The 57,671-nt window shown below is 64.2% G+C and carries 51 protein-coding genes and 3 tRNA genes (1 of these 54 running past the window's edge); 37 read left to right on the forward strand and 17 right to left on the reverse strand.

Annotated features, from left to right (window positions below):
• Positions 1–137: 137 nt before the first annotated feature.
• From RHODMAR_RS13170 to RHODMAR_RS13190, 5 genes are all read left to right on the forward strand, one after another.
• A complete protein-coding gene (locus RHODMAR_RS13170) occupies positions 138–383 on the forward strand; it encodes a hypothetical protein (RefSeq protein WP_008715301.1) in 246 nt (81 codons plus the stop codon).
• Complete coding sequence (locus tag RHODMAR_RS13175) at positions 380–601, forward strand: hypothetical protein (RefSeq protein WP_008715302.1); 222 nt, start codon at positions 380–382, stop codon at positions 599–601. The genes RHODMAR_RS13170 and RHODMAR_RS13175 overlap by 4 nt, the downstream gene beginning before the upstream one ends.
• A gap of 236 nt (positions 602–837) precedes the next feature.
• Positions 838–1,404: an HK97 family phage prohead protease gene (locus RHODMAR_RS27015; RefSeq protein WP_008715303.1), complete on the forward strand. Its 567-nt coding sequence runs from the start codon at positions 838–840 to the stop codon at positions 1,402–1,404.
• 15 nt (positions 1,405–1,419) lie between these two features.
• A complete protein-coding gene (locus RHODMAR_RS13185) occupies positions 1,420–2,679 on the forward strand; it encodes a phage major capsid protein (RefSeq protein WP_008715304.1) in 1,260 nt (419 codons plus the stop codon).
• Between the two features lie 541 nt (positions 2,680–3,220).
• Positions 3,221–3,733: a hypothetical protein gene (locus RHODMAR_RS13190; protein ID WP_008715306.1), complete on the forward strand. Its 513-nt coding sequence runs from the start codon at positions 3,221–3,223 to the stop codon at positions 3,731–3,733.
• A 984-nt stretch (positions 3,734–4,717) separates the two neighbouring features.
• On the opposite strand, the gene RHODMAR_RS13200 is transcribed toward RHODMAR_RS13190, so the two are convergent.
• Together RHODMAR_RS13200 and RHODMAR_RS13205 are read right to left on the reverse strand one after the other, a co-directional pair.
• Positions 4,718–5,146: a DUF2511 domain-containing protein gene (locus RHODMAR_RS13200; RefSeq protein ID WP_042939083.1), complete on the reverse strand. Its 429-nt coding sequence runs from the start codon at positions 5,144–5,146 to the stop codon at positions 4,718–4,720.
• A 135-nt stretch (positions 5,147–5,281) separates the two neighbouring features.
• A tRNA-Arg gene (locus tag RHODMAR_RS13205) sits at positions 5,282–5,357 on the reverse strand.
• A gap of 113 nt (positions 5,358–5,470) precedes the next feature.
• Between RHODMAR_RS13205 and RHODMAR_RS13210 the strand changes: the two genes are divergently transcribed.
• Both RHODMAR_RS13210 and RHODMAR_RS13215 read left to right on the forward strand, forming a co-directional pair.
• Positions 5,471–6,628 carry an XdhC family protein gene (locus RHODMAR_RS13210; RefSeq protein WP_008715309.1) on the forward strand — a complete coding sequence of 386 codons (1,158 nt, stop codon included), beginning with the start codon at positions 5,471–5,473 and terminating at the stop codon, positions 6,626–6,628.
• Between the two features lie 239 nt (positions 6,629–6,867).
• A complete protein-coding gene (locus tag RHODMAR_RS13215) occupies positions 6,868–8,781 on the forward strand; it encodes a cytochrome c oxidase assembly protein (RefSeq protein WP_442970052.1) in 1,914 nt (637 codons plus the stop codon).
• A 10-nt stretch (positions 8,782–8,791) separates the two neighbouring features.
• Here RHODMAR_RS13215 and RHODMAR_RS13220 read toward each other — a convergent pair whose 3' ends face one another.
• Entirely contained in the window at positions 8,792–9,217 is a 426-nt protein-coding gene (locus tag RHODMAR_RS13220) for a MarR family winged helix-turn-helix transcriptional regulator (protein WP_051048014.1), read from the reverse strand.
• 112 nt (positions 9,218–9,329) lie between these two features.
• Here RHODMAR_RS13220 and RHODMAR_RS13225 point away from each other — a divergent pair, with 112 nt between their 5' ends.
• From RHODMAR_RS13225 to RHODMAR_RS13260, 8 genes are all read left to right on the forward strand, one after another.
• Positions 9,330–11,096 (forward strand): ABC transporter ATP-binding protein, encoded by a 1,767-nt coding sequence (locus tag RHODMAR_RS13225; RefSeq protein WP_042939087.1) that lies wholly within the window; start codon positions 9,330–9,332, stop codon positions 11,094–11,096.
• A 27-nt stretch (positions 11,097–11,123) separates the two neighbouring features.
• Complete coding sequence (locus tag RHODMAR_RS27020; RefSeq protein ID WP_008715313.1) at positions 11,124–11,897, forward strand: IMPACT family protein; 774 nt, start codon at positions 11,124–11,126, stop codon at positions 11,895–11,897.
• Positions 11,898–12,063: 166 nt separating this feature from the next.
• Positions 12,064–12,567: a single-stranded DNA-binding protein gene (locus RHODMAR_RS13235; RefSeq protein ID WP_008715314.1), complete on the forward strand. Its 504-nt coding sequence runs from the start codon at positions 12,064–12,066 to the stop codon at positions 12,565–12,567.
• 126 nt (positions 12,568–12,693) lie between these two features.
• On the forward strand, positions 12,694–14,373 hold the full coding sequence (gene ettA / locus RHODMAR_RS13240; protein WP_042939109.1) for an energy-dependent translational throttle protein EttA: 1,680 nt from the start codon (positions 12,694–12,696) through the stop codon (positions 14,371–14,373).
• 1 nt (position 14,374) lies between these two features.
• Positions 14,375–14,869, forward strand: coding sequence for an acyl-CoA thioesterase (locus RHODMAR_RS13245; protein WP_008715316.1), 495 nt, complete (start codon positions 14,375–14,377; stop codon positions 14,867–14,869).
• Between the two features lie 125 nt (positions 14,870–14,994).
• A complete protein-coding gene (locus RHODMAR_RS13250; protein WP_008715317.1) occupies positions 14,995–19,833 on the forward strand; it encodes an NAD-glutamate dehydrogenase in 4,839 nt (1,612 codons plus the stop codon).
• A gap of 51 nt (positions 19,834–19,884) precedes the next feature.
• Positions 19,885–20,349, forward strand: coding sequence for an acyl-CoA thioesterase (locus RHODMAR_RS13255; protein WP_008715318.1), 465 nt, complete (start codon positions 19,885–19,887; stop codon positions 20,347–20,349).
• Entirely contained in the window at positions 20,342–21,031 is a 690-nt protein-coding gene (locus RHODMAR_RS13260; RefSeq protein WP_008715319.1) for a hypothetical protein, read from the forward strand. Before RHODMAR_RS13255 ends, RHODMAR_RS13260 begins: the two co-directional genes overlap by 8 nt.
• On the opposite strand, the gene RHODMAR_RS13265 is transcribed toward RHODMAR_RS13260, so the two are convergent.
• Entirely contained in the window at positions 21,028–22,611 is a 1,584-nt protein-coding gene (locus RHODMAR_RS13265; protein ID WP_008715320.1) for a glycoside hydrolase family 13 protein, read from the reverse strand. The two genes, RHODMAR_RS13260 and RHODMAR_RS13265, sit on opposite strands and share 4 nt — an antisense overlap.
• Before the next feature lie 211 nt (positions 22,612–22,822).
• On the opposite strand from RHODMAR_RS13265, the gene RHODMAR_RS13270 reads away from it, so the two are divergent.
• Positions 22,823–23,293, forward strand: a complete 471-nt coding sequence (locus tag RHODMAR_RS13270) for a cupin domain-containing protein (RefSeq protein WP_008715321.1) — start codon at positions 22,823–22,825, stop codon at positions 23,291–23,293.
• A 12-nt stretch (positions 23,294–23,305) separates the two neighbouring features.
• Here RHODMAR_RS13270 and RHODMAR_RS13275 read toward each other — a convergent pair whose 3' ends face one another.
• Together RHODMAR_RS13275 and RHODMAR_RS13280 are read right to left on the reverse strand one after the other, a co-directional pair.
• Positions 23,306–23,701, reverse strand: coding sequence for a globin (locus RHODMAR_RS13275; protein WP_042939090.1), 396 nt, complete (start codon positions 23,699–23,701; stop codon positions 23,306–23,308).
• Positions 23,702–23,763: 62 nt separating this feature from the next.
• Complete coding sequence (locus tag RHODMAR_RS13280) at positions 23,764–24,723, reverse strand: mechanosensitive ion channel family protein (protein ID WP_051048016.1); 960 nt, start codon at positions 24,721–24,723, stop codon at positions 23,764–23,766.
• 221 nt (positions 24,724–24,944) lie between these two features.
• Between RHODMAR_RS13280 and RHODMAR_RS13285 the strand changes: the two genes are divergently transcribed.
• From RHODMAR_RS13285 to RHODMAR_RS13295, 3 genes are all read left to right on the forward strand, one after another.
• Positions 24,945–25,607, forward strand: a complete 663-nt coding sequence (locus RHODMAR_RS13285; RefSeq protein WP_008715325.1) for an HNH endonuclease — start codon at positions 24,945–24,947, stop codon at positions 25,605–25,607.
• Positions 25,608–25,688: 81 nt separating this feature from the next.
• Positions 25,689–25,940 carry an aa3-type cytochrome oxidase subunit CtaJ gene (gene ctaJ, locus RHODMAR_RS13290; protein ID WP_042939092.1) on the forward strand — a complete coding sequence of 84 codons (252 nt, stop codon included), beginning with the start codon at positions 25,689–25,691 and terminating at the stop codon, positions 25,938–25,940.
• Positions 25,927–26,403 carry a DUF5130 family protein gene (locus RHODMAR_RS13295; RefSeq protein WP_008715327.1) on the forward strand — a complete coding sequence of 159 codons (477 nt, stop codon included), beginning with the start codon at positions 25,927–25,929 and terminating at the stop codon, positions 26,401–26,403. Before ctaJ ends, RHODMAR_RS13295 begins: the two co-directional genes overlap by 14 nt.
• A 125-nt stretch (positions 26,404–26,528) precedes the next feature.
• On the opposite strand, the gene pepN is transcribed toward RHODMAR_RS13295, so the two are convergent.
• Positions 26,529–29,102, reverse strand: coding sequence for an aminopeptidase N (gene pepN, locus RHODMAR_RS13300; RefSeq protein WP_042939117.1), 2,574 nt, complete (start codon positions 29,100–29,102; stop codon positions 26,529–26,531).
• Between the two features lie 158 nt (positions 29,103–29,260).
• On the opposite strand from pepN, the gene RHODMAR_RS13305 reads away from it, so the two are divergent.
• Positions 29,261–29,878: a mycothiol-dependent nitroreductase Rv2466c family protein gene (locus tag RHODMAR_RS13305; RefSeq protein WP_008715330.1), complete on the forward strand. Its 618-nt coding sequence runs from the start codon at positions 29,261–29,263 to the stop codon at positions 29,876–29,878.
• A gap of 61 nt (positions 29,879–29,939) precedes the next feature.
• On the opposite strand, the gene RHODMAR_RS13310 is transcribed toward RHODMAR_RS13305, so the two are convergent.
• Positions 29,940–30,602 carry a DUF429 domain-containing protein gene (locus RHODMAR_RS13310; protein WP_008715331.1) on the reverse strand — a complete coding sequence of 221 codons (663 nt, stop codon included), beginning with the start codon at positions 30,600–30,602 and terminating at the stop codon, positions 29,940–29,942.
• A gap of 16 nt (positions 30,603–30,618) precedes the next feature.
• Here RHODMAR_RS13310 and RHODMAR_RS13315 point away from each other — a divergent pair, with 16 nt between their 5' ends.
• Together RHODMAR_RS13315 and RHODMAR_RS13320 are read left to right on the forward strand one after the other, a co-directional pair.
• Positions 30,619–31,098 (forward strand): ribose-5-phosphate isomerase, encoded by a 480-nt coding sequence (locus tag RHODMAR_RS13315; RefSeq protein ID WP_008715334.1) that lies wholly within the window; start codon positions 30,619–30,621, stop codon positions 31,096–31,098.
• The gene (locus RHODMAR_RS13320) at positions 31,099–31,893 is read left to right on the forward strand and encodes an Fpg/Nei family DNA glycosylase (protein ID WP_008715336.1); all 795 of its coding nucleotides are present in this window, start codon (positions 31,099–31,101) and stop codon (positions 31,891–31,893) included. It begins immediately after the preceding gene.
• Between the two features lie 101 nt (positions 31,894–31,994).
• On the opposite strand, the gene RHODMAR_RS13325 is transcribed toward RHODMAR_RS13320, so the two are convergent.
• Positions 31,995–32,068, reverse strand: a tRNA-Gly gene (locus RHODMAR_RS13325).
• Positions 32,069–32,261: 193 nt separating this feature from the next.
• Here RHODMAR_RS13325 and RHODMAR_RS13330 point away from each other — a divergent pair.
• From RHODMAR_RS13330 to clpX, 5 genes are all read left to right on the forward strand, one after another.
• A tRNA-Pro gene (locus RHODMAR_RS13330) sits at positions 32,262–32,335 on the forward strand.
• Positions 32,336–32,438: 103 nt separating this feature from the next.
• Complete coding sequence (tig, locus tag RHODMAR_RS13335) at positions 32,439–33,818, forward strand: trigger factor (protein ID WP_008715338.1); 1,380 nt, start codon at positions 32,439–32,441, stop codon at positions 33,816–33,818.
• An 83-nt stretch (positions 33,819–33,901) separates the two neighbouring features.
• Positions 33,902–34,552 (forward strand): ATP-dependent Clp protease proteolytic subunit, encoded by a 651-nt coding sequence (locus RHODMAR_RS13340; RefSeq protein WP_008715340.1) that lies wholly within the window; start codon positions 33,902–33,904, stop codon positions 34,550–34,552.
• A 46-nt stretch (positions 34,553–34,598) separates the two neighbouring features.
• Positions 34,599–35,240, forward strand: a complete 642-nt coding sequence (locus RHODMAR_RS13345; RefSeq protein WP_008715342.1) for an ATP-dependent Clp protease proteolytic subunit — start codon at positions 34,599–34,601, stop codon at positions 35,238–35,240.
• Positions 35,241–35,539: 299 nt separating this feature from the next.
• The gene (gene clpX / locus RHODMAR_RS13350; protein ID WP_008715343.1) at positions 35,540–36,820 is read left to right on the forward strand and encodes an ATP-dependent Clp protease ATP-binding subunit ClpX; all 1,281 of its coding nucleotides are present in this window, start codon (positions 35,540–35,542) and stop codon (positions 36,818–36,820) included.
• A gap of 97 nt (positions 36,821–36,917) precedes the next feature.
• Here clpX and RHODMAR_RS13355 read toward each other — a convergent pair whose 3' ends face one another.
• Genes RHODMAR_RS13355 through pcaH form a run of 6 tightly spaced genes read right to left on the reverse strand, consistent with a single transcriptional unit; the run spans position 36,918 to position 42,838 of the window.
• A complete protein-coding gene (locus RHODMAR_RS13355; protein ID WP_008715344.1) occupies positions 36,918–38,129 on the reverse strand; it encodes an acetyl-CoA C-acetyltransferase in 1,212 nt (403 codons plus the stop codon).
• The gene (locus RHODMAR_RS13360; RefSeq protein ID WP_008715347.1) at positions 38,122–38,940 is read right to left on the reverse strand and encodes an IclR family transcriptional regulator; all 819 of its coding nucleotides are present in this window, start codon (positions 38,938–38,940) and stop codon (positions 38,122–38,124) included. The genes RHODMAR_RS13355 and RHODMAR_RS13360 overlap by 8 nt, the downstream gene beginning before the upstream one ends.
• Positions 38,937–40,124, reverse strand: coding sequence for a bifunctional 3-oxoadipate enol-lactonase/4-carboxymuconolactone decarboxylase PcaDC (gene pcaDC, locus RHODMAR_RS13365; RefSeq protein WP_008715349.1), 1,188 nt, complete (start codon positions 40,122–40,124; stop codon positions 38,937–38,939). The genes RHODMAR_RS13360 and pcaDC overlap by 4 nt, the downstream gene beginning before the upstream one ends.
• On the reverse strand, positions 40,121–41,467 hold the full coding sequence (gene pcaB, locus RHODMAR_RS13370; protein WP_008715351.1) for a 3-carboxy-cis,cis-muconate cycloisomerase: 1,347 nt from the start codon (positions 41,465–41,467) through the stop codon (positions 40,121–40,123). Before pcaB ends, pcaDC begins: the two co-directional genes overlap by 4 nt.
• Before the next feature lie 23 nt (positions 41,468–41,490).
• The gene (gene pcaG, locus RHODMAR_RS13375; protein WP_008715353.1) at positions 41,491–42,129 is read right to left on the reverse strand and encodes a protocatechuate 3,4-dioxygenase subunit alpha; all 639 of its coding nucleotides are present in this window, start codon (positions 42,127–42,129) and stop codon (positions 41,491–41,493) included.
• On the reverse strand, positions 42,122–42,838 hold the full coding sequence (gene pcaH / locus RHODMAR_RS13380) for a protocatechuate 3,4-dioxygenase subunit beta (RefSeq protein WP_008715355.1): 717 nt from the start codon (positions 42,836–42,838) through the stop codon (positions 42,122–42,124). Before pcaH ends, pcaG begins: the two co-directional genes overlap by 8 nt.
• Before the next feature lie 199 nt (positions 42,839–43,037).
• Between pcaH and RHODMAR_RS13385 the strand changes: the two genes are divergently transcribed.
• Together RHODMAR_RS13385 and RHODMAR_RS13390 are read left to right on the forward strand one after the other, a co-directional pair.
• Positions 43,038–43,787 (forward strand): CoA transferase subunit A, encoded by a 750-nt coding sequence (locus RHODMAR_RS13385; protein WP_198289443.1) that lies wholly within the window; start codon positions 43,038–43,040, stop codon positions 43,785–43,787.
• Positions 43,784–44,431: a CoA transferase subunit B gene (locus RHODMAR_RS13390; protein ID WP_008715358.1), complete on the forward strand. Its 648-nt coding sequence runs from the start codon at positions 43,784–43,786 to the stop codon at positions 44,429–44,431. The genes RHODMAR_RS13385 and RHODMAR_RS13390 overlap by 4 nt, the downstream gene beginning before the upstream one ends.
• Here the strand turns inward: RHODMAR_RS13390 and fdhD are convergent.
• Both fdhD and malQ read right to left on the reverse strand, forming a co-directional pair.
• Positions 44,408–45,253 carry a formate dehydrogenase accessory sulfurtransferase FdhD gene (gene fdhD, locus RHODMAR_RS13395; protein ID WP_042939094.1) on the reverse strand — a complete coding sequence of 282 codons (846 nt, stop codon included), beginning with the start codon at positions 45,251–45,253 and terminating at the stop codon, positions 44,408–44,410. The two genes, RHODMAR_RS13390 and fdhD, sit on opposite strands and share 24 nt — an antisense overlap.
• A 72-nt stretch (positions 45,254–45,325) precedes the next feature.
• Complete coding sequence (malQ, locus tag RHODMAR_RS13400) at positions 45,326–47,509, reverse strand: 4-alpha-glucanotransferase (protein ID WP_008715361.1); 2,184 nt, start codon at positions 47,507–47,509, stop codon at positions 45,326–45,328.
• 134 nt (positions 47,510–47,643) lie between these two features.
• On the opposite strand from malQ, the gene RHODMAR_RS13405 reads away from it, so the two are divergent.
• The 8 genes from RHODMAR_RS13405 to RHODMAR_RS13440 all read left to right on the forward strand — a co-directional run.
• Positions 47,644–48,075 carry an ATP-binding protein gene (locus RHODMAR_RS13405; RefSeq protein WP_008715362.1) on the forward strand — a complete coding sequence of 144 codons (432 nt, stop codon included), beginning with the start codon at positions 47,644–47,646 and terminating at the stop codon, positions 48,073–48,075.
• A complete protein-coding gene (locus tag RHODMAR_RS13410) occupies positions 48,075–48,857 on the forward strand; it encodes a SigB/SigF/SigG family RNA polymerase sigma factor (RefSeq protein ID WP_008715363.1) in 783 nt (260 codons plus the stop codon). Before RHODMAR_RS13405 ends, RHODMAR_RS13410 begins: the two co-directional genes overlap by 1 nt.
• 23 nt (positions 48,858–48,880) lie before the next feature.
• Positions 48,881–50,872: a S9 family peptidase gene (locus tag RHODMAR_RS13415; protein WP_008715365.1), complete on the forward strand. Its 1,992-nt coding sequence runs from the start codon at positions 48,881–48,883 to the stop codon at positions 50,870–50,872.
• Positions 50,873–50,881: 9 nt separating this feature from the next.
• Complete coding sequence (locus RHODMAR_RS13420) at positions 50,882–53,557, forward strand: valine--tRNA ligase (RefSeq protein WP_008715367.1); 2,676 nt, start codon at positions 50,882–50,884, stop codon at positions 53,555–53,557.
• Positions 53,558–54,988 carry a bifunctional tetrahydrofolate synthase/dihydrofolate synthase gene (gene folC, locus RHODMAR_RS13425; protein WP_008715368.1) on the forward strand — a complete coding sequence of 477 codons (1,431 nt, stop codon included), beginning with the start codon at positions 53,558–53,560 and terminating at the stop codon, positions 54,986–54,988.
• Positions 54,985–55,374: a DUF4233 domain-containing protein gene (locus tag RHODMAR_RS13430; RefSeq protein ID WP_008715370.1), complete on the forward strand. Its 390-nt coding sequence runs from the start codon at positions 54,985–54,987 to the stop codon at positions 55,372–55,374. The genes folC and RHODMAR_RS13430 overlap by 4 nt, the downstream gene beginning before the upstream one ends.
• A gap of 67 nt (positions 55,375–55,441) precedes the next feature.
• Entirely contained in the window at positions 55,442–55,855 is a 414-nt protein-coding gene (gene ndk / locus RHODMAR_RS13435) for a nucleoside-diphosphate kinase (RefSeq protein ID WP_042939098.1), read from the forward strand.
• A 502-nt stretch (positions 55,856–56,357) separates the two neighbouring features.
• Positions 56,358–57,671, forward strand: partial view of a translation initiation factor IF-2 N-terminal domain-containing protein gene (locus RHODMAR_RS13440; RefSeq protein ID WP_157226095.1) — the beginning only. Its footprint extends 2,214 nt past the window's final position; the window shows 1,314 of its 3,528 coding nt (coding positions 1–1,314); its start codon is at positions 56,358–56,360; its stop codon lies beyond the right edge, outside the window.

A 57,671-nucleotide genomic window follows, 5' to 3' on the forward strand; every position in this document is an offset into this window, starting at 1 on the left:
CGGTTACCGGCTACTCCGCGACAGCGGTACGCGGCATTCTCAATGTTCTGCAGTCGCACGAGGAGGCCACTCAGACCACCGACCGGACGCACAGCCTGACCGCCAAGGGCCTCGACGCGTTGGGGGTGAGGTAGGCCGTGGCGTGGAATGCGAAGTACAACGGGCATCTGGACTGCTCGAAGTGTGGGAAGCCGATCGTGGCCGGCCAACGGGTCGAGTTCGTGTGGATCGAGGGCAAACGCCGTATCGATCACGTCCACGAGGTCGGCGCATCGAAGAAAGCTCGGAAATGGAACAACGGCCACTGGGAGCACAAGACGGTGCAGGCCCGCATCGACCGCCGGAAGCGACAGAAACCCTCGATCGAGAGTGAGACACCATGACCGCTTCCCGCAAGCTCTACGAGCACCTGAGGGCCGGTCTCGACACACTGAGCGCCGAGCAACGCGAGCAGATCCGACTCGATCCCGGCACGAGCGCGCACGAGGTCGATGACCGAGTCGAATTCGTCGCTGCAGGGATCACGTACGCGACGGTGGACCGATCGTTCTTCGACGCCGAGGTCGAGTGGATCGAGTTCGTGGACGCTCACACCGAATAGGTCGACACCAGGGGTACCGAGATCCATGGCACGAGTCTGGACCCCGGTACCCCAGGGGGGTATTCTGCTCGGTAGCAAGGTTCGTTCGGTGCCCCGGCTAGTGGGTGTTCGATCCTCGCGAGCAAGAGTCCGCACTTCCGGTCCACGGGGATCCGCTGAGCGACGAAATGCGTTGTAGGACCAGCAGGCCCGGCATTCTACGCCCGGTCTATCCTCCGCATATCTAGGACAATCCCATGAGCAGCAACACCATTCAGCGTCACGGCTTTGCCGGTACCGAGATCCGATCTCAGAACGGCGACGGTCGCACTCTCGACATTCTCGCAGTTCGATTCGGCGTGGAAGACGAGATCGGCTCCGTTGCCGACGGTTACGGGTTCTACGAGACGTTCGATCGGAACTCGTTCGACGAAACGATCCGGCGCAACGGACCCTCGAAGATCCGGCTACTCGGACACCACGACATGAGATCCAACCCGGTCGGGGTGCTCACCGAAGCATGGACCGACGCCCAAGGTGTCCACGTCACGGCGAGGTTGTCCGACACCACCCAAGGGCGCGATATCGCCACTCTGGTGGCTGACGGCGCTCTCACGGACGTATCAATCGGCTTCCGAGATGTGAAGTCGAAGTGGACCGATCACAACCGGCGCGTGCTACGGCAAGAAGTGGCCTGGCGTGAACTTTCGATAGTGAATCTCGGTGCGCTGGCCGACGCCAAGATCCTGGCCTCACGCTCACAGGAAACTCGCACACTCTCAGCCGAAGCGGCACAACGTCGTTTACGGCTACTCGATCTCTAATTCCGAAGGAACACAATGAACATCAAAGACATGAACCGCGAGGCGCTGACCAAGTTCATCGCCGAATCGCGTACCGAACTGACCGAACTCGCAACACGGGGTGACGATCTCGTCGGAGAAGATGCCGAGCGTTTCGACACCCTCGAAGCTCAGCACAAGGAGGCCCGCGAGCACCTGGCCAAGATCGAAGGCCGCATGGAAGCGCTCAAGCAGTTCGGGGCCACCCCGGCACATACCGACGACGCTCCCGTCCGAGAGACCCAGGACACCAACGAACTTCGCGGCAAGCTCACTCTGGCCAAGGGTGAATCGCTCCGCGCCTGGGAGGCTCAGAACGGCCACATCGAAGGCCGCGCAACGAACCTCTCGCTCGACAAGCTCTTGCGGGGCATGGCTTCTGGCCGCTGGGAGGGTAGTGAGGCCGAGCGCGCTCTCGTGACCACCAACTCCACCGCGATCGTGCCGACACCCCTCGGTAGCGAAGTAATCGACCTGGCGCGTGCTCAGGCGGTCGTACTGAAGGCCGGCGCGACTGTTGTGCCGATGACCACGAAGACCCTCCGAGTCCCGCGTCTGACCGGTGAGGGTGCACCAGCTTTCTATGCCGAGGGTGCGCAGCGGACCGCTCAAGACCTGCAATTCGACAGTGTGACCCTCGACGCCAAGACGTTCGATCGGCTCATCCTGATCTCGAAGGAACTGCTCGAAGACTCCAATCCCGATATCGGGTCGGTCATCTCGGACGCCTTCGCCGCTCAGTACGCGGTAGGGATCGACAAATTCACCCTGTTCGGTGATGGCCAAGGCGCTAATCCGCTGGGGCTGGTGAACGTTCCCGAGGTGCCCAAGATAAACCACGGGGCCAACGGGACCGCGGTTACCAACTGGGACTGGCTGATCCAGGCTCAGGGAAATGTGCTCTCGGAGAACTTCAATCCGACCGCGCATATCGGATCACCGCGTACGGCAACGTCTCTGGCACTGCTGAAGAACAGCCAGGGGGACTACCTCGCACCGCCCGCGAATCTGTCACCGGGACTCGTATCCTCCGTCGTACCGAACAACGTGCTGCAGGGCACCAACTCGGATACGAGCTATCTGATCACGGGCGATTTCGCTCAGCTGTACATCGGTCTGCGGTCGGAGTTCACGATCAAGGTGCTCTCGGAGCGCTACGCAGATACCGGGCAGGTTGCATTCCTGGCCAGCTCGCGTTGGGACGTGGCAGTCGCTCAGCCGAAGGCATTCCAGGTCGATCTCGGGTTGCGCGCGTAATGATCATCGGCGGTAATGGCGGGGGTATCGACTGGCTCGCATCCGAGTGGAGTCGGGAACTTCAGTTGGTCGATGTCGAGCTGGGCGAAACTCTCCGTGAGGGTATTCCAGTCTCGCAATGGCGCTCACTGCCCGACAGCCCCACCGCCGAGCCGGACAAACTGCAGCAGTAGGTAGTACAATCGAGATACCCAGGGCGCAAGGGACTTACGGTCTACGCGGACTTTTGCCCTTGCGCCCTGGGACTCCGGATTTCTCTCAGTTCTATTGCGGGGCTGAGAGGTCGAGCTGCCCGCGTGGTGCTCGATAGGCCCCTGTCCGAGGATTCGGTTCACCACCGAGTTCGTGCCAAGGCGTCGGTAGCGCTGAAGCACCAGAGGGCCAACACTTCCCGTCGTTCGATGCGGATCCTCCGGCGGGATCAAGGACACCCCGTGTCGAGCGCATCAGGTTCAGTCTCCGGCCTTGATTTGCTCCGCGGGGTGTTCTTGTATCACCAGCGCTCGAAACGCTGCCACAGACCGACTGAGAGCCGAGAATCATGATCCACATCGTCACAGGCCCGCCAGCGAGCGGAAAGAGCACATGGGTTGCTGAGAACGCCAGGCCCGGTGTCGATCTGATCATCGACTTCGACGTACTCGCAGATGCATTCGGCGCGGGTGGATCTCGAACGTACGACCAAGGTTTTGCTCGAATGGTCCAAGCCTCACGACGCGCTGCGGTGGATTATGTACTCAAGTCCGATCACTGGCAGGGGATGAGCCTCGACGCTTACATCATCCACACACAGCCGAACGAGCAGCAGCGCCAACGGTATTCAGAAGCGCATGCTCAGATTCACATCATCGACCCTGGCGAAGAAACTGTGATGCAGAGGATCGAGGCCGAGAGGCCGGCGCATTTGAAAGACGTTGCCCTGGATTACTACTACCCCGAGCGCAGAGCAATCAGGCGGGCACAGAAGAAAGCCGAGGAGGCTACTCAGTGGGTCTACACCAGCGATGGGCGGCGTGTTCCATTGAGGCCCCGCACCTCACGCCGCTGGGGCTAGACCATCCAAGCGGTGCGGGGCCACACGCTCTGAAGGTTGGCCACGCTGCACCAGTCGACTGACCATCCTTCGATGTGCACCAACGTTGGCCTGCGCTTGCATGAGTAGTTGGCATTGAGTAGCTGGCACGCCACGAGTGTGACCAACGTGTATGTGTACCAACACATCACAACTGTGTTTAGTGTCAGTGTCAGCAGTCGTGGTGCCAGCCAGACGAGCAGCGCAGCCGTGAGAGCCACGCCAGCCACGACGTAGACCACCATCACCCTTGCTAGCCAACGTGATGTGAGCTGAAGAAGTCCTGTGTTCCACAGTCTCGCAACGATGTTCGTTGGTTCCTCTGTGTCGTTCGTGTCGGTGTCGTCGATGTCGTCGATGGTCGGTGCCGCTGGAGTGGTGGGTGCTGGCAGTAGTGGACTGCCCCCGAATCCGATGTCCGCGTACATATCTGGTGCCTGCCGATCCTGTGCTGTGAATGGGTTCGCTCGATCCCATAGCTCCACATTGACACAGCTCGAATCCCCTTGTCCAGCAAGGTGCCTCAGGAATGATCATGCATCATCCTGCAAGGGTATGCGGAGGCCGGCTGGGGTAGGGGGGATACCGTCCGACCGTTCAGGGGGCCCGGCTGACCCCGCCCACGGTCAGCCGGATCTCTCTCTGCGGAATTTTACCCCCTCTGACCAGGCGTTTTGTGGCTCTGACCAGGTGCGATATGGGTTTTTGAGATTTTTCTGTATCGGACCCCTCGATCTGAGGGCAAAACTGCGTCGAAGTCTACCTCGATTCGTCCCAAGCAGTACAGGCGTACTGCATAATCATGCACTGGAAATCTCGCCAGCGCGCACCGCAGATCTCCGGTATCCTGGCGCACGGAGATTGGTTTCTCCGGTTCTGTTGATGAATACACCGTGCGCCTCGCTCCCGCACAACGAAAGCCCCGACGCCGCTCGTTCCGGTGCCGGGGCTTTCGTGCGTCTGCACTCAGCAGAGAGTGAGGCCCTTGTCGATCATCGGGCCGAGGTCGACTTTGACGCCGGGAAAGTCCGAGTCTTTCCAGATCGGCGTCACGTCCTCGAATGCGCCTGCCGACTTGGCTGGTCCGTTGAGCGCGTACATCGTGCGGTCGGTAGTGAAGGTGACTCGGTCGGGCGCGGCGCACATCAGAACACCCTCTGTTGCCGTGAACGGCCAGTCACCGGTCCATGTGGACTCCGAGACCGATCCTGCAGGCTGGTTGCGCGCCGTGGGCTCTGCGGTGGTTGACGGCGCTACAGCTGGTGCCGTGGTCGATGTGATCGGCGCAGCGCGAACCGTGGTTTCCGGGGTCGGTGCCGCACTGTCTCCCGAGTCCGAACAACCCGCCAGTGCCAGCACCACCAGAGCCGATCCCGCTATCCACTTACCCCGCATTGCATACCCCCGTGCCGTTGCCGATGATCATCGGACCATACGGCAGAGCACCGCCGACCTGCTGCACGTACAGCAACCTCAAGGGAACGAGGAGGGAACGATCCTGGCAAACATGGACTCTGACCAGCGCAAACGTGGTGCCCCCGGCAGGATTCGAACCTGCGACCAAGGGATTAGAAGGCCCTTGCTCTATCCCCTGAGCTACGGAGGCTGGCACGTGCGGGCGGACCCGCTCGAGCACGGTTGACGAGTGTACCTTTCCGTATGAGTCGCCCGTGCAGGCATGGGTTGGACGACCACCGAGCGGCGTCGAAGGAGGGTTCTGTGGACGACATCTTCGACGAGGCGCTTCGCGTGTGGCAGTCCGGCGAGGTCGCAGCGGCGGCAACGGTGATCCGCACGTTCGATTCGGCACCGCGCCCGGTCGGTGCGGCCATGGTGGTCGGCTCGGACGGCGCAGTTGCCGGTTCGGTATCGGGCGGCTGCGTCGAAGGTGCGGTCTACGAACTTGCGCAGGACGTCATGCACACCGGGTCTCCGGTACTCACCCGATACGGGGTGTCCGACGACGATGCTTTCGCGGTCGGGCTCACCTGTGGTGGAACGCTGGACGTGTTCGTCCAAGCATTCTCGCGCCGCAGCTTCCCGGAATTCGAGGCCGTCGTCGAGAACATCAGAGACAACGTCCCGGTGGCGGTGGCGACCGTGGTTGCGCACGCCGATCCGAACCGGCTCGGTCGACGGATTGTCGTAGGAGAATCGGGCACCCGGGGTTCGCTCGGCAGCGCGCGTGCCGACGCTGCCGTCGCCGACGACGCGACAGGGCTTCTGGCAGCCGGTCGTTCGGCCGTTCTGGCGTACGGACCCGACGGTCAGCGCCGAGGCGAGGGAATGGAGGTGTTCGTCTCCAGCCACGCGCCGCCGCCCCGAATGTTGGTGTTCGGTGCGATCGATTTTGCGGCCGCGGTGGCGCAGCAGGGCACCTTCCTCGGCTACCGCGTCACGGTGTGCGATGCACGTGCGGTGTTCGCCACCCCGCAGCGGTTTCCCGCCGCCGAGCAAGTCGTCGTCGCGTGGCCGCACGACTACCTTTCCCAGCAGTGGTCAGCGGGCGAGCTGGACGAGCGCACCGTCGTCTGTGTGCTGACCCACGACCCCAAATTCGATGTGCCACTGCTCGAGGTGGCGTTGCGCATTCCGGTGCTGGCGTTCGTGGGTGCGATGGGCTCGCGCCGTACCCACGACGATCGAACGGCTCGGTTGCGGGCGGCGGGGTTGACCGAGATCGAACTCTCCAGGTTGGCCAGTCCGATCGGTCTCGACCTCGGCGCGCGGACACCGCAGGAGACGGCCGTGTCGATCGCGGCGGAGATCATCGCCCATCGCTGGGGCGGTAGCGGCGAACCCCTGCGTTCTCGACACGGTCGGATCCATCACGACTCGACCGAGGGTCCTCGCGAGGCCGAGTACGACGCTGTGTAGGACTCGCGTTTCGGGTACTGCCGATCACCTCTTACTCTGGTGGTATGGCAACACCGGATCTCGACAAGACCGACCCCTCGACCGCTGAACTCCCAGCGGACGATGTCGAGGCGAGTATGTCCGAGACGGACGCAGACGCGACGGACGGCGACGCGACGGCCGGAGATCCGCGTTCGGCCACGACGACCGTGTTCGTGACCGCCGCCGTCATCGCGGGGGTGGTCGCCGCTCTCATCGTCATGCTGTCCGCCTCCGATGCGCTGGTGCTGCTCGGAATCCCGGATCCGGGCCCCGCGACCACCTACGGTCTGCCCGCGTTGCGGGCGATCGGTGAGATCGCCGCCGTCATCGCCGTCGGATCGTTTCTGCTGGCAGCGTTTCTCGTACCGCCGCAGAAGAACGGGGTGCTCGACGTCGACGGTTACCGCGCGGTGCGTACCGGTTCGGTAGCGTCGATCGTCTGGGCCGTCTGTGCGCTGATCCTGGTGCCCCTGACGTTGTCCGATACATCCGGGCAGCCGTTTGCGGAAGCCATCAAGCCGGCGAATCTCTGGATCGCGCTCGACCAAGTGGAGATCGCCAGCGCGTGGCGCTGGACCGCCATCATGGCCGTCGTGCTGGCCATCGCCGCACGGACGGTATTGCGGTGGACCTGGACACCCGCACTGCTCGCATTCTCGTTGGCCACCCTGCTGCCCCTCGCGTTGAGCGGCCACTCCTCGGCAGGTGGGTCGCACGACGTCGCGACGAACAGCCTGATCCTGCACCTCGGGGCCGCGTCGTTGTGGGCGGGCGGACTGTTCGCGTTGCTGGCGCACGCCCGCAGGGGAGGTGCACACACGGACGTTGCAGCGCGCCGCTTCTCGACCATCGCCGGCGTCTGCTTCGTCGTCATGGGAATCAGCGGGGTTCTCAACGCGTTGGTCCGGGTGTCGATCGGCGATCTGTTCACCACCACTTACGGACTGCTGATCATCGGCAAGATCAGTGCGCTGATCGTGCTGGGCGGGTTCGGCTGGATGCAGCGTCGCCGGGCCCTGCCCGCGCTGATGGCAGACCCCACGGCGCGCGGGGCCTTGCTCCGGTTCGCCGGTGCCGAGGTACTCGTCCTCGCGGCGACCGTGGGCCTGGCGGTCGGACTGGGACGCACACCGCCGCCGGCCGAGATCGACCCCAATCTCACGCCGACCGAAGCGGCACTCGGCTACAACCTGAGCGGGCCGCCGACGTTCGCCCGAATAGCACTGGACTGGCGTTTCGATCTGATCTTCGGCACCGCGGCCATCGTCATGGCTGTGCTGTACGTGATCGGCGTGCGTCGGTTGCGTCGGCGCGGCGACGCGTGGCCGGTCGGCCGCACTGTCGCCTGGCTCGCCGGCTGCCTCACGCTGCTGATCAGCACGTCCTCGGGCATCGGCCGCTACTCCACGGCTGTGTTCAGCGTGCACATGAGCGGCCACATGCTGCTCTCGATGCTCGCACCCGTGCTCCTGGCTCTCGGCGGGGCACTGACGCTGGCACTGCGGGTTCTGCCCGCGGCGGGCAAGAACGGCGTCCCCGGTATGCGGGAGTGGTTGTTGATCGGACTGCACAGTCGACTCTCGCAGTTCCTGACGCATCCGCTCGTCGCCGCAGCGATCTTCGTCGGCGGCTTCTATGCGCTGTATCTCGGCGGGATCTTCGGGGCCGTGCTGGACAGCCACGGCGCGCACCTGCTGATGAATCTGCACTTCCTGCTCAGCGGCTACCTGTTCTACTGGACCGTCATCGGCGTCGATCCGTCTCCGCGCAAGATCGCGCCGGTCACGAAGTTGGCGGTGGTGTTCGGTTCGCTGCCGTTCCACGCGTTCTTCGGGGTGGCGTTGATGAGCATGAACACGGTCATGGGTGCCTGGTATTACCGGACGCTCGGGCTGGACTGGAACTCCGACCTGCTCGGAGATCAGAAGCTCGGCGGTGGAATCGCATGGGCCACCGGTGAAATTCCGTTGGTACTCGTCATGCTGTCGCTGCTGATCCAGTGGTCACGCAGCGATGATCGGGATGCCCGGCGCGGTGACCGCGCCGCAGACCTCGACCACGACGCTGACTTGGCCGCCCACAACGCGATGTTCGCTGAACTCGCTCGGCGCGATCGGCCAGGCGGGCAGTGATAGATCCGGGTCAGTCGCTGTCGGCGATCTTGCCGAGCAGTCGGTTCAGCTCGACGCGTTCGTGCGGCTCGAGGTCGTCGAACATCTCGGAGGACACCTGACGACGCGCCTCGTCGATTCGGTCCAGTAACGCGCGGCCGGTATCGGTCAGCTCCACCAGGACCGCTCGGCGATCGTTCGGATCCTGCTGCCGCGTCACCAGATGTGCTGCCTCGAGCGAGTCGACGATGTCGGTGGCAGATCGCGCAACTATGCGTAGGTGCTCGGCGAGATCTCGCAGCCGCACCGAATCGTGTTCGCGTGCCAGAACGTGCAGGGCTCGGCTCTGGGAAGGATTGAGTCCGAACGGTTCCAATGCAGTCATGTGGCTGCGTCGGATTTTTCGGGCGACGGCCATGAACTTCTCGCTCAGGTTGGGCGAGTGTCCGGTATCCATGTCACGGATCATAGCGAGCCTTGCTGACAACCTCATAGTGAGGTAACCTCTGCATATTACTTCAGCTAGCACGGAGGTCTACTTGGAAAGCCGACCCGAACGTTCTCTCATCGTGTCCGATCCAGCACCCGCACGTCGCGTCCTCGCTCTCTTCACGCCCTATCGACGCAAGATCGCTGTCGTCAGCGCGATCATCGTTGCGAGCGCGATCATCGCGCTCGCGTCTCCTTTGCTTCTTCGCGAACTTCTCGACCATGCGATCCCCGATCGCGACGTCACGCTCGTCAGCCTCATCGCACTCGGCATGATCGCAGTTGCAGTGGTCACCAGCGCTCTCGGCGTCGTACAGACCTGGATGTCCAACGGCGTCGGCCAGCAACTCATGCACGATCTGCGCGTACAGGTCTACTCGCACCTGCAGCGGCAGTCGCTCGGATTCTTCGCCCGCACGCGCACCGGTGAAGTCCAATCGCGCATCGCCAACGACATCGGCGGCATGCAATCCGTCGTCACCAACACCGCGACGTCCATCGCGCAGAACGCGACGACGGTCGCCGCGACGGTCGTGGCCCTCTTCCTGCTCGACTGGAAGCTCGCCACGTTCTCGTTGGTCATCCTGCCCGTCTTCGTCAGAGTCGCACGCCGCATCGGTGACGAGCGTCGCAAGATTTCGACCAAACGGCAGAAGTTGCTCAGCGACCTGTCGGTGCAGATCGAGGAATCTCTTTCTGTCAGCGGCATTCTGCTGGGCAAGACCACCGGCTCGACTCACGCATTGACCGAGAAGTTCGCCGACCGATCCCACGAAGTCGCCGGTGTCGAACTCGCGGCGATGATGGCAGGCAAGTGGCGAATGGCCACGATCCAGATGAGCTTCGCCGTGATGCCTGCTTTGGTGTACTGGTTCGCCGGCATCACGATCGGTCAGGGGAGCGCACTGACGATCGGTACCTTGGTCGCGTTCACCGCACTGCAGACCCAATTGTTCCGGCCCACCATGCAATTGCTCAATACCGGTGTAGAGGTGCAGGCCTCGCTCGCCTTGTTCGGCCGAGTCTTCGAGTACCTCGATCTGCCCATCGACGTAGCCGAGCCCGCCCATCCGGTGCCGCTGCTCCGCGAGGCCGTCCACGGCGACGTCGCCTTCCGAGGCGTCGATTTCACCTACGCCGCAGCCACCGTGCCGACGCTGAGCGCGATCGATCTCGAGGTGCCGGCAGGCAGCACTCTCGCACTCGTCGGCGCTACCGGATCCGGTAAAACGACACTGGGCTACCTCGCTGCGCGGCTGCATGATCCGACATCCGGGTCGGTGACCATCGACGGCATCGACCTGCGCGAGATGTCCTCCGAGAACATCGCCGACCTGGTCGGGGTCGTCTCCCAAGAGACATATCTCTTCCACGCGACCATCAGGGAAAATTTGCGATTCGCCAAGCCCGATGCCACCGACGACGAGATCGTCGCGGCGGCGCGGACGGCGCAGATCCACGATTTCATCGACGGCCTCGACGACGGATACGACACGATGGTCGGCGAGCGTGGCTACCGGTTCTCCGGCGGTGAGAAGCAGCGGATCGCGATCGCCAGAACCGTACTGCGCAACCCTCCGATTCTGGTACTCGACGAAGCGACCAGTGCGCTCGACAACCGCACCGAACGTGCAGTTCAAACTGCGCTCGACGGTTTGATGGAAGGGCGAACGACCATCCTCATCGCGCATCGGCTGTCCACAGTGCGCGCCGCGGACCGTATCGCCGTACTGGACCACGGGGTCGTGCGTGAGGTCGGAAGTCACGAGTCCCTGTTGGAAAGTGACGGCATGTACGCCCAATTGGTCCGAGCCGCAGACGATGTCGTGGACGCTGTTGCAGTGTGAGTAGGGTCGCTGTATGACGAAGGTCCGATGATCCCGTTGCGCACCATCGCGGGCCGCATCGAGTGCGAGACCGAGATCAAGAAGTCGAGGTTTGTCGCGGTCGTCGATCGCGCGGCCACCGAAGCAGAGGCGAGGGCGGTGATCGAGTCCGCGCGCAAGGCCGATCCTGCTGCCGGGCATCACTGTTCGGCGTTCATCGTCGATTCCTCAGGGGACGATCCTTTCACCGACCGCGCCGGCGAGGCCCAGGAGTGGAGCCTGCGGCACGACCATCTGGATCCGGCGAAGCGGGAGTGGAGCCTGCGGAACGATCGTCTGGATCCGGCGAAGCAGGAGTGGAGCCTGCGGAACGACGCGACGAACCGCATCGAGCGATCCAATGACGACGGCGAACCCAGTGGCACTGCGGGCATGCCGATGTTGGAGGTGCTGCGCGGACATCACATCACCAACGTCGTGGCAGTGGTCAGTCGATACTTCGGTGGCACCAAGCTCGGTACCGGAGGGCTGGCTCGCGCGTACGGCGGCGCGGTGAACGAGGCGCTCTCGCAGTCGACGTTCCTCACTCGAGAGCGGCGCGACATCATGACGGTCGAACTGGACCACGTCGACGCAGGTCGCGTGGAATCGGAGTTGCGCGGTCGCGGAGTCGTCGTCTTGGACGCCTCCTACCTGTCGTGCGCGGTTCTGACTGTCGCGGTCGCAGACGCCGATTCGACTGTGGCGCTGGTTGCTTCGCTCACTGCCGGGCGTGTGGTGCCGGTGCACACCGGACATATGTACGCCGAAGTTCCCGAGTAGCACACCCGTCCGACATTCTCGGTGCCAACAGGCCCCGATTCGGGTCCTTCGTCCACAGGGCGAGCGGTTGTCCACATTTTCCGAACCCGGACACCACGGACGTTCTCGGTGTAGCAGTGTCGATCTCGATCGCAATCACGCGACAGAAATCGAGGGGGAAGACATCATGTACGAAGCACAATGCGCCGTCGTCGGCACGGTCATCACCAACCCGGTCAAGCGCTCCACACCCACCGGCGACGAGGTTCTCAGCTTCCGGATGGCCAGCAACGCGCGACGCCAGGACCGCGCCACCGGCGAGTGGACCGACGGCGGCACCCTGTACCTGACGGTCACGTGTTGGCGTCGGCTGGTTCGCGGCGTCGGAGCATCGCTGATGAAGGGCGACCCGATCATCGCCTACGGGCAACTGCGCACCAACGAGTACACCAACCGTGACGGTATCGAACGCGCCGATCTGGAAATGCGGGCCAGTGCCGTCGGACCGGACCTCTCGCGTTGCAACGTCTCGATCCATCGGACGAAAGCGGCGACATCGGAGGCGGCACCCGAGATGGACTCGGACGGCGACACGGGCGTGACAGAGCTTCCCGACAGTGGCGAGGAGTCGATCGAGGACGGCGATCGGATCGACGGCGACGGCGACGTCCGCGAGTCGATCCTCGCCTGACCGGCTGCCTGCATCGGCCGTCTGTGCTGCATCGGAACCCGTAACCGAGCACGGACGGCGGATGTGGGCGCTGCGCCTTCTCGGGCGATGGTGTTCGGACGCGCTCGCACCGATAAGCTGGGCCGCATGGCTGAATTCATTTACACCATGAAGAAGGTGCGCAAGGCGCACGGCGACAAAGTCATCCTCGACGACGTGACGATGAGCTTCTATCCAGGAGCGAAGATCGGCGTCGTCGGCCCCAACGGCGCCGGCAAGTCCAGCATCCTCAAGATCATGGCGGGAATCGATCAGCCCGGAAACGGTGAGGCATTCCTCGCGCCCGGCGCATCGGTCGGCATCCTCATGCAGGAACCGGTTCTCGACGACGCCAAGACTGTGCGGGAGAACGTCGAGGACGGTCTCGGTGAAACGATGGTCCAGCTCAAGCGCTACAACGAGATTGCCGAGCTGATGGCCACCGATTACTCCGACGAGCTCATGGAGGAGATGGGCGAACTGCAGGAAAAGCTCGACCATGCCGACGCATGGGAGATCGACTCGCAGCTCGAGCAGGCGATGGACGCGCTCCGTTGCCCGCCGCCCGAGTCCTCCGTCACCAACCTCTCCGGTGGTGAGAAGCGTCGCGTGGCCCTGTGCAAGTTGCTGCTGAGCAAGCCTGACCTGCTGCTGCTCGACGAGCCCACCAACCACCTCGACGCCGAGAGTGTGCTGTGGCTCGAGCAGCACCTGGCCGCCTACGCCGGTGCAATTCTTGCCGTGACCCACGACCGGTACTTCCTCGACCACGTCGCGCAGTGGATCGCCGAAGTCGACCGCGGACACCTCTACCCGTACGAGGGCAACTACTCCACCTACTTGGAGAAGAAGGCCGAGCGCCTCGAGGTCTCGGGCAAGAAGGACCAGAAGCTGCAGAAGAGGCTCAAGGACGAGCTGGCCTGGGTGCGCTCCGGTGCCAAAGCGCGTCAGGCCAAGAGCAAGTCTCGTCTGGCTCGCTACGACGAGATGGTTGCCGAGGCCGAGAAGACCAGGAAGCTCGACTTCGACGAGATCCAGATCCCGAACCCGCCTCGGTTGGGCGATGTCGTGGTCGAGGTCAAGAGCCTGGACAAGGGCTTCGACGGCCGCGTATTGATCAAGGACCTGTCGTTCACGTTGCCCCGCAACGGCATCGTCGGCGTCATCGGCCCCAACGGTGTCGGTAAGACGACGCTCTTCAAGACCATCGTCGGACTCGAGGAGCCGGACGGCGGCGAGGTCAAGATCGGTCAGACCGTCAAGCTCAGCTACGTCGACCAGAACCGCTCGGGAATCGACTCGAAGAAAACGGTGTGGGAAACGGTTTCCGACGGACTCGATTTCATCACCGTCGGCAGTTCCGAGTTCCCGTCCCGTGCCTACATCAGCTCGTTCGGATTCAAGGGCCACGATCAGCAGAAGCCCGCCGGGGTGCTCTCCGGTGGTGAGCGGAACCGCCTGAACCTGGCGATGACGCTCAAGCAGGGTGGCAATCTGATCCTGCTCGACGAACCGACCAACGACCTCGACGTCGAAACGCTCGGATCGCTCGAGAATGCGCTCGAAGAATTCCCCGGTTGTGCCGTGGTCATCTCGCACGACCGGTGGTTCCTCGACCGCACCTGCACGCACATCCTGGCGTGGGAAGGCGGCTTCGGCGACAACGAGGCAGCCTGGTACTGGTACGAGGGCAACTTCGAGGGCTACGAGGCCAACAAGGTCGAGCGTCTCGGGCCCGACGCAGCACGTCCTCATCGCGTCACACACCGGAAGCTGACCAGAGACTGACATGTCGGGAAAAACCTTCACCTGCACACTCGGGGTGCGGTGGGGAGATTCCGACCGCCTCGGTCACGTCAACAACACCCGATTCGTCGAATACCTCCAGGAAGGTCGCGTTCAGTTCCTGGACGCGGTCCTCGGGGGTCCCGGAGTGGAGCCTGCGGAACGACCGTCTGGTTCCGGCGAAGCCGGAGTGGAGCCTGCGGAACGACCGTCTGGTTCCGGCGAAGCCGGAGCGCGTGGCGCAACTGTGGTCCGGAAACTCACCATCGAGTTTCTGCATCCGATTGTCGACGACTCGGGTCCGTTGACGATCGATCTGTGGATCACCTCGATCGGAAGCACCTCGTACGGTGTCCAGCACGTGGTCACCGACCGCGAAGGAACTGTCTGCGCGAGGGCCGAGGCGCTGATGGTCGCCTTCGATCTCGCAACCTCCTCGTCTCGCCCTCTGCTCGAGGACGAGCGTCGCCTCCTTTCCGAGTATCTCCACGGCGAGTAGTTCGGACGCGCTGGGTCGGCGAGGTCACTGCGGTAACCGGGTGTTCGACACTAAGGTCGAGGAGTCATCGACGGCCGGCGACAGGCGGGCGTCGGGAAATCCTCACGAGGGAGTACTCGAACACCATGCCGCGCTCGCTGGACCTGACCGACAACGACTGGGCCGACGGGCTCGACGACCGACTGCTGGCCGAGCTGGACACCTTGCGCGCGGAATACTTCGAGCACGTCGACACCACCGCGGCCGGGGCGTCTGCGCATGCTCCCGACATCACGTCCTTCCGTCGGCATGTCCGGCTGGCCGCACAGCGCAGTCCGGAGACGGCGAACGTGGCCGTTCATCGACCGAGCGAAACGGGTCCGGCCGCCGATCAGGCCGCGGGAAGCTATCTGCAGATCGTCACCGACGATATGCCGCTCCTCGTCGAGTCCATCATCTCGCTGCTCTCCCGAATCGGTATCGAGTACACCGATGTGGTTCACCCGATTCTGTCGGTCGGTCGCGACGCCGACGGCGTGCTGACGGGTCCGAGGACCGGCGGATCGGACGAATCATGGATTCACGTTCAGCTGCATCCCTCGACTACCGACGATGCCGCTGGACGTCTGCAGTCCGAGGCGAGTCGGGTCTTGGCCGACGTGCGTCAGGTCGTCGGCGACACCGATCGAATGCGTCGAGTACAGGCGGAGGTCGCCGATCGCCTCGACCAGTTCGCCCGGGGCACGAGCGACCCGGACTCGGACAGTGCCCGTGAGCATCGCGACGCAGCTGCGCTGCTGCGTTGGTTGGGAGACGGCCACTACACGTTGCTCGGCTACCGGAGATACAGCATCGACGGTATCGGCGGCGAGCAGAGGGTAACCGGTGAAAGATCGAGCAGCCTCGGGGTGTTGCGCGACTCGGGCCAGGCAGTGGACGGCTCGGAACCTGTCGGACAACGTGATCTGGTGGCCCTGACACAGGGATCGAGCCCGGCCACGGTGCACCGCGCCGTGTATCCGTACTTCGTGAGCGTGCTCGATGCCGCCGACTCGGCCGAACACCGTTTCGTCGGGGTGTTCACCGTGACCGCGCTGCACGAGAACGTTCTCGACATTCCAGTGATCGAGCGGCGAGTACGGTCGGTGCTTGCGCGTGCCGGCCACGATCTCGGATCGTTCTCGGGCCAGGCAATGCTCGAAGTTCTGCAATCGATGCCGCGCTCGGAACTGTTCGCCACTTCGGCATCGTGGCTGTTCGAGACAGCGAGTGCCGTTCTGGCACTGGGCCGTCGGCGAAAGGTCAAGCTGTTCGTCCGGCCCGACGCGAGTGGCTCGTTCGTCTCCGCGCTGGTGTACCTGCCGCGGGACAGGTACACCACCCGTGTTCGGCTCGCCATCCAGGATCGACTGCTCGGCGAACTCGGCGGAACTTCGCTCGATTACACCGCCCGCGTGACGGAATCGGACCTGGCACTGTTGCACGTCACCGTGCGTCGTACGCCCGGGACCGCTGCAACGGAACTGTCGGACGAGGACATCGCTCGGATCGAGGCGTCTCTTACCGAGACCACCAGAACCTGGGAGGACTCGCTCGGCGACGCAGTCTCCCTCGATCGAGCGGTAGATCCTGTACGAATTCAGCGATACACCGATGCGTTTCCGGAGGCGTACAAGCAGGACTTCGGTCCGGCTCGAGCTGTCACCGACATCGCCCGCCTCGAAGCGCTCGACGACGAGTCGATCGATATGCAGCTCTACCGCAACGAGCAGTCCGCAGTGGGTAGCTGGCGTTTCTCGCTGTACATCGGCGGCGCGGGTGTCTCGTTGTCACAGGTGCTGCCCATCCTGCAGAGCCTCGGCGTCGAGGTCGACGACGAACGGCCGTACCCGGTGGTGCGACCCGACGGAATGTCTTGCTGGATCTACGATTTCGGGCTTTCTGCTTCGAGGGAGATGCTGAGCTCGGCCATCGACGGCGATATCGATGCCGAGCTGTCCGAGGCGGGCACCGCCGATCGTGAGAGCCGGGTGCAGCAGCGATTCACCGATGCATTCGCGGCAGTGTGGAGCGGGCAGGCCGAGGCAGACCGATTCAACGAACTGGTGATGCGTGCCGGACTCCACTGGCGGCAAGCCGTGGTCTTGCGTGCGTACGCAAAGTACTTGCGCCAAGCTGGTTTTCCCTACAGTCAGTTCAACATCGAGGGTGTGCTGCTCACACATCCGCGTACTGCTCGGCTACTCGTCGGGCTTTTCGAGGCGCAGTTCGATCCCGAGGCGAGTTCCGAGGAGAACGCGCACGCGATCGGCACCGAGCTGGATGAGCTGATCGACCAGGTCGTCAGCCTCGACGCGGACCGCACTCTGCGCAGCATCTTCGAGCTGATCCGTGCGACGCTGCGTACCAACTTTTTCGTACTGGGACCTGACGGCGAGCGTCGCGAATACCTCTCGCTCAAGTTCGATCCGCAGTCGATCGCCGAATTGCCCAAACCGAAGCCGAAATTCGAGATCTTCGTGTACTCGCCCCGCGTGGAGGGCGTGCACCTGCGATTCGGTGCCGTGGCCCGCGGCGGACTGCGTTGGTCGGATCGCCGCGAGGATTTCCGCACCGAGATTCTCGGTCTCGCGAAAGCTCAGATGGTCAAGAACTCCGTCATCGTTCCGGTCGGAGCCAAGGGCGGATTCGTCGTCAAACGACCGCCGGTGGCTACCGGTGACGCCGATCGAGATCGCCAGGCATTCGCAGAGGAGGGCAAGGCCTGCTACCGGCTGTTCATCGCCGGACTGCTCGACATCACCGACAATCTCGATCGCGCGACCGGATCGGTATCGGTACCGGCGGGTGTCGTGCGCCGCGATGGAGACGACACCTACCTGGTGGTCGCTGCCGACAAGGGCACCGCGACATTTTCCGACATGGCCAACGATGTCGCCGCGCAGTACGGGTTCTGGCTCGGCGACGCCTTTGCCTCCGGCGGCTCGGCGGGCTACGACCACAAAGCCATGGGTATCACGGCCAAGGGTGCGTGGGAAAGCGTCAAGCGTCACTTTCGCGAGATCGGAATCGACACGCAGAGTGAAGATTTCACAGTAGTCGGTGTCGGAGACATGAGCGGCGACGTCTTCGGCAACGGCATGCTGTTGAGCCGGCACATTCGTCTGCTCGCGGCGTTCGATCACCGGCACATCTTTCTCGATCCCGACCCGGAGCGAGAATCCTCGTTCGCCGAGCGCGAGCGGCTGTTCGCACTGCCTCGGTCGTCGTGGGCGGACTACGACACCTCGCTCATCAGCGCGGGTGGCGGAGTGTGGGAGCGGACGCGCAAGTCGGTTCCGATCAGCGCGGCAGCACGGGCGGCGCTCGGGTTGGCGGACTCGGTGGAGGCGTTGTCTCCCCCCGAGCTGGTGAACGCTATCTTGAAGGCTCCAGCCGATCTGCTGTGGAACGGCGGAATCGGCACCTATATCAAGGCATCGACCGAGTCCAACGCCGAGGTCGGAGACAAGGCCAATGACGCGGTAAGGGTCGACGGCGGCGCGGTGCGCGCCGCGGTGGTGGGGGAGGGCGGCAACCTCGGTGCCACCGCACTGGGCCGTATCGAATACGCCACGGCCGGCGGCAAGATCAACACCGATGCCATCGACAACTCGGCGGGTGTGGACTGCTCCGACCACGAGGTCAACATCAAGATCCTGCTGGAAACGGCCATCACCAACGGCAACCTTGCACGCGAGGATCGAGACGAGCTGCTGGCGTCGATGACCGACGAGGTCGGTCGACTAGTGTTGTGGGACAACATCATGCAGAACGAGCTGCTCGGTACGTCCAGATTCGATGCGCCCAGTCTCGTCACCGTGCACAGTCGGGTGATCGAGGATCTGGAAGTGCGGCGAGGGCTCGACCGCGAACTCGAAGCCCTGCCGACCGAGGCAGATCTGCGACGACGCAAGCAGGACGGCCGAGGGCTGACCTCGCCGGAGCTGGCCACGTTGATGGCCCATGTGAAGCTGGCGTTGGAGGCGGAATTGTTGGGCAGTGAGCTTCCCGACAGTGATGTCTTCGCCCCGCGGTTGCCCAAGTACTTCCCCGAGCCACTACGAGAGCCGTACAAAGATGCGATCACCGCGCACCCGCTGCGGCGTCAACTGGTGGCCACCACGCTGGCGAACGAGGCCATCGACTGCGGCGGAATCACGTTCCCTTATCGACTGACCGAGGATTCGGGTGCCGCGGGCACCGATGCCATTCGTGTGTTCGCCGCTGCCACCGAGATATTCGGACTCGACGAAGTGTGGAATTCCATCAGAGCTGCGGATGTGTCCACTGCAGTGTCGGCCGAGTTGCTACTCGAATCGCGTCGGATGCTGGACCGCGTGTCGCGGTGGCTGCTCGCCAACCGGCCGCAGCCTTTGGCCGTCGGCGCAGAGATCAGCCGATACGCCGAGCAGGTGCGCGCGCTGCAACCGTCGGTGTCCACGTGGATCTCCGGGCATCAGGCCACCGATCTGGACACCCGATCGGCCGCCGCCATCGAACGGGGCGCACCGGTTGCGCTGGCCCGGCGCATCTATGGACTGCTCGACGTCTACTGCCTGCTCGACATCATCGATATCGCCGACATCGTCGATCGTGACGGTGCCGAGGTCGCCGAGCTCTATTTCGCTCTCGACGCGCATATCGGAATCGATTGGCTGCTCAGTGCGGTCTCGAAACTGGCCCGAGGAGACCGGTGGCATTCGTTGGCGCGCTTGGCTCTTCGCGACGACCTGTACTCCTCGCTGCGGGGAATCACGCAGGCCGTGTTGGCCGGCGGCGAACCGGACGAGTCGGTGGCGGAAAAGATCGCGGAATGGGAATCGACGAATTCCTCCCGCCTGGCCAGGGCGCGCGCCGCATTGACCGAGATCGCCGAGACAGGAAGTCTGGACTTGGCAACGTTGTCGGTTGCCGCCCGCCAGGTTCGCAACATGGTTCCCTGAACCCGCGTCAACGGACTTGGCAACATTCGATCGAGAAAAGGAAACGACTGCGTGAGTGTGCCCGACGACCATCTGTCCGACCATCGTGTGGAATCCGACCCCGTCGGTTTCCACGCCGCCGTCGATGTGCGGTGGTCGGATATGGACGTGTATCAGCACATCAACCATGCGCGGATGGTGACTCTTCTCGAAGAGGCTCGCATTCCGTGGCTGTTGGTGGACGGTAGGCCGACGGCAAATCTGCGCCACGGAGCCGTGATCGTGGATCTGCATGTGAAGTATCGAGGTCAGCTTCGGCACGAGGACGGACCGCTCGATGTCTTCATGTGGATCGACACCGTACGTGCAGTCGACTTCGTGGTCGGGTACGAGGTGCGGGCCCGCGGTGCAGCATTGGACACGCCTGCGGCCGTCGTGGCCTCGACGCAGATCGCGGCGTTCGACATAGATGCACAGCGGCTGCGCCGGCTCACCCGGGAAGAGCGTGAGTTTCTCGTGAGTTGGCAGCGTGTTTGAGCGTGTGTTGACCGTTCCCGATGTGGTCGAGCGAGAGAATCTGGCGACGTTCTGCAGCCGGGCGTTGCGCTTGGACGACGCTGCGGTGATCCGAATGCGTGCTCGCGCGGGCGGCGGTGTGTCCTGTTGGGCCACTACCGGTTTCGATGCCCTGGCGGCGCGAGTGGTCACCGGAACCGTTGTTCCCGATGACACGTGCGCGGGGGCGGACGTACTGGCTGCGGCAGTGCAGCACGCGCACGACGGTGTGATCGACCCGGGATTCTCGATGGATTCTGCCTGGCGCGGCGCACTGCCACCGGACGGGGGATTCGAGCACCTCGATGACGTGCCTGCCCGAGTACTGGTCGGACTTGCGCAGCGCGGCGCGGCACTTGCGAAGGAACATGGCAGCAGTCATGGCCCGCCGAGTTCGTTGCTCGAGCAGGAAGTGTTGCACGTCGCCGGTGAAGCAGGCGAGGTGCCCATCTCCATGCGAACCGTATTTGCCTTGACGGCAATGGGATTCGTGCCGCACAGCGGTAGTGACCCCATGACGATCGACGTCGATCCCGATCGGATCGCAGCCGACGAAGTCGTGCGGGTGCGCGTATCGGCGGTGTGGTTGCGCCTCGACGCCCGCTACGGCTCGGTGTTCGTTCGCCGCGCGGGTAACCCGCTGTCGCTGACGGTGGAGCGTTAGACGAGCCACGCCGCAGCGTTGGCAGCAAGCCTTCCGTTCACCAGAGGGGCACTGGCCAACAGCACTTCACCGGGAGGGAGCGGGATCGGTTCGTCCGACGCATTCAACGCGCAGATGAGACCTCCGGGTCGACGAAACGCGAGGCAGCCGGGAGGTGCTCCGTACCAATCGATTCCGACACCGGTGAATTCCGGACGTAGAGCCCGCAGTTCGAAAGCTGTGCGGTACAGGCTCAGCATCGAATCGACATCTTCGAGTTGCGCTTCGGCAGTATGCCCGTCCCACTCCGACGGCATCGGCAACCACGTGTCGGCGGCGGAGGAGAACCCGAACGGCGGCGTGTGACCCTCCCACGGCATCGGAACTCGGCAGCCGTCGCGACCTCGCTCGGCGTGCCCGGATCGCTCCCATACAGGATCCTGCAGCGCACTCTCGGGCAGCTGCACGTTGGGTAACCCCAGCTCGGCCCCGTTGTACACGAAGATGGTTCCGGGAAGAGCCAATTCGACGAGGATCATCGCGCGGGCGCGGGCATGGCCTGCAACCCCGCCGCCGTACCTGGTGACCTCGCGCTCGACGTCGTGATTCGACAACGTCCACGTGGGAGTACCGTCGACGAGTTCGACGGCAGCGAGTGAGTTCGAGATGGCGTCGCGGATGGTTTCGGCGTCGAAATCGACGCTGGCCAAACGGAAGTTGAAGCCCAGGTGCAATTCGTCGGGCCTGATGTACTCGGAGAACCGAATGTTGTCCTGAACCCAGATCTCGCCGACGGTGACCGTTCCGGGGAATTCGTCCATGACGGCTCTGATGCGTCGATGCAGGTCATGGACGTGGGGATTGTTGAACCGTGGATCGTCGTCGTCGTTCTTCATCAACGCATTGAGCTCGAGACTCATGTCGGCCAGCTCCGCCGGTTTGGCCATGCCATGGGCCACGTCGAGCCGGAATCCGTCGACGCCGCGGGAGAGCCAGAATCTCAGCGTGCGCGCGAAGTCGTCGAACACCTCGGGGTTGTCCCAGTTCAGATCCGGTTGCTCGGGCGCGAAGATGTGTAGGTACCACTGCCCGGGCGTGCCGTCGGGCTCGGTGATGCGGGTCCAGGCCGGGCCGCCGAAAATGCTGGGCCAATTGTTCGGTGGCTGCGATCCGTCGTCGCCGCGTCCGTCGCGAAAAATATATCGGGCGCGCTCGGCCCCGGCGGGTGGTGCGGTCAGGGCAGACCGAAACCACGGGTGCTCGACGCTGGTGTGATTGGGTACCAGATCCATCGTGACCTTGATGTCTCGCGCATGAGCTTCGTCGACCAGCGCGTCGAATATCTCGAGGCTTCCGAACATGGGGTCGATGTCGCGAGGATCGGACACGTCGTACCCGTGATCGGCCATGGGTGACCGAGTGATCGGGCCGATCCAGACCGCGTCGATACCCAGCAGCTCGAGATATCCGAGTTTGTCTCGAATGCCGTCGAGGTCACCGATACCGTCACCGTTGGAGTCCGCGAACGACCGGGGATAGATCTGATAGAAGACGGCGTTCTGCCACCACAACAACTCGGAGCTCTCGATCGGATCGGTCACAAGTGGCAATAGTGCCAAACGAACGGCTGCGGAACGATTCAGGGGCGCTGAGGCTCATGGGTCTGCGGCGCTACCGGTCGATGCCGAGTAAAGAATTGTTCTCATTCACATGACCGACACGTGCCTGTTCCTTTGGAAAGTGTTGTATGTTCTGCTTCTGTTACCAGCTGCGGCATGTGCCGCGCCCGAGGGTGAGGACTCGACGGAAGCCATGACCACTTCTCCCATCGAAGCCGTTCGGCTCGGCGATATCGCGCTCGACGACAGCCCCATCGAGCCGGCGTGGATCCTCGAAGGCAACCCCCAGGCGCGCGTCGCCGAGTGGTCGAAGAGCATCGACGGCACCACCACCACCAATGTCTGGGACTGCACTGCCGGACGCTTCCGCTGGTACTTCTCGGTGGACGAGATCGTGCACATCATGGACGGCTCGGTGACCGTCTCCAGCGACGACCACGCGCCGCACACGCTGGTTGCAGGCGACGCTGCACTGTTCCGTGCAGGCACCTGGTCGGAGTGGCACGTGGAGAACTATGTGCGCAAGCACGCCATTCTGCGCCAGCACCTGCCAGGGCCGCTGTCCTTCGCTCTCAAGGTCGCCGGGTCGCTCCGCAGCCGCAGCCGCATCGGCAAGCTCAAGACCGGCGGCGCACAGAGCCCGCAGCGCGCCGGGTCGCTGTAGCTTCTCGGCTGCTCAGACAGCCGAGTTCATCATCGAGTTCGCGGCCATCTCCATGTACTCGGTGAGCTGCGCACGGTGTGCCGAGTCCAGTACCGACGCGTCGATCGATCCGATTGCGATGTGCATGCATCGAAGCCATGCGTCTCTTTCCATCGGGCCGATCCGAAAAGGATTGTGACGCATCCTCAACCGCGGATGACCCCGTTCGTCCGAATACGTCCGGGGACCACCCCAGTACTGCTCGAGGAACATCCGCATCCGCCGTTCGGCCGGTCCGAGATCCTCCTCGGGGTACAGCGGACGCACAATCTCGTCCTTGGCGACTTCCTCGTAGAACTTCGCTGTGAGTGACCGGAACGTATCGGCACCGCCGACCGCGTCGTAGAAGGTCTGCTGCGGTTCGGTCATCACACTCTTTCTTCTGGGTCTGCGGCTCGCTCTGATCGGCGTCGCTCGCAATCATCGTCTCTTCAGTTGTCTTGGTCCGCCGCGACCCCTCTCGGGCGTCCCAATGCATACGGTGCCTTGATGCCGGCGTCGTCGAATGCTTCGAGGATGTCCTTGTGGAGGCGGCGCTGTACGGCCCATTGGCGTCCGGGGCGCGTTTTGATCGTGATTCGGATGGTGACGGTGTCCGAGCTGACTGCGTTGACTCCGAGCATCTGGGGCGGTTCGAGGATGTCGCTGTCGAAGTCGCCGGACTTCACCAACGACAGCGCGGTGCGATCGGCCACCGCGCAGGCCTCCTCGATGTTCGCGGTGTGCGAGACGGGCAGATCCAGAACGGCGACTGCGAAGCCCTGGCTCATGTTGCCCACCCTGAGCACTTCGCCGTTGCGGCAGTACCAGACGGTGCCGGGGATATCTCTGATCGTCGTGACCCGCAAACCGACGCTCTCGACGGTGCCGGTGGCCTCACCGAGGTCGACGACGTCGCCGACGCCGTATTGATCCTCGAGCAGCATGAAGATGCCGGACAGGAAATCTCGAACCAGGTTCTGCGCACCGAATCCGAGTGCCACACCCACGATTCCCGCCGATGCGATGAACGGTGCCACGTTGATGCCGACCACATCGAGAACCGAGAGGACGAACCAGGCGAGAATCATGACCGAGACGGCCGACTTGAGTACCGACCCGATCGTGTTCGCCCGTTGTTTGCGACGTTCGTTGAGAATGGCACCTTGCACGGTGCTCGAAGACCGGTCGCGCAGCGGACGGAGCAACATCGGGGACTTGCCGACCTCGTTGCGGGTGAAGCGGGCGATCATCCTGTGCAGGACGAGGCGCAGCACGATGGCGAGGGCCAGATAGCCGAGAATCTGCAGCGGACGATCGACCAACCAGTCGCGTCCGGTGTCCGTCAGCTCGAACGCTCGGGTGTCGAGGTCTCGAAGCAAAGACAGATCGGGAAGGGGCGATGCGGACAGAAAGGTTGATGCAGACACCCGAAGAGTCTACGGAGACGCAGAATTCTTGCCAGTCCCGCAGCGCAGGTGGCCACCTGTGGGCGCGAAGACGCGCAATGTTCACCGATCGGCAACAGAGAATGCCCGGAAAAAGGCTGTGCGCGGGCGGTGTATTCGTGTTCCACTGTGACTCGTGTTCCACGCAAGCCATGCGCGGGCGCCGACTGCTTCTGGAGTAACGCATGAAGAACTCGCAACACCGCCATCGACAACTCCCGCCCACTGAGGGCCGCACCACGCACGACCAGCGTGAGACGGCCTCGGGGGCTTCTCCGCTGCGCGTGGTGCCGACGGCCCACGATGCCACGGGCGACGACGCCGTACCGGCGTGGGTCAAACGCCGTGTGCTGCTCCTCAACGCCACATTCGAACCACTGACCGCGCTTCCGATGCGCCGGGCGGTGGTTCTTCTCGTTTGTGGGAAGGCCGACGTGGTGCACGACGATCCGGAGGGGCCGTTCATCAGATCGGCCGACTTCTCGGTGCAGGTGCCGTCGGTGATCAGGCTGCGGACGTTCGTCCGAGTGCCGTATCGAGCTCGAGTGCCCATGACGCGCGCCGCTCTGATGCATCGCGACCGATTCCGGTGCGCGTACTGCGGGAGCAAGGCCGAGACGGTCGACCACGTGGTGCCGCGCAGCCGAGGAGGCGGCCACTCGTGGGAGAACTGTGTCGCGTGTTGTGCCTCCTGCAACCATCGCAAGGCCGACAAACTGCTCAGCGAGATCGGCTGGACGCTCCGGGCGCAACTGGTGCCGCCGAAGGGGCCACATTGGCGTCTGCTGGCGACGACGAAGGAGTTGGACCCGAGTTGGCTGGCCTATCTCGGTGAAGGTGCTGCCTGAGGTCGACCTGTCTGCACATTTCGGTCACAACACCGGGCCCGACGTGGTCCGAAGCGCAATTGTCGACTAACGTCACACCCTGTGAGCATTTTCGAGACCACGCTGATATTCGTGGTGATTCCGGTTGCGGTGATCGGACTCATCGGCGCGTTGTCCTACCTGACCGACAAGCAGCCCGGTATGGATGTTCCTCCCTACCGACTGACGGACGAGTGGACGCGCGAGCCATTGCTGTGGAGCGCTACGGACGAGGTGACTCCCTTCGGAGGCCACGGATCGCACGACGCCGACGCAGCCGATTCGATCGGAGGTGCGGCAAGTGGCAAGTGGTGAACTCGTCCGCAGTGACATCAACGAAGAAGATCTGCCGTTCGGCGCTGCACTGACTTCGAGCGGTCGCGTCTCGGTTGCTCACGAGTTCGGGACGGCAAATCCCGAGCACCTGCCGTTCGCGACTGAGGAACTGGTCGCGCTCGATGACGCGCTGATCGAGGCGACGCGGCAGACCAAGATTCGGTTCAACATCTACATCGGTGATCTCGGCGACGATCCGGCCGCGGGTGCAGAATCGGTGTTTCCCAGCACGCCCGACGCCATTCGATCGGTTCTGATTGCCGTCGACCCCAATCGGCACGCTCTGGAGATCCGCAGTGGCAAGCGAGTGTCCAACCGGGCAACCGATCGTGTTGCGCAGTTGGGCGTGACGGCCGCGCTCGGCCCGTTCCGCGACGGTAACCTCATCGACGGTCTCGTCACGTCCATACGGGTGATGGCGGCGTCCATCCTCAGTCCCTAGCTGTTTCGGTACCTGAGCACTTCGGTACCTGAACAACTGGCTCCGTCGGAGCGCATGCAACGGCAAGGGCCGGTTGCTTCACCTGTCGGTGATGCAACCGGCCCTTGCTGTCGATACCGGGGAGATCAGCTCGCGTCGAACTCCCGCGCGGCGAGAGCCCGAACGATGCCGGCCCGACCCTCGATCACCAGGCGACGAAGTGCGGGAGGCAAGTCGCCGTCGAGGAACCGATCCGCTGCCGCCAGCGACTGCTCGTCGACCGACCAGGAGGGGTACAGCCCGATCACGACGGTCTGCGCGACCTCACTGGACCGACGAGACCAGACGCCTTGGATGGCGTCGAAGTACCGGGCGACGTACGGCTCGAGGAGCTCGCCCTGGCCGGGGCCTGCGAATGCTCCGATGATCGAGCGCGCGGTGATGTTCGGTACGGCGTCGTCGTCGACCACTGTCGTCCACGCCTGTTCCTTGACCTCCGCGCTCGGACGTGAGGCTCGTGCGGCCGCGGCCGCACGGGCACCGGCAGCGGTGTTGTCCTTGCCCGCTTCGGCATCGATCACCGGCGAGTCGAGTCCGTCGGCATCGATTGCTCCGGCCGCTGCCAGCGCCGTGACGATCCGCCAGCGCAGATCGGTATCGACGCCGAGCCCGGCCAGGGATTGGCCGTCCACATCGCCGTCCAGTAGTGCGCGCAGCACCTCTACGTGGCGATCACCGAGTTCTGAACCGGTGAGGGCGTTGACGAAGGCCAGCTGATGATCCGAGCCTGCCTCGGCGCCGCGGGCCAGTTCGAGCAGCGTGTCCGCGAACTCGGGTGACCCGTGCTCTGCTGCCCATGCAGGATCGGCGTAGCTGTCGATTGCCGTCTTGGCTTGCGCCAGCAGACGTTGCACCACACCCACTTCGGTCTCACCGCCGATTCCGCGTTGAACCAGGGCCACGAAGTCCCGGGCCTTCATCTCTGCGGAGCGGGTCATCTCCCAGGCCGCCGACCAGGCGAGGGTGCGGGGGAGCGGTTCGGCGATGTCGCCGATGCGAGCAAGGAGCGTGTCGAGTGAATCCGGATCCAGCCGCACTGCGCAGTACGTCAGATCGTCGTCGTTGACCAGCACCAACTTGCCGCGAGAGATACCGACCAGTGCGTCGACAGTCGTCGATTCGGCGGCCTCGAGATCGAGCTCGACGCGGTCGGTACGCACCAGCTTGCCATCGACGTCGTCGTAGATGCCGACAGCGATGCGGTGGACTCTATGCTCGCCCGCACCTGGTGCTGCGCCCGTCTGTCGGACGGCGAAGCGGCTGAACTTGCCGTCGGCGTCGACGTCGAAATCCGGACTCAGCGTGTTCAGGCCGGTGGTGCGCAGCCACTGTGTACCCCAGTCCGAGAGGTCTCTACCCGACGACTTCTCCAGCGCGGCAAGCAGATCCGAGAAGGTGGCGTTGCCGAAGGCGTGATCGACGAAGTACGCCCGCAACCCGGCCAGGAAGTCTTCCTTGCCGACATAGGCCACCAGCTGCTTGAGCACACTCGCGCCCTTGGCGTACGTGATGCCGTCGAAGTTGACCTCCACCGCGGCCAGGTCGGGGATGTCCGCCGCGATGGGGTGGGTCGAGGGCAGCTGGTCCTGCCGGTAGGCCCAGGCCTTCTCCACGTTGGCGAACGTGGTCCAAGCGTTGGTGTACTCGGTTGCCTCGGACTGACAGAGCACCGAGGCGAACGTGGCGAACGACTCGTTGAGCCACAGGTCGTTCCACCACGTCATCGTCACCAGATCGCCGAACCACATGTGCGCCATCTCGTGCAGCACGGTCTCGGCGCGACGTTCGTACGAGGCACGGGTCACCTTGGACCGAAAGACGTAATCCTCCAGGTACGTGACGGCACCGGCGTTCTCCATCGCGCCGGCATTGAACTCGGGTACGAACAGCTGGTCGTACTTGCCGAAGGCGTACGGGGTCCCGAAGTTCTCGTGGTAGAAACCGAAGCCCTGCTTGGTCTCGGTGAACAGTCGCTCCTCGTCCATGTGCTCGGCAAGCGATGCACGGCAGTAGATTCCGAGGGGAATCGTGCCGTGGTCGTCGGTGTACGAGTCGGTCCACTCTGCGTAAGGACCCGCGATCAGCGCGACGAGGTAGGTGCTCATCAGCGGTGTCGTATCGAACACGTGCTCGCCGGAGGCGGGCTCGGCCGCGTGCGCGGCATTGGAGATGATGGTCCAACTCTCCGGCGCGGTGACCTTCAGATCGAAGGTCGCCTTGATGTCCGGTTGATCGAAGCAAGCGAACATGCGCTTGGCATCGGCCGTCTCGAACTGGGAGTACAGATACACCGAATCGTCCGACGGGTCGACGAACCGGTGCAGGCCCTCGCCGGTGTGCGAGTAAATGCAGTCCGCATCGATGACGAGCTCGTTGTGCTCGGCCAGATCCTCGAGTGCAATGCCCGTCGACTCGTCGTAGCTCGCGGTATCGAGTTCGGTGCCGTTGAGAGTCGCGGAACGGATCGAACTCGCAACGATGTCCACGAAACTCGACGCTCCGGCAGTAGCCGCGAACGTGATGGTGGTGAGCGAGCGGAACGTCTTCTCGCCGGGATTGCCCTCGCCGTCGGTGAGATCGAGAACGATCGCGTACTTCGTGTCCCCGATTATCGCCGAGCGTTCGGAGGCTTGGTCACGCGTCAGGTTGGGAGCAACCACTTCAGTCGACACCTCTTCGTGTAGTTGTTGGGTAGTGCCGTCCATCCCATCACGTCACACGTAGCTCGCGCTGGCCGACGGGTAGCGCGGAATGTCTGCGCGGTGGGAGGTTGTTATGCACGAAGAGATGTTGACCTCGACTTCCAAGGAGTAGGACTGTGGCCGGTTCAGGACAGAAAGACACTGCGGATTTTTGGTTCGACCCACTGTGCCCGTGGTGCTGGATCACCTCGCGGTGGATTCTCGAAGTGCAGAAGGTACGAGATATCGACGTGAACCTGCACGTCATGAGCCTTGCCGTGCTCAACGAGGGCCGCGATCTGCCCGAGGAATACGCGGCGATGATGAAGAAGGCGTGGGGCCCGGTTCGCGTGGCGATCGCTGCAGCCAAGCTCGAGGGTGACGACATTCTCGCACCGCTGTACACGGCGATGGGAACGCGAATCCACAACGAGGGCAACAAGGATTTCGACGTCGTCATCGCAGAGTCCTTGGCCGAACTGGAGCTGCCGAGCGATCTCGCCGAGGCGGCGGACAGCACCGAGTACGACGAGGACCTGCGCACCAGCCATCACGCAGGGATGGACAAGGTGGGCCCCGACGTCGGTACCCCGACCATTCACGTCAACGGCGTCGCCTTCTTCGGCCCTGTCATCTCGCGGATCCCGCGGGGCGAAGAGGCAGGCAAGCTGTGGGACGCATCGGTGATCTTCGCGTCCTACCCGCACTTCTTCGAGCTCAAGCGCTCGCGGAACGAGGACCCGCAGTTCGACTGAGAGCGCTGCCCCTCGTGCGTGGAAATTCGTAGCAGGAGTCGAAGTTCCGCGCACGGGGATGTCAGGCGACGATTCGATCCGACGCGTCCTCGGTGCCGAAGACGAGGTGCTCGCCGACGTGAAAACGCCGAGCCGACCAGGCCGCCGCGGCCGCGTCGAGGAAGTCGTCGACGGCCGGCCCGAGTGGCAGGTCGGCCAGGTCGATGCGCTCGCTCCACCGTTCGAGTGCTGACAATCGTTGCCCGACGCCGCGACCGGTTTTCTTGGACGCATAGTGCGTCGTCGCTGACATTGCCCGAAACGAGCATTCGGGATGTACCTCGACATACGTGGCCGGATCGAAGTTCGCGTCCCGCCACGCCTGTACCGCGGGAAGTATGTGCCACGTCTGTTTGCTGATCGCCTTGCCGGTGATGCGGCGCGATACCGCACACGCCTGCTCGTACGTCGGTGCGCCGAGAACGTTGACGACAGGCGTGTGGAAGATCGAGCTACGGGCGGTGCCGAGAAACTTCTTCGCCTCGAGTTCACTGATGCGATAGCCGCTATCGGGTAGGGACAGCGGCATATCGACGCCCACCCGAGCGCAGTCTCGGGTCGCCTCCAGCACTTCTGGCACGGATGAACAGGCCCGCCATGTCAGGGTCGAGCCCTCGAAGAATGCGACGACCCACGCACCCTTCGCGCCGTCCACGCCGGCAAATTTCTCGGCTCCGGAGTTCACCTGTCAGACTCTATGCATGCGCGTATACCTGGGTGCCGACCACGCCGGCCTCGAGTTCAAGAATCAGATCATCGAACACCTGACGGCGACCGGGCACGAGCCCGTGGACTGCGGCGCTTTCGATTACGACCCCGTCGACGACTACCCGGCATTCTGTATCGACGCGGCACGCCGCGTCGTCGCCGACCCGGGCAGCCGCGGGCTGGTACTCGGCGGTTCCGGAAACGGCGAGCAGATCGCCGCGAACAAGGTGCCCGGCGCTCGCTGCGCTCTGGCATGGAGTGTCGAAACCGCCAAGTTGGCCCGTGAGCACAACGACGCGCAGCTCATCGGCCTCGGTGGCCGCATGCACACACTGCCCGAGGCGCTGGCCATCGTCGACGCATTTCTCGGTACCCCGTTCTCGGGCGAAGAGCGCCACCAGCGTCGCATCGACATTCTGTCCGAGTACGAACGCAGCGGCGAGGCCCCCGCGGTGCCGGGAAAGCCCGAGTAGGTGCCTGAGGGGCACACTCTGCACCGACTGGCTCGGTTGCATCAGCGTCGATTCGCCGGAGCGCCGGTGGAGGCGAGCAGTCCACAGGGGCGGTTCGTCTCCGGTGCTTCGCTGATCGACGGCCTCGTGTTCGAGAAGGCAGAGGCCTGGGGCAAACACCTGCTGCACCGATACGAGTCCGATCTGATCGTGCACATTCACCTCGGCCTTTACGGGAAGTTCACCGAACAGGCCGTGCCACTGAACGAGCCGGTGGGTGCAGTGCGTCTGCGCTTGGTGGGGGAGAAGTACGGTGTCGACCTTCGTGGGCCCACCGCCTGCGAGATCTACACCGAGCAGCAGGTCGACGCCCTCGTGGCCCGTCTCGGACCGGACCCGCTTCGCAAGGATGCAGATCCGAGTGCGGCGTGGGCGCGAATCTCCAAGTCGCGCACTGCGATCGGGACGCTGTTGATGGATCAGAAGGTGCTCGCCGGCGTCGGCAACGTCTACCGCGCCGAGATTCTTTTCCGCCACGAGATCAATCCGATGAGGCCGGGCAAAGACCTCGATCGGTCGGAGTGGGATGCGATCTGGTTCGACCTGGTCGAGTTGATGAAAATCGGAGTGCGGCGCGGCCGCATCATCACCATCCGGCCCGAGGACGATCACGGCGATACCTACGCCGCACGCCGGCCGCGGTCGTACGTCTACCGCAGGCAGGGCTTTCCGTGCCGAGTGTGCGGTGCAGAAATTCTGCACTCGACGATGCAGGCACGAAACTTGTTTTGGTGCCCGGTCTGTCAGGCAACGTAGTTACCGAAGCGGTGCGGAGTTGATCGTTTCGGATCGTTTCGAGTCGAATCCAGACTGAGCGGACACGAAAAAACCCCGCACCGGGAGTGCGGGGCTTTCGATGGAGCCGATGACGAGAATCGAACTCGCGTAGCCTGTTTGGAAGACAGGGGCTCTACCATTGAGCTACATCGGCATGCAAACAACAGTCGTGGGATCGCCATTTCCGTCGCCTGCGTTTCAAGACTGTACCCAACGCTGCCGCCGGATTCCAAACCGGCCCGCCGCGCCGCTTCCGGCCGAACGTCATCGGTGGGGTTCCCGGAACCTCATCGGTGGGGCGCCCATGAGGGGCTACTATCGGTTGCTGTTGAATGGTGACCGTACGACGGGGTGTGGCGCAGCTTGGTAGCGCATCCGCTTTGGGAGCGGAGGGTCGCAGGTTCAATTCCTGTCACCCCGACAAATGAGGGCCGCAGGCACGGCTCGCCGTGTTCGTGGCGAGCGAGGCAGAACCGCAAGCCAGCATCATCAGCAAGCAAGATCACCACAAAGGAGCATGTCCCGTGAAGAGCACCGTCGAGCAGCTGAGCCCGACGCGAGTCCGTATCAACGTTGAGGTGCCCTTCGAGGAGCTCAAGCCTGATTTCGACCGCGCGTACAAGGCTCTGGCTCAGCAGATCCGCCTCCCAGGATTCCGTCCGGGCAAGGCTCCGGCCAAGCTCCTCGAAGCACGCGTCGGCCGTGGTGCCGTACTGGAGCAGGTCGTCAACGACGCTCTTCCCTCCCGCTACTCCGAGGCCGTGACCAACGAGAAGGTCAAGGTCATCGGCCAGCCCGAGATCGAGATCACCAAGATCGAAGACGGCACCGAACTCACGTTCACCGCTGAGGTCGACGTGCGCCCCGAGATCGACCTGCCGGACTACTCGACCATCAGCGTCGTCGTCGACCCGCTCGAGATCACCGACGAGGCCGTGGACGAGCAGCTGCAGTCGCTGCGCCAGCGCTTCGGCACCCTCACCGGTGTCGACCGCGCGGTTCGGACCGGCGACTTCGTCTCGATCGATCTCTCGGCCACCGTCGACGGCGAGAACGTCGAAGAAGCCACCGCGAGCGGCCTGTCCCACGAGGTCGGTTCCGGTCAGCTCATCGATGGTCTGGACGACGCGATCATCGGCGTCTCGGCAAACGAGTCGAAGGAGTTCACCTCGACTCTGGTGGCCGGCGAGTACACGGGCAAGGAAGCCGTCGTCACGGTCAAGGTCGTGTCCGTCAAGGAACGCGAGCTGCCCGAGGCCGACGACGAGTTCGCCCAGCTGGCCAGTGAGTTCGACACGTTCGAGGAACTGCTCGAGGACCTGAAGGCGCGCGTCGAGCGGGTCAAGAAGGTCGAGCAGGCCGGCCAGATTCGTGACAAGGTCCTCGAGACGTTGCTCGACACGCTCGAGATCCCGGCCCCCGAGGCCGTCGTCAAGGCCGAGGTCGACTCCCAGGTGCACGAGGCCATCCACGGTCTCGATCACAACGAGGAGGCGCTCGCCGAGCTGCTCGAGTCGCAGGGTTCGAGCCGCGAGGAGTTCGACAAGGACGTCAAGGAGGGTGCCGAGAAGTCGGTGCGTACCCAGCTTCTCCTCGACGCGATCGCCGAAGCAGAGAACACTCAGGTCGGCCAGGAAGAGCTCACCGAGCGGATCATCTTCCAGGCGCAGCGCTACGGCATGCCGCCCGAGCAGTTCATCCAGCAGGTGCAGCAGGCCAACCAGCTCGGTGCCGTGTTCGCCGATGTCAAGCGCGGTAAGGCGTTGGCCTCGGTCGTCGAGCGCGTCACCGTGACCGACACCACCGGCGCGAGCGTCGATACGGCGGAACTGTTCGGCAGCCCCGCCGATGCTCCCGACGAGGTCGAAGCACTGGATTCATCCGAAGGCGAACAAGAGAAGTAACGCTGACAGCGAACGACGGCGGTTCCGGGACTCCGGAGCCGCCGTCTTTCGTTAGTGTCTGTGTCAGGAACCAACGATTTGTTATGGAAAAGGCAGGTACCGTGACTGTTCAGAATCCGGCGGCTTCGCACGAGCAGAGTCCCGTCATGACTTCGGCCGCAGCTGGGCTGAATCTCAGCGACTCCGTGTACGAGCGTCTGCTTCAAAACCGCATCATTTTCCTCGGTACCCAGGTCGATGACGACATCGCCAACAAGTTGTGCGCGCAGATCCTGCTGCTCTCGGCCGAGGATCCCACCCGCGACATCGCGCTGTACATCAACTCTCCCGGTGGCTCTGTCACCGCGGGTATGGCCATCTTCGACACCATGGAATTCGCCGAGTGCGACATCGCGACCTACGGCATGGGTCTGGCTGCCTCGATGGGTCAGTTCCTGCTGTCTGCCGGTGCCAAGGGCAAGCGCTACGCACTCCCGCACGCGCGCATCATGATGCACCAGCCCTCGGCCGGTATCGGCGGCAGCGCCTCCGACATCGCCATCATGGCCGAGCAGTTCGCGCACACCAAGCGCGAGATGGCCGAGCTCATCGCTTCGCACACGGGCCAGACAGTCGAGCAGATCACCGAGGACTCCGATCGCGACCGGTGGTTCACCGCTCAGGCAGCCAAGGAATACGGGTTCGTGGATCACGTCGTCAGTCGCGCGCGGCAGGCCGGCGGACTCGGCGAGTAATTCGGCCGGTACCGGCGACCTCGATCACTCACATCTTGGAGAAACGATGACAAACCTGTTCGATCCCAACCAGTTGCCGTCCTCGCGGTACATCCTCCCGTCCTTCGTCGAGCACTCCAGCTACGGCGTCAAGGAATCGAACCCGTACAACAAGCTGTTCGAGGAGCGCATCATCTTCCTCGGCGTTCAGGTCGACGATGCGTCCGCCAATGACGTCATGGCGCAGCTGTTGGTGCTCGAGGGACTCGATCCCGACCGGGACATCACGATGTACATCAACTCGCCCGGCGGCTCGTTCACCTCGCTGATGGCGATCTACGACACGATGCAGTACGTCCGCGCAGACGTCGCTACCGTCTGCCTCGGCCAGGCTGCCTCGGCAGCTGCGGTTCTGCTCGCCGCCGGCACCCCCGGTAAGCGCGCTGCACTCCCCAATGCGCGGGTGCTCATTCATCAGCCCTCCAGCGGCGGTATTCAGGGTCAGGTATCCGACCTCGAGATCCAGGCTGCCGAGATCGAGCGCATGCGGCGACTCATGGAGACCACCCTCGGTCGCCACACCGGCAAGGATCCCGACGTCATCCGCAAGGACACCGATCGCGACAAGATCCTCACGGCAGAGCAGGCCAAGGACTACGGCATCATCGACACCGTGTTCGAGTACCGCAAGCTGTCTGCACAGAAGTAGCAGAGCGAGTAACACCGGTCGGACCGGTACGGTCCGGCAGAAGGTTTTCGGCGCCGGGCGCGAGTGAGAAACTCCGCCCGGCGGCCGCGATCGTCGTCCCGAATACGGTAATCGGTGAAATCGGGTGGGCGAATCACCGGAAACAACCCGCCCATGTTCGGCGAACACGGGTAGCGTCGCACCCAACAACTCGGGCGATCGATCTCGGCGTGACGAACGGCCGAGAAACAGTTCCACGGCGGTTTCGGCACACTCCGACGGCGTGGGTCGTACGCGGACAAGGAAGTAGGAACCTCCGAATGGCACGCATCGGTGACGGTGGCGATCTGCTGAAGTGCTCGTTCTGCGGCAAGAGCCAGAAGCAGGTCAAGAAGCTCATTGCTGGACCAGGGGTGTACATCTGTGATGAGTGCATCGACCTCTGCAACGAGATCATCGAGGAGGAGTTGGCCGAGTCGAGCGAAGTGAAGCTCGACGACCTGCCCAAGCCCTCGGAGATCAAGGACTTTCTCGAGAACTACGTGATCGGCCAGGACGCGGCCAAGCGCACGCTGGCGGTCGCGGTCTACAACCACTACAAGCGCATCCAGGCAGGCGACAAGACTCGCGATGTGCGGGGCGAATCCGTCGAGCTGGCGAAGTCGAACATTCTGATGCTCGGGCCGACAGGGTGCGGAAAGACGTATCTCGCGCAGACGTTGGCCAAGATGCTCAACGTGCCGTTCGCCATCGCTGACGCGACCGCGCTCACCGAGGCCGGTTACGTGGGCGAGGATGTCGAGAACATCCTGCTCAAGCTGATCCAGGCTGCGGATTACGACGTCAAGCGCGCCGAGACCGGCATCATCTACATCGACGAGGTCGACAAGATCGCCCGCAAGAGCGAGAACCCGTCGATCACGCGTGATGTATCCGGTGAAGGTGTGCAGCAGGCGTTGCTGAAGATCCTGGAAGGAACCCAGGCAAGCGTGCCGCCGCAGGGCGGTCGCAAGCATCCGCATCAGGAGTTCATCCAGATCGACACCACCAATGTGCTGTTCATCGTCGCCGGTGCGTTCGCGGGTCTGGAGAAGATCGTCTCCGATCGCGTCGGCAAGCGCGGACTCGGCTTCGGTGCCGAGGTTCGCTCCAAGGCCGAGATCGACACGCAGGATCACTTCGCGGAGGTGATGCCGGAGGATCTGATCAAATTCGGTCTGATCCCCGAGTTCATCGGCCGTTTGCCGATGATCGCGTCGGTGACGAATCTGGACAAGGAATCGCTCGTGACGATTCTGTCCGAGCCGAAGAACGCGCTCGTCAAGCAGTACCGGCGACTGTTCGACATGGACGGTGTCGAGCTCGAGTTCACCGCCGAGGCCCTGGACGCGATTGCCGATCAGGCGATTCTTCGAGGCACCGGTGCTCGTGGTCTTCGCGCCATCATGGAAGAAGTTCTGCTGCCGGTGATGTACGACATCCCCAGCCGCGACGATGTCGAGAAGGTCGTCGTCACTGCGGAAACGGTCAACGACAACGTGCTGCCGACCATCGTGCCGCGCAAGCCCGAACGTCCCGAGCGCCGCGACAAGTCGGCCTGACGAACGAAGTGCTTCACGACCGAGCCCCGATCATCAAGACGACGATCGGGGCTCGCTTTCGTTGTGGGCAATGTTGTGCGAACAGATCAGCCGACCGTCAGGCGATTCGCTCGAACACCGCTGCCAGTCCTTGGCCGCCGCCGATGCACATCGTCTCCAGTCCGTAGCGGACTTCGCGGCGGGCCATCTCCCGGAGCAAGGTGGCGAGGATTCGGGCCCCGGTGGCACCGACGGGGTGGCCCAGCGAGATGCCGGAACCGTGTGGGTTCAGCCGAGGGTCATCGGACTCGATGCCCCAGGATCGGGTGACGGCGAGGGCCTGGGCCGCGAAGGCCTCGTTCAGTTCGATGATCCCCATGTCGTCGAGGCTCAGGCCGAGGCGTCCGAGCGCTTTGTCGCTGGCGGGAACCGGTCCGATGCCCATTGTGCGCGGGGCAACTCCGGCCACACCCCAGCCGGCCAGTCGAGCCAGTGGTCGAAGGCCCAGTGCAGCAGCTTTTTCCGGGGTGGTGACGATGGCGATCGCGGCACCGTCGTTTTGACCGCTGGCGTTTCCTGCGGTGACGGTCGACTCGGAGTCGATCGACGCACGAATCGCCTTCAGCTTCGCCAAGGACTCCATGGTGGTGTCGGCCCTCGGGTGCTCGTCGGTGGTGACGAGCATCGGATCCGCCTTACGTTGCGGGACGGATACTCCGACTATCTCCTCGGCGAACACGCCGCTGTTCTGTGCAGCGACCGCGCGCTGGTGGGATTGCACCGCGAGTGCATCCTGATCGGCGCGGCTGATGGAGAATTCCGCTCGCAAGTTCTCTGCGGTTTCGATCATGCCGCCGGGTACGGGAAAGTTCCTGCCTCCTGCGGTCACTCGCGCACGTGCAAGTCGGTCCGACAGAGCCACTGCCTCGGCCTTGACACCCCAGCGCATGCCGGTGGCGTAGAACTCGGTCTGGCTCATGCTCTCGACACCGCCCGCCAGGACGAGGTCGTTGCCGCCGGACTGCACCTGCATACACGCCTGGAGCACTGCCTGCAGTCCGGATCCGCAGCGGCGGTCGATCTGCATACCGGGTACGTCGATCCCCAGATCGGCATCGAGCGCGGCTACCCGGCCGATGGCCGGTGCATCGCCGTTGGGGGATGCCTGTCCCAGGATCACGTCGTCGATATCGGAACCGGAAATACCGGTTCGGGCCACGAGTTCGGCGATGACGGTGCCGGCCAACGCCTGGGCGGAGATGTCGCGGAACTGGCCACCGAAGCGGCCGACCGGTGTTCGCAGTGGCTCGCAGATCACGGCATCAGGCATGGTTGTTTCCTCGCTTGTCGTTGGTTCCTGCGCCGACCCGGATCAGGTCGGTCTCGATGGCGCGGGTGGCGTCGAGCAGGGCTGGGAGAAGTTCGGTGCGCACTGCGTCGGCGGAGTGCCGCGCAGCCTGGGTCGAAACGTTCGCCGCCGCGACGACTGCGCCGTTCCCGTCGTGGATCGGAGCCGCGATGGACCGCAAGCCCTCTTCGAGTTCTTGATCCACCAGGCAGAAGCCCTCGCTTCGGACGCGTTCGAGTTCGCGCCTCAGCGCGTCGGGGGTGGTGACGGTTTTGCCGGTGAGGGGAGTCAGCCGGACTCGATCGAGGTAGGTCGCGAGTTCGTCGGCGGGCAGCCCGGCCAGCAACACTCGACCCATCGAGGTGGCGAACGCGGGGAATCGAGTACCGATGTTGATGCCGACCGTCATGATGCGGCTGACGGGAACGCGCGCGACGTATACGACGTCGTCGCCGTCGAGAATCGAGACCGAGGATGATTCGCGCACCCGCTCGGCGAGCGCCTCCAAGTGCGGCCCCGAGACCTCCGGAAGCGACAGGCTCGACAGGTAGCTGTAGCCCAGTTCCAGAACCCGCGGAGTGAGCCAGAACAGGGAACCGTCGGTGCGGACGTAACCGAGTTCGACGAGCGTCAGCAGAAACCGTCGGGCGGTGGCGCGAGTGAGCTCGGTTGCCCGTGCGACGTCGGAGAGTGTTCGACGCGGATGCTCGGCGTCGAAGGCTCGAATCACGGCGAGGCCGCGGCCGAGCGACTGAACGTAGTCCGAGGACGGTGCCGGGTCGGCCGAGGTCACGAGTCGACCGATTCGGTGTCGTCCGCGGTGGAGGCCTCGGCAATTGCTGCGTTCGCCAGCGCAAAGGCGCTGTTGCTGTTCGGAACTCCCGCGTACACCGCGGTGTGCAGGAACACCTCGGCCAGTTCGTCCGGTTCCGATCCGGCGCGCAGAGCTGCCCGGATGTGCATATCGAGCTCGTGCTGATTGCCCACGGCCGTCAGAATCGCCAGAGTCAGCAGTCGGCGGGTCTTGTGATCGAGTCCGGGTCGGTTCCATATGTCGCCCCACGCGGTGCGGGTGATGAAATCCTGGAACGGCGCGGTGAAGTCGGTGCGGGCGGCGATGCTTCGGTCGACGTGCGCATCGCCGAGGACGCTGCGACGCACCGTCATACCGGTGTCGTGGGCGGCCGCGCGGCCGACGGAACATGCAGTCGATCCGATATGTGTGGCAATGGCCGCGGTGACCGGCCCGGCCTGTTCGACGTTGGCCAGGTGCGCGGCGGGGTCGAGAACTCGGTACGTCGATCCAGCGATGCCGTCGGCGATGACCAACAGATCCTCCGGTGTGGTCGCGGGATCTTGCAGACCGGCCAGGACGAGAGTCGGAGCGCTGATCCGTGTCAGGTCTGCACGAGAATCCCACTGGGACAACGCTTCGCAACATGCTGCATAGCCCTCGTCTGGAGTATCGGCGATCATCCGACGGTGGCGTTCGGCGAGATCGCTGTCGCGAGCGAGGAGCTCGGCGGTGAACCAGCGAGTGAGCGCGACATCGGCCAATGCGGACGTTCCCGACGCGCGGACGGTGGCAGCGCGGTCGGTCCACTGCGTCGGTTCCCCGAACTTGGCGGAGGTGCACAGCAAGGTCAGTGTCCGCACTCGCTCGGGACGATGAATGGCGATCCATTGTGCGATGGCTCCGCCGATCGAGAGGCCGACCACGTGCACCCGCACCAGAGCGAGGGAGTCCAGCAGGGTCAGAACATCCTGGGCGAGCTCGGCTATCGAGTACGGACCGGCCGGAACAGGAGACTGCCCGTGACCACGGATATCGACAGCGAGAACGTGAGCGGACGCCGACAGCGATCCGACCTGCGGGTTCCACATGGACCGGTCGGAGCCGAGGGAGCCGATCAGCACCACGGTGTCCGAATCGGGGTGCGGTCCTTCGGTGCGTTCGTGAGCGAGTGCAACGGTCATCGTGAACCCTTCGAATCTGTGATGTTCTCGGTGGCGACCTCGTGCGCGAGCAGCGCGTCGACGAGATCGGGCGCGTGGCCGAGGTACGCGGCTGGATCCAGTAGCTCGCGCACTCTCGACGGCGAGAGGAATTCGGTGATGGCGGGATCGCTGTCCAAGGGTGCGCCCAGCGCGCATCGAGCAGTCACGATCTCGCGGGCCCGCTCGGTGTGCGGTGCCAGAGCCGTGGTGACGCGTTCGGCCAGCAGCGCCCCACCCGTCGCGTCGAGATTGCGGGCCATGTTCTCCGGATGGACGTGCAATCCGTCGAGGCTTGCGGCGATGCGGTGTGCCGCCCCGCCGGTGAGGCGCAGCAGATCGGTGATCGTCTCCCACTCGGTGTGCCAGGCTCCGGCAGCGCGCTGGTGTTCGTGATCCATGTTCGACAGAACCGTCGACACTGCCCCGGGGACGCGGCGAGTCGCCGCGCGGGCCGTGATGGCAGCAACGGGATTGCGCTTGTGGGGCATCGCCGATGATCCCCCCGGCGCATCCTCGGACACCTCGCCCAGTTCGGTAGCGGCCATCGACACGATGTCCCCGGCGATCTTCCCGATCGAGCCGGCGGCCGTACCCAAGGCGCATGCGAGGTCAGCGACTACTGCGCGATCGGTGTGCCAGGGCGCTACCTGCGGAGCCAGGTCCAATTCGGCAGCGAGCGTGGCGGCGATGGCCGGCCCGTGCGGATGAACCGCAGCGAGAGTGCCTGCGGCTCCGCCGTATTGCACGAGACATGCTCGTCGAACCGCAGTCAGACGCGTGCGCGCACCGTACAGACCCGATGCCCAGTTCGCGGCAACGAGCCCGAACGTGGTGGGCAACGCCTGTTGGCCCAGAGTGCGGGCCGCCATGGGTGTGCTGCGATGCGTCTGCGCGAGCTCGCGTGCAGCGCGGCAGGCGTCGTCGAGCAAGGACTCGATCGCGGTGAGCGCTTCTCGCGAGACGAGCATCAGCGCAGTGTCCATGATGTCCTGGCTGGTGGCACCGGGATGCACGGCGCTGGCCGGCACTGCGGACGGGGACACCGCCTGGCGAAGTAGCTGCACCAAAGGTATTACCGGGTTTCCTCCGGCAGCCGCGTCGAGTCCGAGCCGTGCGATGTCCAGTGTCGACCCGAGTTCCGCTGCGGCAGCGGTGACAATGGCCGCGTGATCGAGGTCCACGAGCCCGGCCGCGGCGGCGGCTCGCGAGAGTGCCGCTTCGACGTCGAGCATCGCAGTGACCCAGGCACGGTCGCCGACGATCGGTGCGATGACATCGCTACCGAACGTCGGGTCGAACAGTGCACCTCGCTCGGATGCCATCGTCCTCCTTCGCGAATCGTTCTTCACAGCGCGAAGAACGGAGTCTCGTCGCCGTCGGGGTCGGTGTTCTGCACGACGATATCGAGGTGATAGCCGCCGTCGACCGCACGTGCGACGAGTCTGGCACGCTTGTGCTCCGGCAAGGCGGCCAACACAGGATCGACCTCGTTCGCCTCGATCTCGTCGGGGAAGTACATCCGCGTCACCAGACGCTCGAGCATCCCGCGGGCGAAGATCCCGACGTCGATGTGCGGAGCCTCGACGGTGCCGTTCTCGGCGGGTAGTGGACCCGGCTTGATCGTCGTGACGGACATCGTCCCGGTCTCGTCGGCGAACGCGCGCCCGAACCCGCGAAAACCCTCGGTACGCGGCGCAACCGCGCCTCGCGGATCGTCGGGGTGATCGAACCGTCCGTCGGCATCTGCCTGCCAGGTCTCGATCATGGCGTCGGTCACTGGGTTTCGAGATCCGTCGATCAGCGTGAACGTCAGGTCGACGGCTCCCTCGGATCCTGGCGGCACCACGTGCTCACCGTCGGGCCAGAGCAGGCCGATGTGGACGTACGGGCCCACCGTTTGAGACGGGGTCCGACCGAACGACGCGGTGGTGAAGTCGGCTCCGGTGACCACGGGGTAGCGCGGCGCGAACTCTGGTTCAGTCATCGTGGTCGTCTTCCTCGAAGGGGGTGGCACCCCGGCCGCGCAGCACGATGTCGAACCGGAAGCCCAGCGCCCAATTTTCCTGCGTTGCTTCGTAATCGAACACGCTGATCATTCGAGCACGGGCGTCTTCGGGCACGGCGTTGTAGATCGGGTCCTGGAAGAACATCGGGTCGTCCGGGAAGTACATCTGCGTTACCAGCCGTTGGGTGAACGCTTGGCCGAACAGCGAGAAGTGAATGTGAGCGGGGCGCCAGGCATTGTGGTGGTTGCCCCAGGGGTAAGCACCGGGCTTGATCGTGGTGAATCGGTAGTGGCCCTGTGCGTCGGTGAGCACTCGGCCGACTCCGTTGAAATGCGGATCGAGCGGTGCCGGCCAGCGGTCACCGGAGTGTCGGTACCGTCCGCCCGCGTTGGCCTGCCAGACCTCGACGAGAGTATTGGGGATTGCTTTGCCGTCGCTGTCGAGTACGCGGCCGTGCACGATGATCCGCTGACCCTGTGCCTCGCCGCTGTTCGCCAGGGTCAGGTCGGCGTCGGCGGCGGTGATCCGTCCCTCGCCCAGCACCGGGCCGGTGATTTCGGTCAGTCGCTGGGGGAGCAGGGTCAGCGGCTGCGCCGGGTGTCGGAGCGTGGTGGTGCGGTAGTCGCCGAAGTCTCGCGGGGCATCGGCACCCGGTCGATCCCGATAGTCGGGCGGGAGATGAAGCATCGAGGGGTCCTCACGATCCGTGGCGTGGTCGGGATGACGACATCTCGACGTCGGCTGAGATGTGCGCATTGCGGACGGTGCGCCGCTATGCGAACAACACTAGGTCGAGATGGGTCGACGGCGCAAGAGCGACCGTAGCAAATGTTCGCATGGTGGCTATGTGTTCACATATCGCACGAAGTCGGGTAGCGTCGCTCTCATGTTGGACAAAGTCGTGGCGAGCGCCACCGAAGCCGTAGCGGACGTCCCGGACGGATCCTCGATCGCCGTCGGGGGATTCGGTTTGGTCGGAGTGCCGGAGATCCTGATCGACGCGGTGCTCGCGCAAGGAGCCACCGATCTCGAAACCATCAGCAACAACTGTGGAACCGATGGATTCGGTCTGGGAGTTCTGCTGACGCAGCACCGGATTCGCAGAACGATCAGCTCCTACGTGGGTTCGAACAAGGAATTCGCGAGGCAGTATCTCTCCGGAGAACTCGAAGTCGAACTGACTCCGCAGGGCACTCTCGCCGAGCGACTTCGAGCGGGGGGTGCCGGCATTCCTGCCTTCTTCACACCCGCGGGAGTCGGGACACAGGTTGCGGATGGGGGACTTCCGTTGCGATACGACGGCAGCGGCGGCATTGCTCTGGTCAGCCCGCCGAAGGAGACCCGCGAATTCGACGGCGTCACCTACGTGCTCGAGCGCGGCATCGTTGCCGATTACGCGCTGGTGCACGCCTGGAAGGGCGACCGACACGGAAACCTGGTGTTCCACGCCAGCGCGAGAAACTTCAATCCGCCTGCGGCAGAGTCGGGGCGCATCACGATCGCTCAGGTCGAGCACTTGGTCGAACCCGGCGAGATCGGTCCGGACGAGGTGCACACGCCGGGCATTCACGTGCAGCGGGTGGTCCACGTCGGCCCGGTCGAGGTCGGCATCGAGCAGAGGACGGTACGAGCATGAGCGAGAAGATGACCCGCGAACAGATGGCTGCTCGGGTGGCACAGGAACTCGGCGACGGACAGTACGTGAACCTCGGCATCGGTATGCCGACGCTCGTGCCCAACTACATCCCCACCGACATTTCGGTGATCCTGCATTCGGAGAACGGAGTGCTCGGAGTCGGCCCGTATCCCACCGAGGACGAACTCGACGCCGAGATCATCAATGCGGGCAAGGAAACCATCACGGTGCTTCCCGGTGCCTCCTACTTCGACTCCGCGCAATCGTTCGGAATGATCCGTGGCGGCCAGGTCGATATCGCGGTGTTGGGCGCGATGCAGGTCAGCGCTACCGGTGATCTGGCCAACTGGATGATCCCCGGGCACATGGTCAAGGGCATGGGCGGCGCAATGGATCTCGTGCACGGAGCGCAGCGGGTGATCGTGATGATGGAGCACGTCTCGCGTAAGGGTGAGCCGAAAATTCTCCAGCAGTGCACGCTGCCACTGACCGGTAAGGGCTGTGTGCACAGGATCGTCTCCGACATGGCCGTGATCGACGTCACCGACAACGGCCTGCGCCTCGTCGAGACCGCACCGGGTGTGTCCGTCGACGACGTCGTGAACGCGACTGCAGCCGAGCTACTGATCGACGCCATCGTCTGATACTTCGACGCGGTCGGTTCGCGAGTAGATGTTCATCGACCGACCGCGAAGAAAGCCGATGACCGTCAGGCCCGATTCGGCTGCGAGGTCGACTGCGAGCGAGGACGGGGCCGACACCGCCGCGAGAATCGGAATCCCCGCCATCACGGCTTTCTGGGCCAACTCGAACGAGGCGCGGCCGCTGACCATCAGCACCGAGCCGCGAGCCGGAATCCGATCGTTGGTCACCGCCCAACCGACGACCTTGTCGACGGCGTTGTGGCGTCCGACATCCTCGCGCAGAACCAACATCTCGCCCTCGGCCGTGAACAGAGCGGCGGCGTGCAGGCCGCCGGTCGCATCGAACACCTTCTGCGCCGCGCGCAGCGTATCGGGTAGCCCGAAGAGAATCTCCGACGTGACGACGACGGCGTCTGACGCGGGGGAATGCTTGGTGCGCAGTCGAATCGCGTCCAAGGATCCCTTGCCGCACACCCCGCACGACGACGTGGTGTAGAAATTCCGTTCGACGCCCGTCTCCGGGGGAGCGACGCCGTCGGCCAGCGTGACATCGAGAACGTTGTAGGTGTTCGCGCCCTCGTCGTCGACCCCGTCACAGTATCGAGCGGCAGCGATGTCGGCACCCGAGGCGATCACGCCTTCGGTGAGCAGGAAGCCGTGCGCGAGCTCGACGTCGTGGCCCGGAGTTCGCATGGTGACGGCCAATGCCTTGCCGTCTACCCGCAACTCGAGCGGCTCTTCCACCACCAGGGTGTCCGGGCGTTCGACGCGGTGTTCGCCCCGCAACCGAACCACTGGTCTGCGAGCAGTGATGCGGCCCATCAGTACCGGCTGTCTACGGGACGATCTCGGTAGTTCATTCTTCGATTGTGGACCCCGGTGTGACCGGTCGGTCTACTCGGTAGCCATAGCCGCCGCCAACGAGACCATCCGGGGGTGGTCGACGAGATCCTCGACCAGCACACGCTTGCCGTCCGCGTCCGCCAACGGGACCTTCCAGTTCTGGTACTGGGTCTCGTCGGTACCCGGCTGGTTCTGGATGCGGTGTTCGCCGACTGCGTCGACGAGAGCCACACCGATCAGCAGTGACGGACTGCGCTGGACGAGACGGTGCAGGGCTTCGACCGTCTCACGACCGTCTGCATCGGCGGCCAGCAATCCTCGCTCGCGCGCCAGGTCGAGTACCGCCTCGCGCTGGACTGCGTCGACCTCTTTTTCGGCATCGATGTCACGTTCGAGCAGCCCGAGACGTGACCGCAGTTCGATGTGTTCGCCATCGAGGTACCCCGCCGTGGGCGGCAGATCGTGCGTGGTCACCGACGTCAGGCAGAGGCTGCGGTAGTCCTCGGGCGGAATCGGCCCCGACTTGTCGGCCTCGAACCACAGGATCGAAGTACCGAAGATGCCCCGTTCGGTGAGGTACGCCTGGACCATCGGCTCGAAGACACCGAGATCCTCTCCGACCACCACCGCACCCGCACGCTCGGCTTCGAGGGCCAGGATGCCGATCAGTGCCTCGTGGTCGTACTCGACATACGTTCCGCTACCGGCGTTTTCGGCCTGCTGCGGAATCCACCACAGACGGAACAGGCCCAGGATGTGGTCGACTCGGATACCGCCGGCATGGCGAAGGATCGTGCGCAGCATGTCGCGGTACGGGATGTATGCCATCTCCCGGAGGCGATCGGGATCCCAGGGTGGCTGATTCCAGTTCTGGCCCTGTTGATTGAAATTGTCCGGCGGGGCACCCACCGTGACCCCCGAGGTCAGCACGTCACCGAGCGCCCAGGCGTCGGCTCCGCCCCGGGCCACACCCACAGCGAGATCGTGCATGATGCCGATGTCCATCCCCGCATCGAGCGCAGCGCGTTGCGCGGTGGCCAGCTGCTCGTCGCAGATCCACTGCAGCCACATGTGGAAATCGATGCGCTCGGCCAGCTTGGTGCGTTGTTCGAGGACGAAGTCGGTTCTCGGATGCGCCGCTCGATCGGTCCACGCCGCATCGTGCGGACCGAACTTCTCCGCCAGGGCGCTCCAGACGGCGAAATCGCGCAGGCCGGACCCCTCGCGCTCGATGAACGCGCGGTACGACGATTCACGGGCCGGGCTACGTTCTACCTTGTGAACGCGTTCGAGAGCACGAAGTTTCGCCTCGAACGTCCGGTCGCGATCGAGTTTCTTGGTTCGCTTGTTCGCCTTCTCGAACCGGTTCGCCGCGCGGAGGACCTTGTCGAACTGTTTCTGCGAGAGCAGCGCGGTCTCACGGATGTTCTCCACTCGGATGTAGAGCGAATTGAAGAATCGGCGAGTGGTCGGCAGGTACGGCGACGCCTCCACCGGGGTGGTGGGTCGGTCGGCGTGCAGTGGATTGACCAGTAGGTAGTCGAATCCGTGCTTTCGACCGGCGATGTCGGCCATGTCCTCGAGGTCACCGAGATCGCCGATGCCCCACGATCGCTTCGACCGCACCGAGTACAGCTGCGTGAGCAGTCCGGTTCGCTGTCGATCTGCCAGTTCTGCATTGGGCGTCAACGACTTCGGCGTGACCACCACGGTTGCGTCCGACGTACGGATCGTGTCGTCCTCGCTGATCGTCGTCGCGGTCAGACTGTGCCACCCGAGCGGGGCGTCCGCGGGAACGACGAACGTGGCGCGGCCGATCAGGTGGCCGTCGACCTCACGCGGATCGAACCAGACGTCGGCTTGGGTCACGTCGATGGGCTCGCCGTCCTCGGAGACCATCGACACCTCCACTGGATTGCCGTGCGGCACATGCACCCACACCAGCGCCTCGGTACCCTGCGTGGCGACCACCACCGGGGGGAGGAGACGCCGCCACGGGGCGTCGTCGATATCGGCCAGCGCTCGCTCGACGTCCTCGGACGACTCGGTTGCGTAGCCCCGCGCGGCGAGCACCTGCTGCAATGTGTCGTCGCTCACCTCGTGTTCGGAGTCGTCCCAACCTCGATACGAGGTCGAAGTACCGAGTCGCCGGGCGAGCGAGCGAAGTGCGTGCGAGTAGTCCGCATCCGAGTGATCCACAGCGTCGATCGTGCCAGTTCGCCGCCCCCGCGTCATCCGGGCGTGCGGACGTTCATCGACCGTTCCTCTTTCTGGCTCCGCTCCCGAGCTGCCAGGATTGAAACGTGACTCGCTGGGTAGTCTGGGTCGGCAAACGGTAAACCACTGCGTGGCGACGATGGGAAGTGCGGATGGCTGGGGTCAGCAAGATCGAAGAACTGGAGCGAGGTTCCGGTGCCCCGGTCGAGCTGAGGGTGCGCGCCGAGGCCGACCAACTACCTGTGGTTCGTGCCGTTGCGGAAACTCTCGTCGTCCTCAGTGACTTCACACTCGACGACATCGCCGATGTGAAGCTGGTCGTCGACGAAGTGTGTTCGCAATTGATCAAGGGTTCGGTTGCCGACGCCGAGCTGTCGTGCACGTTCGCAGTGGGCGAGTCCGGAATCCGCATAGTCGTCACGTCCGTGATGTCTGCCGAGTCCGTGCCCAAGAAGGACAGCTTCGGCTGGCACGTGTTGCAAACGCTGACCGACACCATAGAGTTGCGCGCCGAGGACGCCGTCGAAGGCGATGCCGGTCGCACCGTCGCGATCGACGTGATCAAGCGGAGGAGCAAGGTCTAGTGCCGGTGCACGAACGAAGCACACGGCGAGAGTCCGACGATTACAGCGACGTCGTCGCGATGATTCAGCAGATGCAGGCGCTCGACGAGAATTCAGCGCAGCGTCGAGTATTGCGCGATCGCATCATCACCCGTTGCCTTCCGCTCGCCGAACACATCGCACGCCGCTTCGGAGGCCGCGGTGAAGCTCACGAGGACCTGCTGCAGGTGTCTCGCCTGGGTTTGGTCAACGCTGTGGATCGATTCGACATCGAGCGCGGATCGGACTTCGTCTCGTTCGCGGTGCCCACGATCATGGGCGAAGCGCGCCGATACTTCCGCGACGCGGGATGGTCTGTTCGGGTGCCGCGGCGCATGAAGGAACTGAACTCGATGATCTCTCAGGCGGTGGGATCGTTGTCGCAGAAGTTGGGTCGCGCTCCGACCGCCACCGAGATCGCCGCAGAACTCGGAATCGACGTCAAGGAGGCGTCTCAGGCCTTGCTTGCGCGTAGCGCGTATCAGACCGTCTCGGTCGATTCGGTGGTGAGCGAGGATCGGCTTCCACTGATGGACACCCTGGGTGCCGACGATCCCGAACTGGAGAAGATGGAAAGCTATCTCGCCGTGCGCCCCGCACTCGAGAAGCTGCCCGAGCGTGAGCGTCGAATAGTGGTTCTTCGATTCTTCGGGTCGATGACTCAGACTCAGATCGCCGAGAAGGTCGGAATCTCGCAGATGCACGTCTCTCGAATCCTGGCTCGTACCCTCGCCCAACTGCGCGAGGACCTCGGCGAGGACTGAACTCGTGAAGCTAGGCTCGGACGATGAGCATCTACCACGACGTCGACGAGTACATCGGAGCCCGGCGGGTGACGGATCTGGCCGTAGCCCGCGATTTTTCTCGCGCGGTGACAGTCGTTGCTGCACTCGATGATTCGCGTACCGAGTACCGGACGTCGTTGTGGGAGATCGATATCGACGGCAGGTCGCCTGCCCGACGCCTGACCCACGGCGAGTCGGGCGAGAGTGCACCGGTGTTCACAGCCGCCGGTGATCTGGTGTTTTCGCGTCGGTCCGACAAGGACGAGCCGGCGCGGCTGTGGGTCCTACCCGCGGCCGGTGGTGAGGCGCGAGTGCTCGAGACTCGATCCGGTGGTCTGAGTGGGATCCGCACCACACCCGTTGGAGAGGGGATGGTCGGATTCTCCCCGGTCTTCGGCTCCTCGAGCACCGGCGAGGACGACGACGCTCTGCGCACCGAACGCAAAGCGAACAAAGTGGATGCGATTCTGCACACAGGTGTTCCGGTGCGCTTCTGGGATCACGATCTCGGGCCCGCGACCCCACACCTGTTCGCGGGATCGACAGGGGATCCGACCGGGCTGCGTGATCTCACCGGTGATGCGGCCGGAGCTCTGCACGAGGCGACGTTCGATGTCAGCAGCGACGGTTCGTTCGTCGTATCGACCTGGGTGGTGCCGGGTGCCTTGGCGACCAATCGAACCGTGCTGGTGCGCATCGACACCGCAACGGGGGAGCGCACCACGATCGTCGACGATGTCGACGCCGACCTGGTTGCGCCGGCGATCTCGCCCGATGGCGCATATGTGGCGTTCGTGCGCGAGTCGATCTCGACGCCCGAGGATGCGCCGCGAATGACGTTGCACAGGTACGACTTCGAGGGTTCCTCGGTCTCCGATCTCGCGGCCGGTTGGGATCGATGGCCGATGGATCCGGTGTGGCTACCGGACGGATCGGGAGTGCTGGTCACTGCGGACGACGACGGCCGCTCGCCGATTTTCGTCGTCCGCGGCGGCGCGGAGCCGCGCCGGCTGACCAACACCGGCGATGCGTACACCCGCGTACATGTCTCCTCGGACGGCACCAGAGTGCTGGCGCTCGCCGCGTCGTATCTGGCCGCCCCGCATCCGGTGTCGATCGATTTGTCCGACGGGACCGTCACCCGACTCGATACCGCGATCGACCACGGCCCGCTACCCGGATTTCTCACCGAGGTCGACACGATCGTCGCCGACGGTGCCCGAGTCCGCGGTTGGCTCGCACTGCCCGACGGGGCGTCCGAACTCGCGCCCGCTCCGCTGCTGCTGTGGGTGCACGGTGGTCCGCTCAGTTCGTGGAACACGTGGTCGTGGCGATGGAATCCGTGGCTGATGGTCGCTCGGGGGTACGCGGTGCTGTTGCCGGACCCGGCGCTGTCCACCGGGTACGGCCAGGATTTCGTTCAGCGTGGTTGGGGAGCGTGGGGCAAGACGCCCTTCACCGATCTGATGGCGTTGACCGACGTCGCTGCCGAGCGGCCCGATATCGACGCCACCCGCACCGCCGCGATGGGTGGATCCTTCGGCGGGTACATGGCGAACTGGATCGCCGGACACACCGATCGATTCGACGCCATCGTCACCCATGCGAGCTTGTGGGCGCTCGATCAGTTCGGCCCTACGACCGATGCGCCATGGTACTGGGCGCGGGAGATGTCCCCGGAAATGGCAGTGGAGAACTCCCCGCATCTGTTCGTGGCGGACATCGCGACGCCGATGCTGGTGATCCACGGCGACAAGGACTATCGCGTACCGATCGGCGAGGGTCTGCGGCTGTGGTACGAACTGCTCAGCGAGTCGGGTCTGCCTGCCGACGACGACGGCAACACCGACCATCGCTTTCTCTATTTTCCGGGCGAGAACCACTGGATCCTGAGCCCCCAGCACGCGAAGGTCTGGTACGAGGTCGTGCTGGCATTCCTGGCGCAGCACGTGCTGGGCGAGAGCGCGTCGATGCCACGAATCCTCGGCCACTAGAATCGCCGGGTGACCAGTTCAGCGCCAGAGCCCTCAGCGAACCCTGCCGATTCGATCGACCTGCCCAAGAGCTGGGATCCCAGTGCGGTCGAGGCGGAGCTGTATCGGTCCTGGGTCGACGCCGGGTACTTCGAAGCCGACGCCACCAGTGGCAAGCCGCCGTACTCCATCGTGCTGCCTCCACCGAACGTCACCGGCAGCCTGCACATGGGGCACGCACTCGACCACACCTTGATGGATGCGTTGAGCCGTCGTAAGCGCATGCTCGGGTACGAGGTGCTGTGGCTGCCGGGCATGGACCACGCGGGTATCGCCACTCAGACCGTGGTGGAGAAGCAGCTCGCCGCCGACGGAAAGACCAAGGAAGAGTTCGGCCGCGAGGCGTTCATCGACAAGGTCTGGGACTGGAAGCGCGAATCGGGCGGAACCATCGGTGGCCAGATGCGACGCATCGGCGACGGTGTCGACTGGAGCCGAGAGCGTTTCACCATGGACGACGGGCTGTCCGAGGCCGTGCAGACGATGTTCAAGCGGATGTTCGACGACGGTTTGATCTACCGCGCCGAGCGGCTCGTCAACTGGTCGCCCGTGCTGCAGACCGCCATCTCCGACATCGAGGTCAAGTTCGAGGACGTCGAGGGCGAGCTCGTCTCGCTGCGATACGGGTCGCTCGACGATGCCGAGCCACACGTCATCGTTGCAACGACCCGAGTGGAAACGATGCTCGGAGACACCGCGGTCGCGGTGCACCCCGATGACGAGCGGTACAAGGCCCTGGTCGGCACCACTCTCGAGCATCCGTTCACCGGACGGCAGATCCCGATCATCGCCGACGACTACGTCGACCCCGAGTTCGGTACCGGCGCAGTGAAGATCACCCCGGCTCACGATCCCAACGACTTCGAGATGGGTGTGCGGCACTCGCTGCCGATGCCCTCGATCATGGACAAAGCCGGCCGAATCACCGATACCGGAACACGATTCGACGGCATGGACCGCTTCGAGGCGCGAGTCAAGGTTCGTGAAGCTCTGGCCGAGCAGGGCCGCGTCGTCGCCGAGAAACGCCCGTACCTGCACAGCGTCGGACACTCCGAGCGCAGCGGCGAGCCGATCGAGCCGCGCCTGTCGCTGCAGTGGTGGGTCAAGGTCGACACCCTCGCGCAGGCCGCCGGTGACGCAGTGCGTAACGGCGATACCGTCATTCACCCGAAGAGTCAGGAACCGCGCTGGTTCGCGTGGGTGGACAACATGCACGACTGGTGCATCTCGCGCCAGCTGTGGTGGGGCCACCGAATCCCGATCTGGTACGGACCCGATGGCGAAACCGTCTGCCTCGGACCGGGGGAGAGCGCACCCGAGGGCTGGACGCAGGATCCCGACGTTCTCGACACCTGGTTCTCGTCCGGCCTGTGGCCGTTCTCGACTATGGGATGGCCCGAGGCCACTGCCGATCTCGAGAAGTTCTATCCCACCGGCGTTCTCGTCACCGGTTACGACATCCTGTTCTTCTGGGTCGCCCGGATGATGATGTTCGGTACCTACGTCGGAGCCGACGACGCGATCACCGCGGGTAAGCAGGGGCCGCAGGTTCCGTTCCGAGATGTGTTCCTGCACGGGCTGATCCGTGATCAGTTCGGTAAGAAGATGTCCAAGTCTCGAGGCAACGGAATCGATCCGCTCGACTGGGTCGACCGGTTCGGGGCGGATGCGCTGCGCTTCACGCTCGCTCGCGGTGCCAATCCCGGTGCCGACATGTCCGTCGGAGAGGACCACGCGCAGTCCTCGCGCAACTTTGCCAACAAGTTGTTCAACGCGACCAAGTTCGCCCTCATGAACGGTGCCGCACCGGCGGAACTGCCCGCGCGAGGCGAGCTGACCGATGCCGACCGGTGGATCCTGGATCGGCTGGAACAGGTTCGGGCCGAGGTGGATTCGGCCTTCGATCGCTACGAGTTCAGCAAGGCCTGCGAGGCGCTGTACCACTTCGCCTGGGACGAGGTGTGTGACTGGTACCTCGAGATCGCCAAGGTGCAGTTTGCCGACGAGTCCATCGCCGCAGCTACGCGCGGAGTACTCGGCAATGTGCTCGATGCCCTGCTGCGCCTCCTGCATCCGGTCATCCCGTTCGTGACCGAAACGCTGTGGAAAGTACTCACCGGCGGTGAATCCCTGGTCATCGCGGAGTGGCCGACCGCCGCCTCGGAGCCTCTGGATCACGTTGCTGCGCAACGGATCGAGGACATGAAGCGACTCATCACCGAAGTCCGGCGGTTCCGCAGCGACCAGGGGCTCAAGCCCTCGCAGAAGGTCGCGGCCCGCATCGTCGGAGTGTCCGAAGCCGATCTCGACAGGCAGATTTCGGCCGTCACCTCGCTCGCTCGGCTCACCGAGCCCGGCGACGACTTCGACGCGACGGCATCGGTGGAGGTGCGGCTGAGCAAGGCCACCGTCGTCGTGGAGCTCGATACTTCGGGCACCGTCGACCTGGTTGCCGAACGAGCGCGACTGGTCAAGGATCTTGCGGCAGCGGAGAAGGAACTGGCGCAGACCTCCGGCAAGCTCGGCAACGAGGCGTTCCTGGCGAAGGCCCCGGATGCGGTGGTGGACAAGATCAGAACACGCCAGACGATCGCAGGAGAAGAGATCGCACGCATCTCCTCGCGGCTCGAATCGATGGGAACCTAAGTGACCGAACCCGACGACGCCCTGCCGACGCCGCCTCCGAGTCCGGTCGATCTGGCCGAACTCGCGCTGGTCGAGGCCGAACTCGACAAGCGCTGGGGAGAAACGAAGATCGAGCCGTCGACTGCTCGAATCTCGGCACTGATGGACCTTCTCGGCTCGCCGCAGAAGGCGTATCCGTCGATCCACGTCGCCGGCACCAACGGCAAGACCTCGGTCACCCGCATGATCGACGCCTTGCTCACTGCCTTTCATCGGCGCACCGGACGCACCACCAGCCCGCACCTGCAGATGGCCACCGAGCGCATCAGCATCGACGGTCGTCCTGTCTCACCGCGGCTCTACGTCGACACCTACAACGAGATCGCGCCGTTCGTGGACATGATCGACGCACAGTCGGAGGCCGCCGGCGGTCCGCGAATGAGCAAGTTCGAGGTGGTCACAGCCATGGCGTTCGCGGCGTTCGCCGAGGCTCCGGTGGAGGTCGCGGTCGTCGAGGTCGGGCTCGGTGGCCGTTGGGACGCCACCAACGTCGTCGACGGAGAGGTTGCCGTCATCACCCCTATCGGCCTCGATCACGTCGATTTCCTCGGCGACGATCTGGCGGCAATCGCGGGGGAGAAGGCTGGGATCATCAAGAAGGCACCGGAATCTCTGGTGCCGCGTGACACGGTCGCGATTCTGGCTCAGCAGAAGCCCGAGGTCTCCGACGTCCTACTGCGGGCCGCGGTGCAGGCGGACGCTGCCGTGGCGCGGGCCGGCTCGGAATTCACCGTGCTCGGCAGGCAGATCGCCGTGGGTGGCCAACAACTGGAACTGCAGGGGCTCGGCGGGGTCTACACCGACATCTTTCTCCCACTGCACGGAGAACACCAGGCGCACAACGCGTCGCTAGCGCTGGCGGCGGTCGAGGCGTTCTTCGGTGCCGGCCCGGAGCGTCAACTCGATCAAGACACCGTGCGCGGGGCGTTCGCCACGATCGTCAATCCCGGGCGACTCGAGCGGGTGCGCAATGCTCCCACCGTGTTTCTCGACGCTGCGCACAACCCGCACGGGGCCGCGGCACTGGCCGCAGCCCTCACCGACGAGTTCGACTTCCGCAAACTCGTGGGGGTGGTCAGCGTCATGGCGGACAAAGATGTGGGAGCCATTCTCGACGAATTGGAGCCGGTGTTCGACGACATAGTCGTCACCCACAACGGGTCGGCGCGGGCGATGGACGTGGACGCATTGGCCGATATCGCGGTGGCCAAATTCGGCGACGAACGCGTGGTGGTGGCGTCGACGCTGCCCGATGCCCTCGAGACGGCCATCGGGCTGGCCGAGGACGTCGCCGAGCCGGGAGAAGCTGTCTCCGGTGCCGGCGTCGTGGTCACCGGATCCGTGGTGACCGTCGGAGCAGCTCGCACCCTGTTCGGAAAGGACCCCGCGTGAGCGAGGCAGAGTTCAGACCACCCACGACCGACCCGTGGAAAGGCTTCCGCGGCGTCGTGGCGGGCACTCTCGTGCTCGAAGCCATCGTGACCCTGCTGGCGCTGCCGGTGGTGGCAACCCTGGGCGGCGGTGCGACCTGGTTCTCGACGACGTACATCGTGGCCGTGGCCGTGGTGATGATTCTCGCTGCCGGCAAGCAGGGGGAACCGTGGGCGATGAAGCTCAACCTGATTCTCCAGCTGTTCGTGCTGGCCGGGGCCGTGTTCCACCTCTCCATCGGGGCGGTGGGCCTGATCTTCATCGCGGTCTGGCTGTATCTGCTGTACCTGCGCCGGGACATCACCGAGCGGATCCGGCGCGGAATGCTGCCGGGGCAACGCGACTGACACCGAACCCCTCGGTTTCGGCGATGCGCCGCGCGAGACTGCGCTCGGGTCCATTACTGTCGTCGACGTGACCGACCGCACCCTTGTACTGATCAAGCCCGACGGAGTTGCCCGGCGTTACGTAGGAGAGATCCTCGGCCGCGTGGAGAAGAAGGGACTGAGCATCGTCGCACTCGAGCTCAAGACCGTCTCCCGCGACCTGGCCTCGGCTCACTACGCAGAGCACGAGAGCAAGCCGTTCTTCCCCGAACTCCTCGAGTTCATCACCTCCGGACCGGTGGTGGCCGCAGTCCTCGAAGGTCCTCGCGCAATCGCGGCCTTCCGGCAGATCGCAGGCGGCACCGACCCCGTTGCCAAGGCGGTTCCCGGCACCATCCGTGGTGACCTCGCGCTCGATGGCCAGCAAAACCTGGTGCACGGCTCGGATTCCGTGGAATCGGCCGAGCGCGAGATCTCGCTCTGGTTCCCCGGCCTGGCCTGACCGCACCGACTCCGGCAACAAAGCACCGTTCGCGGGCCGTCACGCCGCATCCGATCGATACCCGATCGGAGCGGCGTGGCAAGTACGCATCATCGTGTGTGGGATACTCGACTCAGATCGACTCCACAGCACAAGTAAGTACCAGTTCGACGCTCCACCGAAGTCAAGGCTTCACCGAAGTTCGCTAGCCAGGTGTCGTGGATTCGATCGGATGACTGTCGTCTATCCGCTGCCCGTCATCGCAGATGCTCGAACGAGAGACAGGCTCGTTCGCGTTCATGCTTGATGATCAGGCGCTCGGATCGCCGAGACACCACCATCCAGCCAGGCACCGCACACGCTGTCGTAGACCACCGAGAACTCCGAAGTGGTCATCGGCTCGGGTGCGGAGCAAGACCGAACAGCTGACGTCCAACCCGACGTGAGTACACAAGGATTGCCCTCGCGTGGCCGCGTCACACCCGAATTCGGATGAACGCGCCCGGGGGCCCGAGGAGACTACGTGGCCGATCAAAGCCCACCCGAAGATGTACAGAACGCGAACGTGGGAGGTCTGGAGGACGCCGACTCGGTGTCGTCTGCGGAACTCGACGCGGGATCGTCGGGGCAACCCGACACCATCGAGCTGCCCACCAGGTTGCGCGTTCACGCACTGGCCAAGATTCTGGGCGTCACCAGCAAGCAACTGCTCGTCACCCTGGGTGAGCTCGGAATCGAAGCGCGCAGTGCGCAGTCGAGTCTGAGCCGCGACGTCGCAGAGTCCGTTCGAGATTCGGTCAACAGCCCTGCTGCACCGACGGTCGATGTCTCGCTTGCCGAACAGAACGAGCCGAGCGCCTCGGGAGAGGTAGCCTCCTCGGAGGTGACCGCCGCCGAGTCACCTGCTGCCGGGGCTCCGTGGTCCGAGCCGCAGTTGTTCACCAGCGCGCCTGCGCCGGAGCCCGAGGCAGCGCAGCCCACTGCAGCCACGTTCGCCACTCCGCTGTTTCTGCAGCCCGCCGCCGTCGATTCGGCAGCACCCGAGTCTGCGGAGTCACCGGCAGAGCCCCCCGCCCGTCGTCGACGCAGCCGCAAGGCCGCGCCGAAGGGCGAGGGTGCGAACACCGACAGCAACGAGCCCGTGGCGTCCGTCGATACCACTTCGTCGGCACCCCAAGCATCCGGGATCGCCGCACCCGAGGCCTCTACTCCCGACGCCTCGACCCCCGACGCTTCTACTCCCGACACCTCGTCGGCCGGCCGCTCGACTTCGTCGGAGTCCGACGAGTCGACCGCGTCCGAGAGCTCGGGCGACGGCGACGGGGACGGGGACGGGGACGGGGATCAGTCCCAGCCTCGGCGACGTCGGCGTGGCCGCCGTGGCCGTGGCCGAGGCCGCGGCGAACAGTCTTCCGACGACAATTCGAGCGACGAGAACTCGGGCGACGATTCCGAGGGCACCGGCACCGACAGCGCGTCCGCCGATTCGGGAGATACAGAGTCGTCCGACGGTGCCGATGCGGATTCCGAAGAGTCGTCTGCGAGCGATGACCAGCAGTCGGGCTCGGGCAGGCGCTCGCGTCGATCACGTACCCGCAACCGCGGCGCGGACCGGTCGAACTCCGACTCGAACGATTCCTCGGACGACACGCGCGCTGCTGATTCCTCGGCCGATGACAGCGACGACGACTCGGATTCGTCTGCCCAGTCCAACCTCGACGACTCCGACAACGGTGATTCCGAAGGAGACGGCTCGAGCCGTCGTCGCCGCCGTCGTCGCCGTCGCAAGACCGGAGCCGAGGCAGCGGCCGAGGGCGCGTCGTCCGAGGACGATCCG

Origin of the sequence: Rhodococcus sp. AW25M09, from assembly GCF_000333955.1 — a bacterium.
Lineage (GTDB): Bacteria > Actinomycetota > Actinomycetes > Mycobacteriales > Mycobacteriaceae > Rhodococcoides.

Excerpts from the sequence above, each read along its gene's own strand:
- RHODMAR_RS27015 (WP_008715303.1), top strand. The coding sequence starts at position 838 with ATGAGCAGCAACACCATTCAGCGTCACGGCTTTGCCGGTACCGAGATC.
- RHODMAR_RS13285 (WP_008715325.1), top strand. The coding sequence starts at position 24,945 with ATGAAGAACTCGCAACACCGCCATCGACAACTCCCGCCCACTGAGGGC.
- clpX (WP_008715343.1), top strand. The coding sequence starts at position 35,540 with ATGGCACGCATCGGTGACGGTGGCGATCTGCTGAAGTGCTCGTTCTGC.
- pcaH (WP_008715355.1), bottom strand. The coding sequence starts at position 42,838 with ATGCTTCATCTCCCGCCCGACTATCGGGATCGACCGGGTGCCGATGCC.
- RHODMAR_RS13405 (WP_008715362.1), top strand. The coding sequence starts at position 47,644 with ATGGCTGGGGTCAGCAAGATCGAAGAACTGGAGCGAGGTTCCGGTGCC.
- RHODMAR_RS13245 (WP_008715316.1), top strand. The coding sequence starts at position 14,375 with ATGTCGGGAAAAACCTTCACCTGCACACTCGGGGTGCGGTGGGGAGAT.
- pcaG (WP_008715353.1), bottom strand. The coding sequence starts at position 42,129 with ATGACTGAACCAGAGTTCGCGCCGCGCTACCCCGTGGTCACCGGAGCC.
- RHODMAR_RS27020 (WP_008715313.1), top strand. The coding sequence starts at position 11,124 with ATGATCCCGTTGCGCACCATCGCGGGCCGCATCGAGTGCGAGACCGAG.
- ettA (WP_042939109.1), top strand. The coding sequence starts at position 12,694 with ATGGCTGAATTCATTTACACCATGAAGAAGGTGCGCAAGGCGCACGGC.
- RHODMAR_RS13220 (WP_051048014.1), bottom strand. The coding sequence starts at position 9,217 with ATGGATACCGGACACTCGCCCAACCTGAGCGAGAAGTTCATGGCCGTC.
- RHODMAR_RS13175 (WP_008715302.1), top strand. The coding sequence starts at position 380 with ATGACCGCTTCCCGCAAGCTCTACGAGCACCTGAGGGCCGGTCTCGAC.
- RHODMAR_RS13235 (WP_008715314.1), top strand. The coding sequence starts at position 12,064 with ATGTACGAAGCACAATGCGCCGTCGTCGGCACGGTCATCACCAACCCG.
- RHODMAR_RS13200 (WP_042939083.1), bottom strand. The coding sequence starts at position 5,146 with ATGCGGGGTAAGTGGATAGCGGGATCGGCTCTGGTGGTGCTGGCACTG.
- RHODMAR_RS13415 (WP_008715365.1), top strand. The coding sequence starts at position 48,881 with ATGAGCATCTACCACGACGTCGACGAGTACATCGGAGCCCGGCGGGTG.
- RHODMAR_RS13185 (WP_008715304.1), top strand. The coding sequence starts at position 1,420 with ATGAACATCAAAGACATGAACCGCGAGGCGCTGACCAAGTTCATCGCC.
- RHODMAR_RS13340 (WP_008715340.1), top strand. The coding sequence starts at position 33,902 with ATGGAAAAGGCAGGTACCGTGACTGTTCAGAATCCGGCGGCTTCGCAC.
- fdhD (WP_042939094.1), bottom strand. The coding sequence starts at position 45,253 with ATGGGCCGCATCACTGCTCGCAGACCAGTGGTTCGGTTGCGGGGCGAA.
- RHODMAR_RS13355 (WP_008715344.1), bottom strand. The coding sequence starts at position 38,129 with ATGCCTGATGCCGTGATCTGCGAGCCACTGCGAACACCGGTCGGCCGC.
- RHODMAR_RS13390 (WP_008715358.1), top strand. The coding sequence starts at position 43,784 with ATGAGCGAGAAGATGACCCGCGAACAGATGGCTGCTCGGGTGGCACAG.
- RHODMAR_RS13385 (WP_198289443.1), top strand. The coding sequence starts at position 43,038 with ATGTTGGACAAAGTCGTGGCGAGCGCCACCGAAGCCGTAGCGGACGTC.
- RHODMAR_RS13275 (WP_042939090.1), bottom strand. The coding sequence starts at position 23,701 with ATGACCGAACCGCAGCAGACCTTCTACGACGCGGTCGGCGGTGCCGAT.
- RHODMAR_RS13250 (WP_008715317.1), top strand. The coding sequence starts at position 14,995 with ATGCCGCGCTCGCTGGACCTGACCGACAACGACTGGGCCGACGGGCTC.
- malQ (WP_008715361.1), bottom strand. The coding sequence starts at position 47,509 with ATGACGCGGGGGCGGCGAACTGGCACGATCGACGCTGTGGATCACTCG.
- pcaB (WP_008715351.1), bottom strand. The coding sequence starts at position 41,467 with ATGGCATCCGAGCGAGGTGCACTGTTCGACCCGACGTTCGGTAGCGAT.
- RHODMAR_RS13315 (WP_008715334.1), top strand. The coding sequence starts at position 30,619 with ATGCGCGTATACCTGGGTGCCGACCACGCCGGCCTCGAGTTCAAGAAT.
- RHODMAR_RS13270 (WP_008715321.1), top strand. The coding sequence starts at position 22,823 with ATGACCACTTCTCCCATCGAAGCCGTTCGGCTCGGCGATATCGCGCTC.
- pcaDC (WP_008715349.1), bottom strand. The coding sequence starts at position 40,124 with ATGACCGTTGCACTCGCTCACGAACGCACCGAAGGACCGCACCCCGAT.
- RHODMAR_RS13345 (WP_008715342.1), top strand. The coding sequence starts at position 34,599 with ATGACAAACCTGTTCGATCCCAACCAGTTGCCGTCCTCGCGGTACATC.
- RHODMAR_RS13190 (WP_008715306.1), top strand. The coding sequence starts at position 3,221 with ATGATCCACATCGTCACAGGCCCGCCAGCGAGCGGAAAGAGCACATGG.
- RHODMAR_RS13215 (WP_442970052.1), top strand. The coding sequence starts at position 6,868 with ATGCTGTCCGCCTCCGATGCGCTGGTGCTGCTCGGAATCCCGGATCCG.